The following is a 53,832-nucleotide window of genomic DNA, read 5'->3' as shown; positions in this document are numbered from 1 at the left end:
TGACGTCGCCCGCAGCCCCAATAACAGGGGGCTGGTGCAGCTCGAACCCGTCTGGCGGCTGGTCATGGGCCGGGCTTGACCGCCTCGAGCGCCGGGCTCCGCCCAAAGCGCTGCACGACGAAACGGCCCATCTTCTGGCCGGGCACTTCGATCAGCGTGTAGGTGATCCAGGACAGCAGGCAGACCACCGGCAAGACGACGGCAACAACAATCGCAAAGCGCACCGGCGCCGACAATTCGTTGCCGAACTGGGTGATGACCAGAGCCGCCACCGGCTGGAGAACCAGCAGATGGATCAGATAGATGCTGAAGGAAAGCTCACCCATCAAATGAAAGAACCTGTTGGCGAGCGTCATGGCGATCTTTCTGGCCACGATGCCCATCATTCCCGGCAGCATCCGGTAGAGAACCAGGGCAAAGAAACCCACGACGAGCGCTTCGCGCATCAAAAACTTGCCAAGCCCGTAGCCGCCGCCGAAGGGCAGCGCGGCCAGAGCCATGGCCAATGCCAGATGCACGAAAGGCCGCTTGTGCCTTTGATGGACGACGCCCGCCAGCAGCATCCCGCACAGGAAAATCTGCATCTTCAGCGGCAGGAACGACGGCATCGGAAAATGCACCCATAATTGTCCCATCAAGAACACGATCGCGCTGCCGATCGCGGCGACAAGGATGGCGCTCCATATCCAGTCAAGCCTGCGCACCAGCAGCATGACCGCCGGGAATAGTGCGTAGAACTGCATCTCCAGCCCCAGGCTCCAGTCCGGCAGCGGTGTGCGATAGGCGAAATTCGGCACCAGGCCGAACAGGAACAGCAGATGGGCGCCGATATTCTTCAGGCCGCTGTCGAGATAACGCTCGGGCGCCTGCGGCGACCGCAGCAGGAACTCGTCGATGACCATCCTGGATTGGTAGAGATAAGGGCCAAGCGCCAGGGCAGCGAACAGCATGACGTAGAACAGCGGCGCTATCCTGAAATAGCGGCGGGTCCAGAATTTCAGCCAGGTTTCCGGCCTTTGCCAGGGCTCCTTGTCCTGGCGCAGCTGGTAATGGAACACCATTAGGAAGCCGGACAGCATGATGAACAGATCGACGCCGAGATCCGGTTCGCCGAGGATGGGAATCTGCCAGCCGGTCAACAGCAGGCAGTGCCCGATCAGCACCCAGATCGCGGCGAGCGCCCGAAGCCCGTCAAGGCACTCGATGCGCGATGCTTCCGTCATGCCGAACTTTTCGATGGCCATGTTGCAATGCAGCATGGCGGCTGACGGAGGAATGTCAACCGTGCGGAGGGAACACGATTTGCGCTTGGTTGTTACGGAAAACATGCAAGCCCATGATTTGCGTGTGGGGTTGGCTGCCATCATCTAACATTGGCGATTAGGCTCGGTTACAGAACGAGTTAATCCGAGCTGCTCTTGAACGACGTGCCGCGCCTAAGCATCGATCGGACGTGAGCTGGATGCTGGATGCCAATTGCCCTGCTGGAAGGCAATCGTCCCGGTCAGCATTTGATCCGCATCAATGATCAATTCCCTGTCTGCTTTCAGCGGGTAGCTGGAGCGGCAGGAAAGCAGCAGAACCTTGTCGATGGCGAGGGCCACGGAACAGGCCGCCTCGTACTCGCCATGTGGTTGATCGCCCCTGTGCTTGTGGCCGGTGGCCTTGTCCTCGGCTTTGGCCTTCTGGCAGAAGAAGTTATTGAGGTAGACACGAGCGGTTTCGATCGGGCCGTGCTCATGGCGTTTCGCAACGCCGATGATCCAACCAACCCTATTGGTCCGCCTTGGCTGGAGGAAATGGGACGGCGCGACGTTACGTCTCTCGGCAGCTTTGCGTTCCTCGTGTCGGTCACCGCAGTGGGCTATCTAGTGATTACGGGAAAGCGGAGTTACGCCGTGCTGGTCGCGGCCGCCGTGGCTGGCGGAGAGGCCATCAGCACGCTACTGAAGATCGCCTTCGATCGCCCGAGGCCCGATGTCATACACACGACAAGGGTCTTTACAGCGAGCTTTCCGAGCGGGCACGCCATGCTTTCCGCCGTCAGTTTCCTGACCCTTGGAGCGTTGCTGGCCACAAGGCGAACCCCGATCCCCGCGTCAAAGCGTATTTCGTTTCGCTTGCGGTGTTTCTGACGGTTATGGTCGGATTGAGCCGGGTCTATCTCGGCGTCCACTACCCCACCGACGTTCTTGCAGGTTGGTGTGTCGGCTCCGCTTGGGCCATTCTGTGCTGGTCTGCGGTCCGGCGCATTGAACAGGGCCGAGGCTGATAATCCGTCGCTATGCTGGCTTGTGCCGCCGCATTATGCCCCATTCGTGCCAGATCAGCACCATGACGACCGCATCGAAGACGGTCAGTACGAGCAGGCCCGGTGAATGGGTGTAGGAATAGCGGTAGACTTGGTAGACCATGAATGCGCCGAGCGCGACGAGGGAGGCCGGATACGCCCACAGCTTGCCTCGCAAAAGGCCTATAACCAAGAGCAGCTTTATCAGGCCGTGGCTGAGCAGGTAGAAGGCGTAGAACTCCTTGCTGGCGATCGAAAAATGGCTTGCCATCTGCGACAGATAGCCAGCTATGAAATCGTTCGGATCTTCGATCAACTCCTCTTGGGTGAAAGCATTGACCCACGAGGCAATGGTGTCTGTGGTAGCGAGATAAAGCAGGACACCGCCAAGGCATTCGATCAGGGCGTGCGCACCCTTGAGCCAGACGCTGACTTCAAAAATCTGATGAATCCGGCGTTCGTCGACTGCTTTCACAATTCACCTCGCGATCGACAATAACGGAAGCAACAAAGAATGGATGCAAGTCTCACTCACTGGATCAACGCTGCAGCTGGGCTTCACCCGGTTCTGGATAAAGCAATGACTGGCGCCTCACAAATCGGCGTTCCGCTCATGGTGTTGGCTGTGGTTGTGCAATGGTGGGCGAAGGCCGACCGCTACCATGTTCGTCACGCGGCCTTGTCGGCCGGTCTGGCGTTCTTGCTCGGTCTAGCGATCAACCAGTTCATTCTTCTGTTCGTGCACCGGATACGGCCCTACGATGCCGGCGTGACGCACCTGTTAATTGCGCCGAGCACAGATTGGTCATTCCCCTCCGATCACGGGACTGCGAGCGTTGCAATCGTTGCGGCCTTTGCGATGCAAGCTCTGCCTCGGCGGGCGCTGGCATTCATGATCATGGCATTCCTGATTTGCTGGTCGAGAATTTATATCGGCACCCACTATGTCACCGACGTGATCGGGGGCGCCATCACGGGCGTCTTAGGTGCCGTTGTGGTGCGATTGGCTTACCGCGAGAACTCCCGGCTGGACAATCTGGTGACAAGAATTCTCTAGCTCCTTATGTGCCAACAATGGTGAGAATGATGACCGGCGTCGTGGTGCCGCGGCCTCGCAGCCGCCGCAGCACCTCGATGCCGTCGAGATGCGGCAACGCCAGGTCGAGGATCACCAAGGCGTAGTCCTGGCTTGCTAGGGCGGCATCGGCATCATCGCCGCGAAAGACGCAATCGATCACGTAATTGTCGCGCCGCAGCAGGCGCGCCAGCCATGTCGACAATTCGCGATTGTCTTCCGCAAGTAAGATACGCATTTAATCCGTCTCAGCGCACGATAGCCACATCGCGAAAGAGTGCTTACATCATGGTCCGGCAAAAATGCTTTGGCCAATGTTGGGAGATGGGTTTTCCGCGGACCGCCGTCCCGCTTAGTGCCCTTCCCGGTAAATGACCATTCGATGTCGTAAATTCCGCTCTGCATTGCGCGATGTGCCAAAAATTTAGTCGGTGCTCTTATGTCCAGCTGATAGCGGTTAGCGTGGGCGAATGACAGCAGACTTATGCATTGATCAATAGAGCGTGAAAAACGTGAGCAGAAAGCCGCTGGCCCTGAAATACTCGATCGTCTCGATCGCGGGGAAGATGGCGAGGAAATAAAGCCCGTCATAAAATGTCCGCCTCAGCGCACCTGTTGAAAACTGCCGCTCGGGCTGGTCGGCAAACAGCAGCGGGTTCGGCCAGAAGCGCGGCGTCCGCTCTGCATACGCCGTGTAGGCGGGGCCGAACTTTCCGAGCAGGAATTCGGCCTCCTTGCGCGCCGTCACCCGGAAAACGATGAAACTGGCTAGGCCCAATGCCAAGGCTGCGACGATGGATCCATACATCAACCCGATGCCCACCGCGCCGATCGTCGAGAAGAAATACAGCGGGTTCTGCGTCATGGAAAACGGCCCCGCGGAAATCAACTCTTCGTTCTTTTTGCCGCCGACATAGAGAATGCTCCACAGACGGCCACCGACGCAGACGAGGATGAGTACGCAGCCGAGCAGTTCGATGAACTCGTGCTCGCTCGACCCTTCGCGCAGGAACGGCTTGGCAAACAACAGCAGCGCTATGGCCAGGACTGCCACCACCTGGACAACGATCAGACGCTTGTGCTGGTCGAATGCCTTCGGTGACGGCTTGAGAGAGGCGTAGGTCATTGGTTTCCCCCAGCTCTGGCAAGTCTATGGATGGGCCGAAATGTCGTTGCGCGTAACCAACTACCCTTTCCGCCGGCTGATGGCGAGGCAATCAACAGGGTTTCCTCTTATTCTTACAAAATTGTAAGCCACCGGACAGATGCCGGCGAACTCGCCTCCCTATGGTCCCTGCTCCCGGTCGAGTTGCCGGAGCTTGACCGACATTGCCGGAAAGACCGGCGCCACACAGGAAAATGTTATATGAACAAACTGGTTCTCGCCCTCGCGCTCGGTGCAGTTGCCATCGCCAGTCCGATGTCATCAGCCTCCGCAGGACCAGCGCCTTGCGAAGGAACGCTCAAGACCCTGCGCGCCGCAGAGGCTGAAGCGAAACTTGGCGATACGGACAAGACCAAGGTTTCCGAGCTGGAGACCAAGGGCATCGAGCGCTGCAATGCCGACGACGACAAGCGCGCCGACGACTTCTTCGCTCAGGCAATGAAAATCTTGGGCAAGTAGTCCACCCTACGTCTCATCAAACGACAGGATACAGCAATGTTCTCGCCAGCCGCCCAACGTGTCGCGCCTGCTGTTAACCGGGTTCCGGATGTCACTGTCGATTTCTGGCTGATCAAGCTGTTGGCGGTGACCATGGGCGAGACGGCGGCCGACTATCTGGCCGTCAATCTCGGTCTTGGCCTGACCGTCACCTCGCTGATCATGACCGCCATCCTAGTTGTCGCGCTTGTCCTGCAATTCGCGCAGAAACGCTACGTGCCCTGGGCCTACTGGCTGGCGGTAGTGTTGATAAGCGTGGTCGGCACGCTGGTCACCGACAATCTCGTCGACAATTTCGGCGTGCGCCTAGAAACAACCACGATTTGCTTCACCATCGTGCTCGCCGCGACCTTCGCTGTCTGGTTTGCCAGCGAAAGGACACTGTCGATCCATACGATTGTCACGACGAAACGCGAGGTCTTCTATTGGTTGGCGATCCTCTTCACCTTCTCGCTAGGCACTGCGGCGGGCGACCTGGTAGCCGAGAGCTTCGATATGGGCTACCTCACCACGGGCCTGTTGTTTGCCGGCGTCATCGCGCTCATCGCATTTGCCTATTACGTGCTGAAGCTGGGCGGCATCCTCGCCTTCTGGCTCGCGTATATCCTGACGCGACCGCTTGGCGCCTCGTTCGGCGACCTGCTCTCGCAACCCTTCGAATATGGCGGCCTAGGTTTCGGCACCACCTTGACCAGCATGCTCTTCCTTTGCTGCATCGTCACCCTTGTTCTCTATATGAGCCTGAAGAAGCACGCCCACGAGGCTGACAAGATCCTGCTCGAATCCGATTAGGAATCGAGCATCTGCACGCCCGTCGCACGCGGCGAGAACGCGGCAATACGTCAACGGATTCCTGCCTGGGTCGCATCGGCAGCTACAGCGCTCACCTCATGGACAGAAAATGAACTCCAAGAGATCCGGCTACAGCAGCCTTCAGATTAGCCTGCATTGGACGATAGCGGCGCTTGTCCTGTTCCAACTCCTGTTCGGGGAAAGCATGACAACATACGTCGATGCGGCAGCGGACGGACGGCAACTGTCGTCCTACGAGCAGACCATGGGATCCGCCCATTACTGGGTCGGCCTGGCGCTTCTGTTGCTGGTGTTCGTGCGACTGGCCGTGCGCCTCTTCATCGGTGCGCCCAAGCCGCAATCGACAATGCCGAAATGGATCGCTTTCGCCTCACGCGCAACGCATGCGCTGTTCTACGGCCTTCTCGTCGCTGTTCCTGTTTCCGGGCTTCTGGCCTTTCATGTCTGGGGCTGGATAGGCGATATCCATGCCTGGGCAAAGCCGGTGTTCATGGTCCTCATCTGCATTCATGCCGGTGCGGCACTCTTCCATCATTTTATTCTGAAAGACGCCGTGCTGCGCAAGATGCTTGTCCCCGCACGCGATGCGGCCAGATGACCTTCGAACCAAATTCGAAGGCATCAAGCCGTGACGGAAAGGCAGCCAATGACAAGTTCGCAATCAAAGCCTGGGTGACAGCTTCGATTTCCGTGATTGCCTTCCCAGTTGGATTGCGCCCTGGGGGCGTCCCACCTTAATGACAATTTTCACGCAATCGTTGCCGGTGAAGCCATCGATCGGCCCGGCCGTCGGTGGACGAGATGAGGGCCTACCACGACGAGTACCACATCGCCACGATCATCAATCTGCGCGGTAAAGCGCCTGGTCGGTCATGATCTGACGCAGCGGTGCGGGCGGCGAAGGATCTCGGCATCAGGCATATCGAGTCGGCTCGCAGGGACCTGGCGCAGCACCAGTCGCTCGCCTTGATTGCACTGATGAAGTCGGCCCGAAACCTGTCCTCATCCATTGCCAGGCCGGCTCCGATAGCAGGCGGACTGGCGGCGCTCTATTTGGCCGGGATAGCAACGGCCGGCGAGGAAAATCCGCGGCGCGGCTTTCTATCCGGTGCGGCCATATCGCCATTCCGGTTCTGAGGACCTATGAAATGGATCAGACTTTCGAAGCCAGGAACTCGCTGCTGGGGTTTTTCGGCTGATGATCCTATATTCCAGGAATAGGTATTCTAGGAGCGGGCAGCTGCCGGCGCTAGCATGCACCGCGGACAAAGCCTCGGCAACAGACCGGAACAGAGATGCGACTTCTCCTTGTTGAGGATGACCCACGGACTGCCGAATACGTAGTCAAGGGACTGAGCGAAGCCGGGCATGTTTGCGATCTGCTGCCCAATGGCCATGACGCGCTGTTTGCCGCGACACGCGACGCCTATGACGTGATCATCGCGGATCGGATGATCCCCGGTCTGGACGGCCTGTCGATGATCAAGGCGGTGCGTGCCGCCGGGGTTCGAACGCCGGCGATCTTTTTGACCTCGGTCGGTGGCGTCGACGACCGGGTCGAGGGCCTCGAGGCCGGCGGCGACGACTACCTCGTCAAGCCATTCGCCTTTTCCGAGTTGCTCGCCCGCGTCAACGCCCTTGGCCGCCGGCCGGCGGCACACGAACAGAAGACCGCCTTGCGCGTCGCCGATCTTGAAATGGATCTGCTCTTGCACCGGGTCACTAGGCAGGGTCAGGCGATCGACCTGCAACCGCGGGAATTCAGGCTGCTCGAAGTGCTGATGCGTGGCGAAGGCCGCGTCATCACCCGGACCATGTTGCTGGAGCGCGTCTGGGATTTCCATTTCGATCCCAAGACCAGCGTCGTCGAGACCCATATCAGCAGGCTGAGAACCAAGATCGACAAGCCGTTCGAAACGCAGCTTATCCATACTGTCCGCAACACCGGCTACAGCCTGCATGCGCCGGTTTAATCTGCTACGCAGTACGCCTTTTCGGCTTGCCCTGACCTTCGCCTTCTTATTCGTGCTTGCCTTTATCCTGTCGGGCGCCATCGTTTATCAGCTGATGAGCGCCGACCTTGCCGAGCGGCTCGATGATTCCATCAAGGAGACCTATTCGGTGGTGGCGGCGACTTATGCCGAAAGCGATCTGGAGGATCTGGTTGCGACGGTCGACAGCCATGCCGCGCTCTCAGCCAAGAAAGAGCAGCTGTTCTCGCTGACCGGTCCGGCCGGCAATCATCTTGCCGGCAACTTTACCGCGGGGGACCTTCCCGACGGCTTCTCGATGTTTGACGCCACTATGCCCGGCGTGCCGGCCGGCACCGTCTACCGGGCCTGGTCCGGTTCGGTTGGCGGAAACAATCTGACGGTCGCCTTCAACCTGTCCGAGACCGATGAGTTGGAAACCATCGTGCTGATGAGCTTTGGCTGGGGAACCCTCATCATCACCGGTCTGGCAGTGGCCGGCGGCGCCTTGCTGGCATCCCGTGTCCAGCGCCGCCTCGACGGTATCGCTGCCACCATGGTCGACGTGTCGCATGGGCGGCTTGACGCCCGCATTCCCCTGGTTGGCAACGGCGACGATATCGACGGGGTTTCCGCCCAGGTCAACGCCGCGCTCGACCGGCTGTCGGCCCTGGTCGAAGGCATGAAGCAGGTCAGCGCCAACATCGCGCATGATTTGAAGACGCCGCTGAACCGCCTGCAGATGATTTTGGAAGCCGCCGCCGACAAGACCGCTCTGGGCGAGGAGGTTTCCGATGATTTGGCGGACGCGCGGGCGGAAGGGCTCCAGATCAATGAGACGTTCGATGCCTTGCTGCGCATCGCCCAGATCGAGGCTGGAGCGCGCAAGGCGCGCTTCATCGATCTGGACGTCAATGGCGTAGTCGAGAGCATTGCCGAAATCTATGCGGACGTTGCTGAGGATGACGGAAAGTCGCTGACGGCAAAAATCCTTCAAGGCACACAATGCCAGATCCACGGCGATCGGGAATTGTTGACGCAGATGTTCGCCAATCTGGTGGAGAACGCCTTGCGGCATTGCCCGGCAGGCACGGCGATCGAATTGTCAGTGATCCCTAGGGATGACCGCATTCTTGTAAAAGTCGGCGATGACGGCCCGGGGATTCCAACCGAGGAGCGCGAAAAAGTGTTCCAACGGCTCTACCGGCTGGACAACAGCCGCACGACGCCCGGCAGCGGCCTTGGGCTTAGCCTGGTGCGCGCCATTGCCGATCTGCACGGCGCATCCATTACCCTCGAAGACCGCCATCCCGGCCTCGCGGTGGTGGTCAGTTTCCCCCGCTGCTAAATCGTCGGCTGGCTAGGCACCGCCCTCCAAGCTTACCAATCCGTATGAACCAGGCGACATGCCTGTAAGCTTGACGCGCGATAGTGAGTGAATTCGCCGTTCAGCTCGAAAGGCCGCTCAAATGATGTCCGCTCATCGAAAAATCAGCCGGATTCTGCCGATCCTTACCGTTGCGGCATGTCTGGGCGCTGCCGGCGCGCTCGTTCCAGATTTCGGAAATCTGCCGGCGTTGGCGGCCGAGAAAGTCGTCCCCGCGGAAAAGAACCCTCCCGGCGATATTCCCGATACGCAAGTCTTCATCGACTATGCCTCACCGCAAGGGTTCACCATGAAGGTGCCGGAGGGGTGGGCGCGCACGGACAATGCCGACGGCGCAAGCTTCGTCGACAAGCTCGACGGCGTCGTTGTTTCCGCGGCAAAGGCGGACGCCGCACCGACCGTCGAAAGCGCCAAGGCGGATTATGTTCCGAAGCTCCAATCCACCGGTCGAGCCGTCCGGGTGACGGCGGTCAAGCAGGTCAAGCTGGCGGCGGGCCCGGCAATCCGCATTGTCTATACGTCCAACTCCGAACCAAATGCGGTGACCAACAAGCAGGTCCGCCTGGAGAACGAGCGGTACCTCTATTTCAAGGACGGCAAGCTGATCACGCTCGAACTCTACGCGCCAAAGGGCGCGGACAATGTCGACCAGTGGCAGTTGATGTCCAACTCGTTCCGGTGGAAATGAAATGCACGCGCTGGACGCGCATGAACTCTATCGGTTCTTCCACATCGGCGACGACGAGACAGCCGCATTGCGTGGCATCAGCATCCATGTGTCGGCTGGCGAGATCGTCGCCCTGACGGGACCGTCCGGCAGCGGCAAATCCACCTTGTTGTTCTGCGTGACCGGGCTGGACGAGCCGGATGGTGGCCATGTCGAGGTGGCCGGCCTGCGCCTGACCCGGCGACCGGAGGCCGAGCGTGCACGCGTTCGCGCCGCCAATTTCGGCATCCTGCTGCAGTCCGGCAACCTGTTTGGCCACCTGAGCGTCGAACAGAACCTGCGTTTGCAGATGCTTCTGGCGGGAAAGCTGGACCAGAAGCGAATTGGCGCCTTGCTGGAAAGCGTCGGCCTCTCGCATCGCGCGCAGGCATTTCCAACCGAGCTCTCGGGCGGCGAGACGGCGCGCGCGGGCCTTGCTGTGGCGCTGGCCGCGGACCCGCCGATCCTGGTTGCCGACGAGCCGACCGCGGAGGTCGACCGTGACACCGAATCCGGGCTGATCGGGCAGTTCGAGGCGAGACGCGAAGCCGGACTGGCGACGCTGCTCGCAACCCACAGCAAGGCGCTGGCGCAAAGAGCCGACCGGATCATCAGGTTGAAAGACGGGAGGATCGACAGTGAGTGAGACGCTCGTTGTCGGCAAAGGCCTTGGCCGGGACTTTCATGATGGAAACGCCGGCCGGATCACGGTGCTGCTCGACGTCGACTGCGAGATCGCGACAGGCGCGCGCATTGCCCTGGTCGGGCCTTCCGGCAGCGGCAAGACAACGCTGCTGCATATTCTTGGCGGGCTGGACAGACCGACGGCCGGCACCATCGAATGGCCGGGGCTTGGTCCGTTCGAGGAACTGCGGCCGCGTCTGATCGGATTTGTGTTCCAGTCGCCCAGCCTGTTCCCAGCGCTCACCGCAGCTCAGAATGTCGCCTTGCCCATGATCCTGGCCGGCAAAGGCGCCGCCGCGGACGAAACCGCGGCAGCACTGCTGGAATCGTTTGGCCTCGGCGAGCTTGGCGACAAACTGCCAGAGGAATTGTCCGGTGGGCAGTCGCAACGAATAGCCATGGCGCGCGCTTTAGCCATAGGGCCAAAACTCGTGCTTGCCGACGAGCCGACCGGGCAGCTCGACAGCATCACGGCGCAGTTCTTCTTCGACGCAGTGCTGGATCGCCTGAACGGGACAGACATAGCCTTGGTTGTGGCAACGCATGACGAAGCCGTGGCCGCCCGGATGGCGACACGGTGGACGATGGACCACGGCCGGCTGATCGCAGGTCGGCCGAGAAACAAGGCGGCATGATGCTCCTCTTGTGGGTTCGCGGCGTTCTCGCCCGCCGTTTCCTGCGCGTCGCCGGTGCCATGGCAGGCGTCGCGCTGACCGTGGCGCTTCTCGCGGCGATGGCGCTTTTTCTCGCCAACGCCAGCACCTCGATGACGGAGCGCGCCATATCGGCCGTGCCGATCGACTGGCAGGTTCAGGTGATTTCCGGTGCCGATCCTGACCTGATCGGCAAGGCGCTGGCCGACGCGCCGGTCAAGGCCGTTCATCAGCTCCGCTATGCGGATGTTGCCGGGTTCGAATCGCAGACCGGCGGCACGACGCAGACCACCGGATCGGGCCAGGTCATTGCTTTCGACAATGGCTATTCGAAAACCTTTCCGGCGGAAGTCCGGCCGCTTTCCGGCGCCATCGACGGCGTGCTCATTGCCCAGCAGGCGGCGGCCAATCTTCATGTCGGGCCGGGCGATACAGTCTCGATCAAGCGGATCGGCCTGCCGCCGGCAGAGGTCAAGGTCGCCGGCGTGATCGATCTTCCCGACGCGGATTCGCTGTTCCAGGCGGTCGGCCTGCCGCCCCAGGCTGCTCCGCAGGCGCCGCCCGACAACGTGCTCGTGCTGCCACAGCAAGATTGGCAGCAACTCTTCGACCCGCAGCAGAAAATGCGGCCCGACACCGCCCGGCTGCAATGGCACGTGCGGCTCGCCCATGAGGCGCTGCCGCCGGACCCGGTCAGCGCCTATACCTTTGTCACCGGCGCGCATAGGAATCTTGAGGAACGGGTCGTCGGTCAGGCTCTGGTCGCCGACAATCTCGGCTCCCGTCTCGGGGCGGTTCGGGAGGATGCGCTTTATGCGTCCGTCCTGTTCCTGTTTCTCGGCCTGCCCGGCATCGCGCTGGCCATTGCCCTCACCTTTGCGGTCACTTCGTCCGGTGCGGTGCGCCGGCGCACGGAGCAGGCGCTGCTTCGCGTCCGCGGCGCGACGACGAGAACAATCCTGTCCCTGTCCGCTGCCGAGGCCGCAATCGCCGCAGTCGGCGGAACCGCGCTCGGCATCGCCGCGGCGTTGCTCTTCGGCCGCATCGCTCCAGGCCTGCACGTGACGGCGAGCATGAGCGGTCCGACATTGCTTCTTGTAGCCTTGTTCGGGTTGCTTGTCGGTTTCATCGCCTTTCTGTTTCCCGCCTGGCGTGACGCGCGCTGGGCGACTGTCAGTGCCGCGCGGCGTACCGTCAGCAGGGCGTGGACGCCGCTTTGGCGGCGCCTGTGGCTCGACATCATTTTGCTCGCGGCCGCAGGGCTTTTCTTGTCGCAGTCGGCGAGCACCGGATACCAGATCGTTCTTGCGCCCGAAGGCGTCGCCGCGATCTCCGTGGACTACAAGGCGTTCATCGCGCCGGCGCTGTTCTGGCTGGGCATGGCGCTGCTGACCGTGCGGCTGTCGGGCGCCATTATCGCGCGCAACGGCAGGGGTCTTCGAGCGATCATTGCGCCGGTCGCCGGGCCTCTTGCGGCTGTCGTGTCAGCCGCGTTGTCGCGGCAATCGGGGCGCCTGACCATCGGCATCGCGATGACAGCGCTGGCCATCTCCTTCGCCACGTCGACCGCGATCTTCAACACCACCTACAATGCCCAGGCACGCATCGATGCCGAACTGACCAACGGGTCCGACGTCACCGTCTTCGGCACATCGGACAGACCGGCCGGACCGTATCTGGCGGCGCTGGCGGCGCTGCCCGAGGCGGCCGCGGCAGAACCCATGCAGCATCGTTTCGCCTATGTCGGCGCCGACCTGCAGGATCTCTACGGCATCGACCCATGGCGTATCGAACGGGCAACGAAGCTTTCCGACGCCTATTTCAGCGGCGCCGGCGCGGCCGGCATGCTCGACCAGCTCGCCGCCACGCCCGACGGTGTCCTGGTCTCGGAAGAGACCGTGCAGGACTTCCAGCTTCAGCAAGGCGATACGATCAATCTGCGGCTCATCGATGCAAGGGATCACCAGTACCATCCCGTCGCCTTCAAGTTCATCGGCGTCGCGCGCGAATTTCCGACAGCACCGAAGGACTCCTTCCTCGTTGCGAACGCCGCCTACGTGGCCCGCATGACCGGGTCGGATACATCCGAGTACGTCCTGATGCGGGCCAAGGCCGATCCTGCAGCACTGGCGCGGCAGGCTTCTTCGGCACTCACCTTCGATCCGTCGCTGAAGGTCGCCGACATTGGCCAGGCTGCCCATCTCATCGGCTCGAGCCTGACCGCGGTCGATCTTGGCGGACTGACGACGATCGAACTGGCGTTTGCCGTCGTCATGGCCGCGGCCGCCGGCGGGCTGATGCTGGCGCTGGGCTTCGTCGAGCGCCGCCGGCCCTTCGCGATACTGAGCGCCATCGGCGCCAAGCCTCGGCAATTGGCGACCTTTCTGTGGAGCGAAGGCCTCCTGATCCTCGTCGGTGGTTTCGCATTCGGGCTTCCGTCGGGCTTGCTGACGGGGTGGATGCTGGTGAAGCTGTTGACCGGCGTGTTCGACCCCCCGCCGGAGAGCCTCTCGGTTCCCTGGGCTTATCTGGGGGTCGTGCTCGGCCTTGTCGCCGCTTCGGTCGTCGCCGCGATCCGGTCGGCCAGGCCCTCGTCCGGACAGGACGCTGAGCACCTGCGGGATCTATGACAATCCGCGCCGGACTTACCCATTTGTAAAGTCCCGGCCATCTTACCGAAAACTCTGCCGCATAGGCTCGATCCCATCTTCTCTCGCTGAGGGAAATGATCCGGCAAGCCCTACCGCTCCGGATCGTCACCGTTGCCGCTCTGGCGCCAACAGCCCTTTCGGCATCGCAACGAAACCAACCGGGAAAACCAAATGAAAAAATCAGTCATCGCAACCGCAATGGTACTGGCCCTCGCATCTTCGAGCGGTGCCTTCGCCAAGGCGGTCACCGGCACCATCGCGAGTGTCGATAAGAGTGGCGATTCGATCACTCTGTCCGACGGCAAGACGTTCATCTTGCCGGAAGGGATTGAGGCCGAGACACTCAAGGTCGGTGAAAAGGTCGTCGTTACCTATTCGGCCAAGGCCGGCAAACTAGTGGTTTCTAGTATTCACCAGGCCAAGTAACAGGTGTCAGACGAAATGCCTACAATCGGGCTGGCCCGCCAGCCCGATTCCTTGCCGGCAGCCAGCAAATTCCAGTCGGCACGGTCCTGGGGTACCGCGCGGCACATCTCGGAATGCACACGGCGGACATTCGCCTTCCGGTCTGCAGCAGCCGTGAATGTCTTCCGTCAATCCAGCGCGCGCAGATAGCGGATGGGGCGCCCACCAGCAATCCGGTCGGCGGCTGTCGCTATGGAATTGGCGTCGATTCCGAAGTGCCGGTAAAGATCACCGATTGTCCCGGACTGGCCAAAGTGCTCGACGCCGAGACTTCGCGTGCGATGGCCGTATACCGAGCCCAGCCAGCCGAGCGCGGCCGGATGGCCGTCGGCGACCGTGACGATCGCACAATGGGCTGGAAGCTCCTCGAACAGCCGTTCGACATGGCTTCTGGCATGAACAAGGCCGCGTTCGCGTGCGCGGCTTGCCGCCGTCCAGCCTGCGTTCAACCGATCGGCCGAAGTCACTGCCAAAAGACCGACGTCGCGACGATCCTCCGCCATCATGCCGACCGCCTCGATGGCTTCCGGCGCGACGGCGCCTGTATAGGCGACGATCACCTCCGCATTCGGACCCGGGGGCCGCAGCCAATAGCCGCCGTCGACAATGTCCTGCTCAAGGTCCTGCGTCATGGTTCGAATGATCTGATCAATGGGGCGCGTCGAGAGCCGCAGATAGACCGAGCCGCCGGTCTCGTCGCGCAGCCAGGTGCGCTCCGACTGGACGACGTCGCCGTCGCGCTGAATGTAGTCCAGTGCAAAACGCGTGATGACGCTCAACTCATCGACGAATGCCGGCTCGTAAGCCGCAAGCCCGTCCTGCGCCATGCCGATCAACTGGGTGGCGATCGACTGATGCGCGCCACCCTCCGGCGCCAGCGTGACGCCCGACGGGGTGGCAGCAAGCAGAAAGCGCGCATCCTGGTAGCAGGCATAGTTGAGCGCATCGAGACCGCGCTGGATGAACGGATCGTAGAGCGTGCCGATCGGCAACAGCCGTTTGCCGAAGACCGAACGCGACAGCCCCAGGGCCGATAGCAGAATGAACAGATTGTTCTCGGCAATGCCGAGCTCGATGTGCTGGCCGGATGGGCCGAATTCCCATTTCTGCGCCGAGGCTATGTGTTCGCTGCGGAAGGTGTCGGCAAGCGAGCGACGCGCGAACAGGCCGCGCCGGTTGACCCAGGGTCCGAGATTGGTCGAAACGGTGACATCGGGCGATGTCGTGACGATAGCGTCGGCAAGCGGCCCGCCGGCCCGTGCAATCTCGTCCAGGATCCTGCCGAAGCCGACCTGGGTGGAAACGCTGCCCTTGGCTTCCGGGCCGAGACGATCGGGGACCAGGATGCGTTGGGCGTGCCGGCGGCGTTGGCCTTTCGCGGCAAAAGGCACCGCATCGAGGAAACGTCGCAGATCCACCTTGCCAATATCCAAGCCTTCGAAGGCATCCCACTCCCGCCCCTCACCGATCGACATCGAGGCGCGAAAGACGGCCATCTGATCCTTGGTCATCAGACCGGCATGATTGTCTTTGTGGCCGGCGAGCGGCAGGCCGAAACCTTTTATCGTATAGGCGATGAAGCAGGTCGGCCGGTCGTGGCCGCGCGCCGTCTCGAAAGCTTCGATCAGGCACCGCAGGTCGTGGCCACCGAGATTTGTCATCAGCGCGGCGACTTCAGCATCGGATCGCCGGTCGAGAAGCGATTTCAGGCCCGGCTTTTCGCCGATATCGGCAAGCAGCCGCTTGCGCCAGGCGCCGCCGCCTTGAAAGGTCAGCGCCGAATAAAGCTGGTTCGGACAGCCGTCGACCCAGGCCCTCAACGCCTCGCCGCCCGGCTGGGCAAAAGCGGCTTCGAGCAGCTTGCCGTATTTCAGGATGACCACATCCCAGCCGAAATTCCTGAAGAAGTTTTCGAAGCGTTCCCAAAGGCCTTCGCGCACAACGGCGTCGAGGCTCTGGCGATTGTAATCAACGATCCACCAGCAATTGCGCAGGCCGTGTTTCCAGCCTTCGAGCAGCGCCTCGAAGATGTTGCCTTCGTCCATCTCGGCATCGCCGAGCAGCGCCACCATGCGGCCCTCGGGCATGTTTTGGTCGCGAGCGCCGAGATAATCCTGCACAAGGGAGGCAAACAGCGTCTGCGCAACGCCGAGGCCAACGGAGCCGGTAGAGAAATCGACGTCATCGACATCCTTGGTCCGCGACGGATAGCTTTGCGCGCCACCGAAGGCGCGAAACCCTTCGAGCTTCTCCCACGACTGATTGCCCAGAAGATACTGGATGGCGTGAAACACCGGCGAGGCGTGCGGCTTCACTGCGATGCGGTCGTCCGGCCTCAGCACCAAGAAATATAGCGCGGTCATGATCGTCACCAGCGAAGCCGAGGACGCCTGGTGTCCGCCAACCTTCAGGCCGTCGGTGTTTTCGCGCAGGTGATTGGCGTTATGGATCATCCAAGTCGACAGCCAGAGCACCTTCTTCTCCAGCGCCGAAAGTGCCTCCAGTTTTTGTTTGTCCATGCTGCAAGACTCCCGGTTGCGATCGTCGCAATCATAGGGCTGAGCAAAAACCGATTGTCGCTAAACTTGCAGGAGATTGGCACTTGCGTTAGCTGGTTTCGGCAATATCGACCAATGGAGTAACTATCCATGCCAAAACGCCGACTGGACGATATCGACCGAAAGATCATTGCCGCGCTGCAGGTCGATGGCCGGATGACGGCTCAGCAGCTTGCCGATCGGGTCGGTCTTTCGGCCTCGCCCTGCGCCCGCCGGGTCCGGCTAATGGAGGACATGGGGGTCATCACCGGCTATGCCGCCCTGATCGACCAGGACATGGTCGACCTGCCGATCTCGGTGTTCGCCTCGATCAAGCTGGAGCGCCAGCGCGAGAACGAGCTGAAGCGGTTCAATGCGGCGATCGCACGCTGGCCGGAGGTGGTCGATTGCTATCTGATGACTGGCCAGCGCGATTATCTGCTGCGTGTGGTGGTGCGCGATTTGCACGCCTATGAGCGCTTCCTGAAGGAAAAGCTGACGCGGCTCGATGGCGTCTCCTCGATCGAGTCCAGCTTCGCGCTTGCGCAGATCAAGCGGTCGAACCGGCTGCCGGTCGAGACATGATTTTTTCTAAACGTTGGCAAGTCAATCGCTTAGGTTCCCCGGTTCGAACAGCACGATTTCGCCCGGTGGTGACTGCAGCGGCCGGTTTTGCGATTGGTTTTTTTGGCTGACGGGCGGATACGCCATCGCTGGCGTGCGCGAACTTGTCTGCCAGGCAGCATGTTCGTTCGAGGCGTGACGCCCAAAATCGGACGGCCCGCGGTCAGGCCAGCCGCTTGAGTGCCGTTTCGGCCCAAAGCACTGGGTCGGTTATGCGGTAGAATTGTCGCGTCGCGGCCAAGGCAGACGGGCCGACGTCGACCATGACGCCGATGATGGTCATGTCATCGCATTTGAATGAAGATCCAAGCTGCCTTGGACACCAGCCGATCGATGCCAAGCGGTCGAACCAGTAGTCCTCGCAGACAATGGTCAGATTGCTTATGCCTCTTTGAATGCAGAATTCCAGAATCCCGCAGTAGATCACGCCGGCGGCCTGACAGGGTCGGCCGGGGTCGCGAAAATCCCGGGCCACGAAAAACCTGGTCCACTCAAAGATATCGGGTCGGCGCGGCACGCCACCCTCGGCAAGTTGCGGAAAGATTTCGCTCATCAGATGCGGTCTTAGGCTGGGCACCAGCCGGGATCCGGCAACGACACCCCTTCCCGGCTGGATGCCGAGCAGATGAATCGCTTCTGGTGTATCAAAGGGGTCGATCTCGCGACTGTCGGGGCGCCTCAGCTCGTGCCAGCCACGTTCATCGACATAGATTTCGTGTCGCAGACGGAAGTAACTGTCGAGATCGCCTCGATAGGCAAAGCTGTTTGACGCGTCGACGACGTGGACCTGAATCATTGCGGTTCCTCGAGATGGAACCCCATCCGACCACGTGACGATTGCCCATGAAATACCTAGATCTGAGGATGGATTAAAGTTCGATTTCGCGCCTGCGATAAGCCTCGACGATGGCGTGCACGACGTTGGCGGTGCTGAGTTTCTGCTTGATGTTGCGCAGGTGGGTCGTCACGGTGTTTTCCGAAATACCGAGTATTCGGGAAACCTCCCATGCGGTCTTCCCGCCAGCGACCCACTGCAGGATTTCACGCTCCCGTTGGGAAAGCTTTTGTCTCGGCCGCCTGAGCGAGCTGCCAACGAGTCGTTCGGCAGCCGAGTAGGCATGGCGCGCAAGGGCATGAACTGTGCAGCGCACCGTCGGAGCCAAATCAATTTCGCGTCCGGCGACCGTTACACAGGCCGGATCGCCGAATGAGGCCTGGATTGGGATGCAGATCCCGTCCCAAAGCCCAAACGCTTTTGCCTCATCCATCACCTTCCTGGCATTGCCGTTCGTCAGGCCGTGATGGACGTCCCTCCAAAGGAACGGCCCGATCGCACTACGGCACAAAGCAACGCAAGGGTCATGGCGATAGTGTCCGGCAGCCATGTAGTGGTCGTACCATTCCCCCGGCCAACCGTTGACAAGAATGTGTCCATCCAGTGATCCGGTGTCCTGGCGTGGCAATTCGGTGACGAGACAGGCTGCATAGCCGTGACGTTCGATGCTCTTGCGCAGTTGTCGAACGATTTCGGCGGCGCTGCTTGCACGATCAATCAGCGCGGTTGCTTCAAAGATTTGCGTTAGCTGGTGCTGTAAGACGCTTCCATGAACCGCCGACATTTCACGCCCCTTCAATGTACTGAGACAAAGAAAGAATAAATAAGTTGGACCCGACCGCAACCTGCGGCATGACGTTTGACTACTATAGTAGGTGGCACTAAAGGGCGCATTCTGACTGCCTCGCCGCATGAGGCTGAGGTCGGTTTTTGCTCGCAATCTAAGGTTGCTTCGCCAAGGTACCGGCTTGTCCCAGGAGCAGCTCGCGGACCTTGCCGGCCTTGATCGCAACTATGTCGGCAAGCTGGAGCGGGAGGAGAACTCACCGACCGTCGATACCTTGGAGGTACTGGCGTTGGCGTTGCAAGTTGACGTGGAGCAGCTCATCCGTCGCAACGCGCCGTGATCCACCGGCCAGCAGGCGGCGGGAGCGTCAGGATTTTCTGCTGCGTCGCGTACGCGGCGTCAGGGCTGGGGCGTCTTTGCCTGGCCGTTTGGTCAAATCCTCGATGTCAACGCTTAATGCGGTGGCAAGCTTTGCAAGCGACAGAATTGTGGGATTGCGCCGGCCGGCTTCGAGACCACTCAGATAGGCGCGCGTGAACCCTGAACGGAACGACAGTTCCTCTTGAGAGAGGGCTTGTGCGCGCCGGATCCTCTGTACGTTCAAACCGACAACCACCCGTAGGTCCATGAGGGCATGGTCGTCGCTGCGTACACTTTAGGACGACACACTATAGTGAACATTCTTCATTGACAGGCGCCGCCATTGCTGCTTTTCTCATCATATTGCGGAACGCCATTCCGAAATAAGGAACGCCGATGACAGGAAATCTTTCGTTGAAACGCGGCCTTGCGGTTCTCAACGTGCTCAAGGACGCGGACGAAGCGGTCGGGGTGCGCGAGCTCGCCCGCCGGCTTGAGCAGAGTGCTCCCGCCGTGCAGCGAATTCTCAACACCCTGGCAGAGCAGGGCTATGTCGAGCAGTCGCCAGACTCGCGGCGCTACCGGCTCGGGCATTCCGTCCTGGCGCTGGCGCGGAAGGTCCTGGGCAGAGATCGCCTCGTCGGCTTGGCTGAAATCGAACTGCAGGCGCTGGCCGCCGAGGGTTGCTTCAACGCGTTCCTGGGCATCAGGCGAGGCAATCGCGGTATTTATCTCCTGACCGTGCAAAGCAAGAGTCCGGTCGTCATTCGCTCGTCACCCGGCGAAACGTTCCCCTTGCACTCCACCGCCTTGGGCAAGGCACTCCTGATGGAGCTGAGCGGCGAAGCGGTCATCGAGATTATCGGACGGGGTCCGCTCGAGCGGGTTGCCGTACGCACCGTCATTGATCCGCACAAGCTCGTGGCTCAGATCAGAGCGTGCGAGTCTATCGGTTACACAACCTCCCTGGACGAGAACTTTACCGGGCTGATCGCGGTCGGCGCGCCGCTTCGCGATGCATCGGGCATGATCACCGCGGCGATAAGCGTGGCCTACCCCCGGTCTGTTGGGCCGCATGTGGAGATCGCCGAGGTGGGAGAGGCAGTAATTGGGGCTGCGGCGCGCATCTCAGCGGGCCTCGGCTTTCCGGAGGCAAAACAGGCTCGGGATTCCCACCATGCTGCTTAACGAGGCCCGCCTGAAACAACGCATGTCGGCAGCCGGGCTTGATGCCCTTATAGCGACGACGCCGGAAAACGTGACCTATATGAGCGGCTTCTGGGCTCTGCCGCAATGGATCCGTCGTGGCCCGCAGGCCTATGTGGTGTGGCCGGCTCCTGACAAGGGCACGCCTGAAATCATCGCCAGCACCAGCACTCTCGACCTCGTTGCCGATCAGGACGTCTGGGTAAGCAAGGTGCGGCGCTATGGCGACTTTTACGCCGATGTGGGTTCCTCGACCGCCATGGACCGCGCCAGTGAACGGCACCTCCAGCTTCGCGAGCTGCCGAGGCATCGCGATGCCATTACGGCTCTGATCGCGGCACTGGAAGAAGCCCAGCTCGGCCGCGGGCGGATCGGCATAGACGAGGCGGGGCTCGCGCCAGGATACCTGGAAGCCCTCAGAGCCCATTTTCTCAATGCGTCGTTCCTACCAGCCACCGCGTTGCTTCGCGAGGTTCGTGCCGTAAAGACGGCAGATGAGATCGAACGGCTCGGCCAAGTTGCCCAGATTGCCGAACGCTCCATTCAAGCAGCACTCGCAGTCGCTCAGGAAGGCGCCACCGAAGCAGATCTGGCGCGCGCTTTTCACGTCAGGACGGTTGAGGAAGGCGCCCTGCCCGTACTGGGATGCATCGGCTTTGGCGAGCGCAGCGCACTCATGAACGTCCAGCCGTCGGACCGCAAGTTGCGCGCTGGAGAAATCATCCGCTTCGACGTCGGTGGCCGGTTTCGGCACTACCGCGCCGACATTGCCCGCATCGCCACGCTGGGCGAGCCGCCGCCGCAGGCGCATCGGCTTCAGCAGGCGCTGCTGCGCGGCGTTCAGCATGCCTGCGATATCATCCGGCCCGGCATGCCGGCAGCACAGCTTTTCGAGGCGGTCGTGCGTGTGGTTCAGCGCGAAGGAATTGCCCACTACGAGCGCGATCACGTCGGCCACGGCATCGGCCTTGATGGTTACGACGCGCCGACGCTTTCGGCGGGGAGTACCGACGTCCTGGAAGAAGGAATGGTGCTGTGCGTGGAGACCCCTTACTACGAAATCGGCCGCTGGGGACTCCAGGTGGAGGACATGGTGGTTGTTCGCCAGGGCGGACTGGAGCGGCTGACAGAGACGCACAATGCAATCACCCGGGTGCCCTCATGAGCCGCGCGGCAGGTTTTTCCTGTATTCGATGCGGCGCCTTGTTCCCGAGCGATACCAAAATCGACTCACGCGGCTGCCTGATATGCTGTGGTGAAGCGCCAGCCAATCTTAAGGTCGTCTACGATCCGTCCGGAGCGACATCGGCCGCTTCCGCAGGGGCTGGCGCGCTCCCCTCGCTGTGGCGCTATGCCGACATGCTTCCTTGCGGGCTCAGCGATGCAATCTCGCTGGGCGAGGGTCTGACGCCGCTGCTGAGCGCCGAGAGGCTGGGAAAGCAGCTCGGAGTGCCCAAGCTTCTTATCAAGGACGAGGGCGCGAACCCCACGTGGTCCCACAAGGACCGCTTCTCGACCGTGGCGGTGTCCATGGCACGTTTGAGTGGTGCACGCGTCGTGGCGACTGCTTCGTCGGGCAACGCCGGGGCCTCACTTGCCGCCTATGCTGCACGGGCGGGCCTGAAATGCGTCGTTGTGACATTCTCAGGCACCGCCGGCGCAATGTTGGCGCAGATCCGCAAATACGGCGCCAGCGTCGTATCCCTGGCCGACAAATCCCATCGCTGGCCATTACTTGCCGCTGGTACCGAGCGCCTCGGATGGTTTGCGACGTCGCCGTTTCACAGCCCCGTGGTGGGCAGCCATCCTGTCGGGATCGAGGGCTACAAGACCCTGGCTTACGAGATCGTCGAACAGATGCACGGAGCCGTGCCGGACTGGTGCGCCTTGCCTGTTTGCTATGGCGACGCGCTAGCCGGGCTCTGGGCGGGATTCAAGGACCTTCTTAGCCAAGGCAGGATCGATCGGTTGCCGAGACTCGTGGCGGCGGAAGTGCACGGATCTTTGGCCAAAGCGCTTGCCGGCAATGCCGATCTGGTTGCCGAGGTTCCCGCGGGCTTCGACACGCTGGCCATCTCGATCGGCACCACACGAAGCACGTTTCAGGCGCTCAACGCGCTGCGCGAATCTGGTGGCATGGCGATGCCGGTCGGCAATTTCGGCCTGATAGCCATGCAGCGGCAGCTTGCGGGCACCGAGGGGGTTTTTGCCGAGCTTGCCTCGGTGACGCCATTTGCGGCTATTGAATCCCTGAGACGGGAGGGCACGATCGCGCGGTCGGACAGCGTCGTTGCCATCGTAACCGCGAGCGGACTCAAGGATTTGGATCGTTCGACCGGCCCTGACCAAGCACAACAATCGTTTCGGTCAGTTGCAGAAGCCTGGGAACACCTTGCCGGGGACCGTGACTATTTCACGTCCTCTCATGAACAACGCGCGACCAGGATGTCCTGAAGAGGAGATAGAGGCGATCATGGACGGATGCGACTTCTGATCGACTGATGATCCCGTCCGCCACCGGACGGTATTGCGACTTCCAAAAGCTATCCACGAGAGGCAAATTCAACTCGCTTGGCGAGCGGAACCTCGATTCAATAATGAAAGGGGAATTTTCATGCTTGGCAAAACTCTCATCGGCTGGCTCGCAGCCCTCGGCGTCGCAATCGCAACTCAGGCGATGGCTGAGGAAACCCTCAGGGTCGGCGTCACGCCAACCGGGGTGCCGTTCACGTTTGTCGATACCGCAACCCGAAAGCCGACTGGCGCGATGGTCGATCTGGCAAGCGCGATTGCCGCAAACCTTGGCACGACGGCCGACTTCCAGGTAAACGCTTTTCCAGCCCTGATCCCGGCATTGACGACCGACAAGATCAATCTGATTTCCGCCAGCATGTTCATAACCGACAAGCGCAAGCAGGTGATCAATTTCAGCACGCCGGTTTACGCCTATGGCGAGGCGATGTTTGTTGCTGCCGGCGACAGCAAGAACTACACGATCGAAGAGCTGAGAGGTGAGACCGTCGGGGCGCAGATCGGCTCGACCTACGCCGATGCTCTGGAAGCGCTTGGCGTCTTCGGTCAAGTCAAGCTCTACGACTCAATCGCTGACATGATGCGTGATGTAGTCCTGGGCCGCATCAAGGCCGGCTTTGGTGACGCCCCGATCGTCGCTTATCAGCTTTCAAAAAACCCCGACCTGGGTGTTCGCCTCGTCGACGGCTATCGGCCGATGAAAAAAGGCGAAGTCGCGTTGGCGGTTGCCAAGGAAAATCCACTGCTTCTCGAAAAGGTGAATGCCTCCATCGCCAAGCTGAAGGAAAGCGGCGAATTAAGCCGAATTTTTTCCAAATATGGCCTCTGAAGCCATCCCCTCGAGCTCGAAACAAGCACCGGCTGGCAGGACCATAGGATCGCATCGCAATGACCGGCCCTGACGGCCGGGAACGTGCCAAGAGGAAGCCGGCCATGACCAATTTCATCGCGCACGCAAGGGAATATCTACCGCTTCTTCTTCAAGGCGTTTGGCTGACCGTCATGATAACCGTTCTTGCGCTGTGTCTGGCGACGGCGCTCGGCCTTGTATGGGCGCTGTTCAGGACATCGGGGATACGCTGTCTCGCCGTGCCGACGCGGCTCCTTGTCGACTTCGTGCGCGGCATACCACTGCTCGTGGTTCTCTTTTATATCTACTTTGTCGCGCCCGAGATCGGCATCAACCTGACTGCGCTCCAGGCTGGCACGATCGGACTGGGCCTGGCTCACTCCTGCTATCTCGGGGAAACCTTCCGGGCGGGCATCGAGGCGGTCGATAAGGGTCAGGTCGAAGCGGCAAAGTCGATCGGGATGAAGCGTCCGTTGATGATGCGCCGCGTCGTGCTGCCGCAGGCAGTCAAGATTATCCTGCCGCCTTACGCCAACAACATGATCATGCTGCTTAAGGACTCCTCGCTTGTGTCGGTGATTTCGGTTCAGGAGTTGACCATGCAAGGTAAGATGCTTGCGTCGTCCACTTTCGACAACATGACAGTTTTTACCCTGGTGGCACTGCTTTACCTGTGCCTGACGGTTCCGCTGAACCTGTTTATGCGCAGGGTCGAGAGCTATCTTGGAGCGGCGGGATGATCACCTTCGACGACGTGCACAAGTCCTTCGGCGCCCATGAAGTCCTCAAGGGAATCAACGCCGAGATCGCCAAGGGACAGGTCGTATGTCTGATCGGGCCCTCGGGTTCCGGCAAATCGACGCTTCTACGATGTGTGAACGGGCTTGAGAGCTATCAGCGCGGTCGCATCAGCATCGAAGGCACCGTGGTGGATGCCGCCTCGCCCCAGATTCACGCCATCTGCACCCGTGTTTCCATGGTCTTCCAACGCTTCAATCTGTTTCCGCACCGCACAGCTCTGGAAAACGTCATGGAAGGGCCGCTCTACGTGCTGAAGGAAAACAGGAACCAGGCTCGCGAGCGCGCCATGGCATTGCTCAATCGCGTCGGCCTGACCGACAAGACGAATGCCTATCCCGCGTCATTGTCGGGCGGCCAACAGCAGCGCGTAGCCATCGCCCGCGCCCTGGCGATGCGCCCACAGGCCATTCTTTTCGACGAGCCCACCTCAGCACTCGACCCGGAAACAGTCGGCGAGGTCCTGCAGGTCATGCGCGCGCTCGCAGACGAGAACATGACCATGCTCGTGGTTACGCACGAAATTCAGTTCGCCCGCGAGGTCTCCGATAGCGTCCTCTTTCTCGACGGCGGCCGGATCGTTGAGCAAGGCCCGGCCAAGGAGCTACTTCGACATCCGAAACACGAACGCACTAGGGATTTTCTTCACCGGGTCATGCACCCTGTGTAACTGCTGGCCGATGTTGGCTTTGTCGCCTAGCCTGAATTCGGACCTGTCACAGCGTAGGGGGCAGGCCGTCCGCCGCCGCGAGGACGGCGTTTAAAGTTCTGCGGTTCCAAGGGAATCTCGTCCATGCCGTCTCTTCAGCCGGACGAATTTGCGTGAGAACAGTTGGTTCAAGAGGAATGGGGATTGGCCAATCCTTCAAACCGGCGAGCCAGTCGGGGTTGTAGACTGTATCGGAATGACGATGCCCTTCATCTGGCATTATCACGACGGTGGAGGCTTCCGGATTTTGCCTGGCGAACCAGGCGGCGACCAAGGCTGCGGCGCCGCTGGTCGGACCCATGAACAGCCCGTGATCGCGAAACAGTCCGTGCGCCATAGCGTAAGCCGGCAATGCGCCCACCCAATGAATGTCGTCGATCATCTCATGACGAACATTGTCCGGCAAAACGCTGTTGCCGAGCCCGCGCAGCATGCGACGTCCGACAGGCTGGCCAAAGAGCATGCTTCTGTGGGTATCGACAGCAATCATCCTGAGATCAGGAAAGAGCTCACGAAGAAAGCCTCCGGTTCCACAAAGCGATCCCCCAGTGCCCACGCAGCCGACGAGGCAATCGATACGGCCGAATGATCGCACAACGAGGTCGGCGAGACGCGCGTAGGCAAGGCGGTTTTCCGGACTGTCGTATTGCCGAGGCCAATACGTGCCCGGACTATCTTGCAGGGTCTGGTGAAGATACTCGAGCCGACCGCGCTGATTGCCGTCTCCCTGAGGATCGTCGATGGCCATGACTTTGGCACCAAGTTGTTCCAGACGCCGCCTGAGTTTCAGGTCGATGAGGCTGGAGGCCGTGACAAGTGTCAGCGCATAGCCACGAACCGCGGCCAGCATAGCGATGGCGAGGCCGAATGTGCCCGACGTCGTTTCGATGATGTGACCTTCCCGCCTGAGGCGCCCTGACGCTTCCGCCTGATCGACCATGAACCGGGCGGGGATCAGCTTCATGAGGGAAAAGCAGGCGGCGTTGAGGTTGGGTGCGAGTTGGGCAAAACGCGGCGTCTCGTAGGCGCGTAAATAGTCTGGCGCCGCGCTCACTGGATTAGCCCCGTTTCGGCATTAAGGGCAAACGTGTGGACGTCCTGGAGGCCTGCGCCGCTCACCTCCCTAGCGAGCTCAGCAGCACGCATGGCCGCCCTGGGTGCGTTGGCATCCAGAAGAATGCCGATCAACGTGCCACTGTGGGCCACCTGCACACCGCACGCGCCATGCGCCCGTGCTATATCCAAAACGGTGTTGAAGGATGCCTTCGGCAGGTGCCTCTGGCTGATACTGGCGCTGATGGTTGCGACACGTCCAAGCAGGCGGGGATCTTGTTGCCGGATGGAGCGGAGCGCCAGTCCCCGCAGAACACGGAACAGCCCGATTTCCTCACCATCATAGCGTGCCCGCGGCATGCTTAGCGTATCGATCGGCCGGGCACTGCCGTCCCTGAAACCCACCAAGAGAAGGGGCGGGAACTCGCCACCGAAGTGTTCGATCGTACGGCCCTCCCGGTGGGCGAAGAGGATAGGTTGGTCGCCGTAGGCAATGGCGTCGCTTGCGCCTTCCGCGGCCACCGCCAGTCGCGCAATTGTTGACTGGCGCAGCGTGAGGCCTGCTGCAGCTGCCACCGCACGAATTGCAGCAATGACGTCTGCGGTCGAGGAGCCATAGCCGTGCCCGATCATAATAGGGCTTTCGATCGTAAGTTCTCCACCTCCTCCAGCTACTCCGATATGCTGCAGCGTGAGGGCCGCGGCGCGTGCCGCTTTGGTCCGGTTTGCAGGCCGCGGTCGAATCCCAATTTGTTCATGCGGCCAGAAAGTCGCTAGCGACTCTTGCGAAGGGAGCGGCAGGGTTACGAGTCCGCGACAAAGCCTTCCGTTTTCCCCCTCAAAGACGCCTTGGAGGAATTCCCCATGATGGGCGTGCGCTCGTCCGACTCCTACCGCCAGAGGCAGCCTGATAGTCTCGTTGTTGATGTTGCTCGAATTTGTCCGATGGCCGGATCTCGGCATCCCCATCTTTGTCACCGCGTCATCTCCTCACCTGGACTTTGGCAGATGATGCGTATGACTGATCCATGCTGTCACTCGCCAAATCTTGGTAGCGCCACTGGCGGCGCATCATGCAAAGATACCGACAAGATCGCCCCATCAATTGGACCGCTTACCCCGTTCGCTCAGGTGCTAACCAAATCTAGCGATTGTTGCTGACGGATCGCCTCGCCTGCCCTATTGGCGTCAGCATGGCGAGGCGCTGTTTCCGACCGGTGGAAGAACGACAAGCCACCGTCGATCGAGAAGTTCGTGGAGACTTTCCGCGACGATTACGAATGCGCCAATTACCTCTTCAAAAAGCGCTGGCCGGGCGGCTTCGCATGCCCACGCTGCGTTCCAGGAAAACATGCCTCGAGGGGCGGCCGTGGCTTTTCGAATGCGCGGGCAAAGGGGAGAGGCCTGGATGCCGCAAGCAGACCTCGGTGATCGCCGGGACGGTTATGCAGGGCACGCACCTGCCGCTGCGCAAGTGGTTCCTGGCTGCGTACCTGATGGCGACGCATTCCAACTCCATTTCGGCGCTGCAGCTCCAGCCTAAGCTGGGCTTCTCCTACAAAACCGCCTGGCTGGTGCTCCACAAGCTCAGGCGGCAATGGTGAACCCCAACCGACACCGCTTTCCGGAGCTGTCGACGTGGACGAGTCCGCCATCCCGTATCGGCGCAAGGAGGACGCGCTGGAGAGGGGTGGCGGGAGCAGCACAGCCAACCAGATATGGATCGCTGGAGCGGTCGAGACAGTCGGCAACCATGGCGTCGGACGCATCAGGCTCGCGCGCATCGCGGGCCGGGCGGCTCAAAGCATCGTTCCGTTCGTGGTAGCGAACACCCTTCCCGGAGCGGCGTTGCAGACGGACTCCCTTGCCTCGTACGACAAGGTGCCCGGCCGTCGTCTCAGGAGGGGCAATCTAAGCAATAGGACCATGCCTGCCCGCATCGTTTTCAAGTGGATTCACGTCGTTTTTGCGAACCTGAAGCGCTGGGCGCTGGCACATTCCATGGCTTCCGGGAAAAAGCAACTCGACGCCTACCTCGGCGAGTTCGCTTTCCGCTGGAACCGGCGGCGCCATTTTCACAGCGCAATGGACACGATGCTCGGGATAGGCCAGCGACTCGAGCCCGTCACCTACCGCGGCATCGTCGGCGATACGACGCAGTGGAAGAAAGAGCACATCGGCGAAATCCTCAAGATGTGCCACCCGAACAAACGGATAATCGTGGAGGATCTCGCGAGCTACTACCGCGTCCACAGGATGAAGGTACTGGAGGAACTCACCTGGTGGGTGGGTCGCCTCAAGGAGGAGGATCCTGACGCGAATGGCGGCTTCCAATGGGATTTCGACGGCGTGCGAGAGTTCGATGAGCGGCGCCATTGCACGCGCCGGAAGGCGGAGGGGCCAGTGCTGGCGCTGCGGCGGCCAGGCGAGGAACGGCTGACGGGAAGGCGCTAGAGCGGGCCGGAGCGGATACTGGCGTTGCCTCCCGTCCGGCGGCCCGCTATCGCGTTGGCGGCCGAGTAGCCGCGCGCTGGAGTGGCTGTTCCGACGGCCCCTGGCTAGGGCGACGGGGCAGCCACTTCGTCCTCCATGTCGAGGGATTCTTCGACTGCCCTTGGGTTCCGGGCAATGGTCCATAGGAGCGTATTCGCCGCCGCATCCGGTTCCGAGCGACCTTGCTCCCAGTTTCGAAGCGTTGCCAGATCGAGGCCATACCTCACGGAGAACGCCTCCTGGGACAGCTTCGTGCGATCCCGGACTTCGCGAACGCTTATCGGCCGCGGCGCATGAACCTTCGCGATCACTCCTGCGGACGAGAGTTCATCCTTCAGTGCCCGAAGGTCGTCGACGCAAGGAACCGTCACGAATGCCTTGCCTTGATCAACCATCGCCGTGAGGACCGCGTGGGCCGTCCTCAGCGGCAGCTGTCTTCTGACGAGAGCCCGAGCAGCCTCAGGAGTATTCGCGCCGTGTAGAAAGCTGAGGCTCAGCCGGACGGGAGAGCCTGACGACACCCGGACGACGTCCCGGGTTCGCACCCGTTGTCCGAACCGCTCCATGAACTTCGATGTAGTCGACATTAAGCTTCTCCGCGATCATTCGACCGAGCTTGCGCAATTTGGACCAACCCCACTGGACCTGGGCATCGCCCCCAATATGGAGGTCACGGACCACCAGATGGTTGCTGCCCATGTCCACGTCCCCCAAGAGCTGAAGCACGCCATCGGGCGTGACGACATCAAAGAGGAGGCATGGGTCCTCCGAAATGTCAGTGTCCAGAATGAGTTCGATGTCATCGGGCTGCACACGCGATCTCTACGCAAGTTGCTTATAGCAAGTATGTCGGGTGCTGGCGAGCGTCAAGGCCTAACCGATCCCCGCTTGGCGGGGTGCTGGCAACGTCCGAATCGTGCCACCTTGGCCCAGTCTACGCTAATCGACCGGGAGAAGGGGACAGATGCCGCACCATATATTGTGGCCACCTGAGCGAACGGGATAAGCGGTCCAATTGGTACGTCAAATACTGGACTAGATACAGCAACACTCCCAGAGCGCGGTTGGCCATGCGGACAACCGTTCCGAAACCAGTGCGCCATGGACCGTGTCTTCATCATTGTTCTTGTAAGGAGGGTTGGACTGCTCACCCTGTGTCAATACTGAGATTTGGCGATAGCCCGCAGCGGCCAAAAGCGCTCAAACGCGTCTTGTCGCCAACTTGACTTTGAGCAGTGATGCGGAGTTCCATCCAACTTGCGACCCTCAATTATGCACTTGTGGTCGCGGAGGAGGGCAGCTTTCTTCGCGCCTCCCGACGCACAGGGATCGATCACACCGCGCTCAGCCGGCGCATCCGCGACCTGGAATTCGCGGTAGGTACGAGGATATTCCATCGCCATGCTCGCGGCGTCGGCCCAACCCCGGCCGGCGAACGCTTCCTGGAGCGTCTGCGCTCCGTGCTGCTCGAGCTCGACAACACGCTCACTCTGGCCAGGTCCGGCACCAAAGATGACCAACAAAAACTTTCCATCGGCTCCAACGGGATCATCCTCGCCGGGCGAGCCTTGGATGCAATCATCGAGTTCGGGCAATCTCATCCCAATGTGACCGTCAGCTTGACGGAGAGTCCTTACCCTTCGCCTGAGGCTGCTCTGGGTGCCACCCAGGTCGACGTGGTCGTGACCTCCTCCTCCCGGTTTACCGGCGGCGCGTTCGAATTGACGCTGTGGAAAGACACTCTGGCTGTCGTTCTTGCCTCAAATCATTCCCTCGCCAGCCGTTCCCTGATCGAGTGGCACGAGTTGCACCAGGAGACGTTGCTGGTGCGCAGGGGCGAAGCATTTCAGCTCGCCGACGCTGTTGGACGCGGCGTGGAGCTTCCTCCAATCGTCGAACATCACGTCAGTGCGGGCATCCTTTTGCGCCTTGTCGGAAACGGGCTTGGAGTCGCACTGATCCACGATCGAGATGCCGACAGTGTTCCTCAGGATGCGGTCTGTCGCAAGCTGCGGATCGGCGGCAAACCAATCCAGATATCCAGTTTGGCCCGCTGGCGCCCCGACAACGCCAACCCTGCCCTGCCGACCTTCATCTCATTCCTGCGCGATCGGTATTCGTGCTGACGGTCATCCGACCGGCATGACCCGAACAGTCGACCGGTTTCGGCGTGCGTTGGGGCCTGGCGAACGAACGCTCTCGTTTCAGCATCGGTGCAGTCGATCCGGCTTTGCGAAAGTCCGCGATTTCCCAAGCGGTGCGATCGACGAGGCAACTAAAGCCGTTCGTCCCTTGCCGGGAAAGGTGATGGCCCGACTTGGGGTCAAGGAGATAAACGGATCCTTCGTCCCGCACAATTGGCAGCAATGCGCTCAAGGCAAATTCCGTTTCGAGCTTCGCCGGCAACGCATCGAGCATTGTCTCGGTGGCTTTTGGCTCGGCCGATGCCTTTCGAATTTGCGTTTGTCGCTCTCCGATGGAGAGTTTTTCGCGATAGATCGTGCGAAACCCGCCAAACTTCCGGATGATGGGGGAGTTGCTAACTTCTCGAAACGGTTCGGGCCTTCAACTCTGCTCTGTCTGCCGGCTGATCCGACCAATATCCTCGAACGCCGAGCGGATTTGGGGCCAGGGAAACTCCGCATCGCCCTCAGACGACTGACCTTCCTTGAGCACTGCATCAAGCTTGGCTGCCACACCGGCAACGGTAGTGGCAGGCGTTTCGGACAATACCTTGAGCAACTCCTCCGCTTGGTCGGCCGCCTCGCGTTCAGCAAGCATCGCGGCGGAATACCCAATTTCCTTGTCGGCGGCATCCCAGCGCGCCTGATGGGCCGCAAAGTCGGCTTCAGCCTTCGTGCGGGCCGCCGCGTGGATAGGCTCGGCGCCTACCACTTCGCTAAGTTCCTTAAGTGAATGTAGCGTCACCCTATCGCCGTTCGACTGCAGGATCACCGCACACGGAAAGCCAACAGTCTCGGCAAGCGTCCGCTCCAGCCGCTGTTGCTCTCGGCAAAGTCGTTCGGTCAAGTTGTGGGCATCCCGCCACTTGCGCCACGCCGTTAAAGCAGGATCGGCGCGCTCGTCCTTTTCCAAGTCTTCGCGCGCGGGCTCCGTTGGCTGTGGTCCCACCATTGCAATTGCCGTTCGCGCAACGACCCTCTTGCGCGTGACGAAAGACAAAGTCGTGTTATTGTCGGAATCACCCATGATCCGAGCTCCTGACAGCTTTGGTTGTGGTTAGGCCGAACGACGTGTTGACGCACGTCGTTCGGCTGCGAAGCGCAACCACGATTTACGTACATACCGTACATTACGGACAGACCGATTGTCAAACACGCCTGACCCTGTTGACACCAAAACTGAGCGCTTCGAGTTGCGACTCTCGAGCGACTTGCTTGCTCGCGTTGACGAATGGCGTCGAAAGCAGCCCGATCTTCCCAGTAGATCGGAGGCGTTCCGCCGGCTGGTGGAGGTTGGGCTAGCCGCTAGATAGTTGGGCGATCCAGTACTGCCTATCTCGCTTGCCAGCCGCCGGGGCAAGGGGCGTCGATCTGTGTTCGGTCACTTTAGCCGCATTTGAGGACAACCGTCATTCTGCAAACCGAGTCACGTCCATTCCAAGAGAATTCCATGGTCTGCCTCCGGCGCTGTTTCACCGGCGCAGAATGTGCAGCCGAGTCGCCACCCCCTGCCTGACCCATGCAGCGCTACAAGGGCCTTGGTGAAATGGACGCCGAGCAGCTCTGGGAAGCGATACTCTACTCGAATGTCCGCTCGCTCTTACAGATCAAGGTCAACGACGCGACCGATGCGGACTCATTGTTTTCGCGACTGATGGGCGACGAGGCCGAGCCAAGGAGCGAATTCATCCAGGAAAACGCACTGTCGGTTGCCAACCTGGATATCTGAGCCGCGATCCAGAATACCTAACCGGAAGGCACGAAGTGCATCCTGGCGCATCATGGCGGCTGCTGCATCGCAACAAAGATGACCGAGGAACACCCGGAACGGAAAGTCTTTCAAGGCATTGTAGTTAATCACAATCGCCGCAGGAGGCATCCATGGGACGTGGCATTTTGCTCTGGCTTCTCGGAGTCCCGATTCCGATCATTATTCTGATTATGCTGTTTGCAAGGTAGGGGGCTTCCATGCCGTCCACCCTAACGACTGTCGACGTTTCCGCACCGACGGAATCCTCTTCCCCCGCCGTCAGCTGGGGACCAATCGTCGCCGGCGCCTTTGCTGCGTCGACGCTTACCTTCATTCTGATGCTGCTCGGCTCCGGGCTTGGGCTGAGCATGGTGTCGCCATGGTCAGGTTCGGGTGCGTCAGTCACCACTTTCGCCGTTTCCACCGCCGTTTGGCTCATCATCGTGCAATGGCTATCTTCCGCTCTCGGCGGCTACCTTGCCGGGCGCCTGCGTACAAAATGGGTCGGCATCCACACCGATGAAGTCTTCTTCCGCGATACCGCTCACGGCTTCCTGGCCTGGGCGCTGGCGACGCTGCTCGTCGCCGGCGTGCTCGGCACAGCGCTTTCGGCCGCGATCGGCACCGGAGTCCAGGCTGCTTCGACTGTCGCATCCGGTGCGGCAATGGGGGCGTCTGCGGGGGCTGCTGCAAACGCCGGTGGCGCCTCGACTGACAACGCCACGTCGTATTTCGTCGATACGCTGTTCCGCCCGGCCGATCCGGCAAGGCTCGCTGCCGCCAGTCCGGAGAGCGACGCTGCGGCAACGGCGCAGGCATCGCGCATTCTGATCGCGAGTGCCGCAGCAGGCGAAATATCGGCCGACGACAAGACCTATCTGTCGCGGCTGGTGGCCGCCCGCACAGGTCTGTCCGAAGCCGATGCCACCGCTCGTGTCGATGCAGTAATCGCCAAAGCGCAGGACGCCAAGGTTAAGGCCCAGCAGGCGGCCGACACCGCCAGAAAGGCAGGCGCCACCTTCTCACTGATTGGCGCGCTGTCGCTGGTCGTCGGGGCCTTCATTGCGAGCGCGGCTGCAGCACTTGGCGGCAGGCAGCGCGACGATGAGGAAGCGATTTTCCTGACCAATCGTTGATCGGTGGCTTATGCAAGTTCGATCGTAAGGCCTGCCCGTCGATTTGATGGCGGATGACTAGTGGGCCGAGCATTCCGAGGCATGGTTGTACGGGCTTCGACGGCCTGCCGATTGGCGGTGAGCCAAAGCCGGTCAGCGATACGCTGGAAGGCGACCCCGACGAGGTTGAGGTGGTCCAGCGCCAACCTTGAAAGGCGCATTGCGCCACGCCTTTCACGCGCCGCACAGGTTAGTCCTCCTACAAGAAACTCGGTACGGGGCGACGAAGCGGGCCGGTGGCCACCCCGGCAACCAGGCGAAGGCGCCCTATCTGAATTCCGATGCGCGAATGCGTCGATCAAGCTTGCCCAACATCATATTCGTGCATCCCGACCTTCTTCACCTGAGCCCGCAGTTCGGCTGGTGGGGCGATGCACTTCGAAAAGCTTCCAGGAACCGCAGTCGATCGCGAATTGCAGAACCGTTCAACGACCTATGGGGCCGGAACCGGACTGTCAGCTTTCAAGATGACTGGACAAGATAGCCGGCCCTTGCGTGCAGGCTCGTCTGACCGCTGTGCGGCGCTTTGCTGCCATTCGAAGGATGGGAGATGAAGGTCTCCAATCAGGCGCAAAACTGCCGTTCCCTTCGTAATAGATATAAGCCGGCTTCAATTCAGAACCGACCTCGGCCAAGGCCTATCTTCGAGCCAAGACGACCTTCGTTGCATGTGATTGGGCAAACGGGCCGACTTCCTCGGTCGGCTATTGTCAAGCCGCCTGGGTTTTCATGTCTTCGCCGCTAACCATTTTTGTCACAGCGGAGAAATCGAGCTTGCCTGAGCCCAGGACAGGCACTTTCGCAACGACGCGCACCTCGGCCGGCACCATCAGGTCCATGGCGCCGTTCGCCTTGGCGAAGGCCAGGAATTCGGCACGCGTAGCGTTGGCCGCCTCGGTAATGAGGACCAGCTTTTCGCCCTTGCGCGCATCTGGCAGGGCGGCGACCGCCGAGAGCGAGCCTTTCCACAATTCACCCGCCAGCGCCTCGACGGCGGCCAGCGAGATCATCTCGCCACCGATCTTGGCAAAGCGCTTGGCGCGGCCGCGAATAGTGATGAAGCCGACGTCGTCGACGGCGACGACGTCGCCGGTGTCATGCCAGCCGTCTTCGAGCGGCTCGAGCACGCCCGGCTTCTCGGTGCGCAGATAGCCTGCCATGACGTTGGGCCCCCGCACGAACAGCCGTCCGCCATCCTCGACGCCAGGCACCGGGTCCAGGCGATACTCCATACCCGGCATGATTTTGCCGACACTGCCGGATCGGTTGTACATCGGCGTGTTGATGGAGATCACGGGCGCGGTTTCGGTCACGCCATAGCCTTCGAGGATGCGCAGGCCAAACTTTTCCATGTAGGTGGCGCGGGTCGAAGGCTTGACCGGTTCCGCTCCGGCAAAGCAATAGCGCACTGAGCGGAAGTCGTAAGGGTGTGCGGTGCGGGCATAGCCGGCAAGAAACGTATCGGTGCCGAAGATGATCGTTGCGTTCGAGGCGTAAACCAACTCCGGCACGATCCGGTAGTGCAACGGCGAGGGGTAGAAATAGACCGGCACGCCCGAGATCAGCGGCAGCACTGTGCCCGCCGTCATGCCGAAGGAATGGAAGATCGGCAGCACATTGAAGACCTTGTCGCCCGAATGGAAGTCGATACGCGAGGCCGCCTGCGCGGCATTGGCCAGGATGTTGCGGTGGGTGAGCACCACGCCCTTCGGCGTGCCTTCGGAACCTGAGGTGAACAGGATCACCGCTGGATCTTCGGACTTGCGGGCGACCCGGGGTGCGCTTTTGCGCAAAAGGGCGAGCAGCTTGTCCTTGAGACCAATGGTGGCCCGCAGATCATCGAGCCAAACGATGTCGACCGATCGGCCGAGTTCCTCGATCACGGCGCCGAGTTTCGCTTGTTCGACAAAGGCGCGCGAGGTCAGCACCGTGCGCACCTCGGCGGCTTTGCAAGCGGAGACGATGTTGGCTGCACCGGCAGTGAAGTTCATCATCGCCGGAACCTTGCCGGCCGACATGACGCCGAGCAGAGTCGCGCAGGCGCCGTTAGCGTTGGGTAGCATGATACCGAGCGTCTGCTGGCCGGCAAACAGATTCTTGAATTTCTCGCCAAGTATGGCGGCGGCTGTCAGCAGCTTGCCGTAGCTCAGCGAACCGGTGACCGGGTCCTGCACGGCAAGCTGCTTCATGCCGCGTTCGTTCGCCGTCTGGATGATCCTCTCCAGCACGGTCTTGTCGATGTCCTGGGTGCGGAAGACGAGATCCGACATGACCTGGTAGAGGGCAGCGCCCGCCGCGGCACGGCGGTTCCGACCCTTCAGATCCTGCGCTACTCGAAGTTTGACGGGCTCCAGAATGGTCACCTTGACCTTCGGGAACAGCCGGCGGCGAACATGCTGCGAGGTCAGCCGCGAAAAATAGCTCTTCTCCAGCCCGTCGATGCGCACGGGCACGACCATCGAGCCGGTCTTGTCGGCCACCATAGCGGCACCGTCATAGACCTTCATCAGGCCGCCGGTCACGGTGATCCGGCCCTCGGGGAAGATGACCAGCGGATCGCCGCCTTGCACGACCTTGATAAGCGTGCGGGTCGACATCGGCTTGGCCGGATTGAGCGGCAGGGCGCGCGCAAGTTTCATGAACGGCTTCATCCACCAGGCCTGGGCGATAGTGTAGTCTATGGCAAACACCGGCTCCTCATCGGTCAGCGTCAAAGCCAGCGGACCGTCGAGAAAACTGACATGGTTGAGCGCCAGGATGGGTGCCGGGCCGGCCGCCTTGAGGTTCTCCAGCCCCTCCACCTCCAGCCGATGGAAGGCTCGGAACAGAATGGAAACGAAATCGCGGAAGGCGTTTGTCGGCAGGTATTTCAGCATCAGCCAGGCCGCGACCACGTTGAGAGCGGCGAGACCGAAAAGGATACCTCCAGTGGAGACGCCCGCTGCTTGAATCGCGGCGACGAATATGCCGCCCACCGTCATGAAGCCTGCATTCACGATGCTCACCGCGGCGACCACGCGAGCGCGGCTGGCTTCGGGCGCCCAGGCTTGCACGGCGGCGAAGGTCGGCACGACAAGAAAGGCGCTGGCAATAGCCATGCCGGCAAGGTCGATCGCAACATGGACCGTGTTTGGTCCCGCGAAGAATGTTGCGAGCGTTTCGGCCCTGGGCGAGGGCTGCATGCTCCAGATGGTCCAGGCCAGGTCCAAGCCGAATAGTGCCATCAACGTCGTGCCAACCGGGGCTGGCAAGAGCACGATGCGGCCCTGCGACATCCATGCAGCTATGGCAGAGCCAATGGCGATTGAGACGGCGAACACCGCTAGATAGGCGGTGACAGCGATTTCTCCGCCACCGAGCGAATCCTTGACCAACGTAGGCAGGATCGAAAGGACGATGGCCCCGATCAGCCAGAACCACGACGTCATCAGTCCGGCGCGCCAGATCCGCTTGTCGGCACGCAGGCCGTTAACCTGTCGCCACGTCGAGCGAAAGATGTTCCTGTCTATAACCAGTTCGGGTGCAGCAGAACCGGTTGACGGAATGTATCGGCTGACAAACCAGCAACCGATGGCGAGAATCATCATCATCGGCCCGAAGACCGAGACACCTATGCCATCGACCGAAACGACGCCTCCGGCGATAGTGCCGCCGAGGATGGCGGCGAAGGTTGCCGATTCGATCCAGGCATTGGCGCGAGGCAATTCCTTGCGCTCGAGATGGTCCGGCAGGATGCCGTACTTGATTGGTCCGAACAGTGCCGAGATGATGCCGAACATCAGCAACGCCGCCATCAGCACCGGAATAGACGACAGCGCGATCCCGACGACTGCGACAGCAGCTGCGGCAATCTCGGTGAATTTCAGCCGACGGGCGATAAGCGCCTTGTCGAACCGGTCGGCGATCTCGCCACCAAGGGCAGACAGGAGCAGGAAGGGAGCCATGAAGACGGCACCTGCCAGAGTGACCAGTGATGCTGCCGTGTCCGCGGCCAGGGTGAACAGAATAAGGAACACCAGCGTGTTCTTGAGGAAATTGTCGTTGAAGGCGGACAGGAACTGCGTCCAGAAGAGAGGCGCAAACCGCCGTGACGTCATCAGATGACTGTTTGTATGGCCGTTCGTGGCGATTTCCATAGCGGCGACTTCCATTGGGTAGACTGTTGATCCTCGATCAGCGGCCTTGCGCGGATTGAGCTCTTGTAGCGAGAACCCGGTTACACTTCGTTACTGCGGCTCGCATCGATCAGCGGCTTTGGGTCTTGGCGACTTCCGGCCGGTTCATGAACCGGCTTGCCTCTTCCGCCTCTCGCAGGGTTTGGTGATGCTGATCGAGGGATCTTGGAGGCCTGGTCGCGGCCGAACCCATTGGCGGGAGCCCTTGCCCCATGAATTTGATGCGGTCGTCATCCAAGCGGCCATTGCGAAAGTGGCGTGGTCAATGTGTGCAGGCGCTTGAACCCGTGGGAGCGTAGCTGTTGGAGGTTTGGTGCCTTTTGGTTTTAGGTCTAGGTTGGGCCGGCCTTGGTCTGTTTCAGGTTAGATACAATCAAGCCTGTCTCGCGCATAGTTCGGGTCGACCGCTCCACGCGCACCTGCGACCTCCGGCGCGGGCTCGGCATTAGGGCAGTGCAATGCTGCTTTAATGACCGAGATGGGCGCATTGCTGCCGCTAGCTAGCATCCGCTACGAGGATGGGGAAGGACGAGCAGTGCGCTGGAACAGCGCCAAGCTCTGTTCACTTGCTATGCCTAGAAATGTGCATATATTGTGCGTATGAGAGAGGTCGGAGATTTGTTATGACCCAGGCACAGCTCGCACGATCGAAAGTGGTCTCAGGTTTTGTCGACAGTCTGCAGGAGCCGCGAACGCCTTATATCTCGCCGAAGCGCCTGTCGCAGGCGCTGGGCGTCAAGGTGGCCAACCTGGCGCAATTAACCGGCGTCCACCGCAACACGCTCCGTAACCCGTCATCGGAGCGACTGCAGGGTCGGATGCGCGAGATGGTGAAGGTGATTTCGGCCGCAACGGAACTCACCGGCGACATCAAGAAGGCGATCTTTTGGTACCGCAATGAACCGATTGCCGACTATGGCCATCGCACGGCTGCCGAACTCGTCGCGGACGGCCAGGTCGAGGCGGTTCTGGCCTTTATCCGAGATCTCGAGAACGGGGCGCGCGGGTGAAGGTCACCCGCGTCGGGCCGGACGAGATCTTCCATCGCTATCTGACACCCAAATGGGCCTTCCTGCCCACCAGCGGTGCAGGCGCAGCGATCGACGGCGGTCGTTTCAACCGGCCAGGCGTCGAAGCGCTTTACTTATCCCTCGCCCCTCAGACAGCGTTGGAGGAATACAAGCAGGGCGCCAGCATCACCCCGCCGGCCACTCTTGCCGCCTACAAAATCACGCTTTCCGAGGTCGCCGATCTTTCGCAGGGGTTCGATCCAAATGCCTGGGATAGTGACTGGAAGGAATGGGATTGTGGCTGGCGCCAGATCGCTCGCATTGACAGAAAGATACCTTCATCCTGGAAGCTTGGGGACCTGGTCATTACAACCGGGCTTCGCGGTATCCTGTTTCCGTCGCTGCGCCATGCCGGCGGCACCAACTTGGTGATCTTTTCAGCCAACCTGGTCGAAGGCGACAAGGTCGCGGTCCATGATCCCGATCACCGGCTGCCGCACGATCAGTCATCGTGGCCCTGAGTTGCTAGCTGTCGTAAGCAACCCGTTTTTCGATCAGTACAGAGCGCCTCATCCTCAACGACGCCTGTCGTTGGCTCGCCCTCTTCGCCGTCGCTTCCCCCGGCTAAGACCGATCGGTATATCCTCGGCCAGCAGCTTCTCCTTCGACAGCAGCCCTGCGTACTCGAGAGCCGGTAGCTGGCGCAGCGTGTCGAGCCCGAACTGCGACAGGAAAGTCTTCGTCGTCACCTAGGTCTGTGGCGCGCCTGGCTGCGGGTCGCGCGATCCCGAGGCGATAAGGTCCTGCGCGCGCACACGCCGATCAGGTCGCGCGACACCTCCTTGCCGAAAAAAGCTCGACAACTCACCCCGGGTGGTCGGCTGGAAATAGGCAATGCACATCAGCACAAGAGCCTCCGCCTGCGACAGTTCTTTTGACCCCTCTCTCGCAGTGCCGCCAAAGGCAGCGTGGGTGATATCTCCAAAGACCTTCTTGGCGCGGTGCTGCCGGCCGGCGACTGCGACCAGTTCGTAGCGGCGCTTGGCGAGCTCGGCGCGGATCTCGTCGGTGACCAGGTCGAGATCGCAGCTTTTGCCGACGACGCGTGCCAGCACCTTTCGTGTCACGTGTTCGCTGGCGGCGAAAACGACCGCTTCGACGCAGAGCGTCCATTCGCGCCAGCGCACATCGGCCGGCAGGTGCTCCAGTTCAATGTCCACCAATGCCGGCTGATCGCTTGCCTTGAGGCGGGCGGAGGCTTCGGCCATCGCTAGAGCCCAAACAGTCGGAACGAGGCGCGGCCGGTGAGCTCGCGCACGGTGGGACAGCTCGGCGGCCAGGCGGCACGCCTCCGCCGCCGCTTGAACCAGGGCCCGGCAAAACCGCCCGCTCAAGGGGGGCTCTCTTCAACGTCCGCTTAAAAGTGTCGGCCTTGTGTTTGTCGCTGCGATCACGATTCGCGCCAGATCGCGAAGGTGTGCCCCCCGCAGACGGCGACCGGCATAGACGTCTCGCTCATCTGCGTCCACTAGACTAGCCGCGGCACACAACCCCGCGATAGACCCGCTCCATGCGGACGGGGAGCAGACGATGATCGCGTGTGATTGGAGAAGGTGCGGGGTGGCTCTCTGTGCAGACTACCATCAGACCGATCGCTGGCTTTCATTATGCTGACTTCGTGTCAGAACGCATTCGGCCAAATGCCCTGTCCGTTGCCATGAAGCGTGCCAGCATCGGCGCGATCAGCTTTGTCGGATCTGCGATTGTCTGGCCGCTTTCACGGCCAAGCACATCGGCATAAGCGACAAGGTCGCGATGAACGGCGGCAGGCAGTTCGACCGTGATCTTGACCGGACGGTCATCGGGAATGGAGGAAAGTCTCAGCTTGGTCATGATGGATCCTTCGCGCCGTACGGCGCCAGCACCAGGTCGTGATTGACGATGACGCGAACCGGGAAACCGGGCCGCACGGTGAGCGTCGGCTGGACGTTGAGCTGATTGCGCACGAGCTGCTGGCCAATATCGGAGGCCGAACCCTGCGCGCTTTCGCGGATGGCCTTGGCGATTTCGCTTTCATCGTCGCTGGACCCAAGCGATGTCCCAATGCCCAGCAATGTCGAGAGTGCGGCGGCACGGAACATCTGGCCCCAATGATGGTCAACCTCGTCTTCAAGCCCGGAAAATCCTTCAGCATCTGCGCCCTGCTGGCGCTCCAGAACGATTGAAGTGCCGTCAGGCATGATCAGCCGGTTCCAGACCAGCAGCACGCGCGACTGGCCGAAGGCGACGTGGCTGTCGTACTGGCCGATCAGCCTCGCACCCTGCGGGATCAGGAGATGGGATCCTGTCGGGCTGTCGTAGACATTTTCCGTAACCTGAGCGGTGATATCGCCAGGCAGGTCGGAGCGGATGCCGGTGATAAGGGCAGCCGGAATGACGGTGCCGGCTTGCACCACATAGGGCGAGGCCTTCTCGGCGAGCCGATCGGGGCTGACAGTGCGACGGTCTGGCTCGGCATTGACGAAGGCGAGCTTGCCATCCTGCATGTTTTGCGCGGCACCAGGATCGATCGGTGGCGTCCGGGGAGGCAGAGTCAGACCAGATTGGGTGTCCGGTTCCGTGACTCTGCTGCCAGCACCCTGTCGTACCGGATCAGCTCTCGTGCTCGTATCGGTGAAAAGCTTCGCCACGCGTGCGGCCTCAATCTCGGCAAGTCGGCGCTGCTCCTCCGGATCGGTGCGCGGTCCACTGACATTGGATGCCCCATCCGGCTGGTCGCGTTCCTGAGCACGCAAGATCGGCCGGCCCAAATCGCCAGGCAGAGCGGGGCCGAGTTGCGGAACACCGGCATAGTCCTTCGGCAGCTTCTGTAGCCCGTCGGCCGTTGAGCGGTTTTCGGTGGTGAAGAGCTCGGGCGGCTGTTCGGTCCCACGCTGTCTGGTGTCGAGCGCCCAAATCAACGTGCCGAGGATCGCAGCGCTGGCAACTCCACCAAGGCCTATCAGCACCTTGCGCGACAGTCGCGTGACGCTCGCCGGTTCTGGCCGCAGGCGCAGTTCCGCTCGAATGTCCTGGTTGGGTGCGTTTGCAGGGTCGCTCATCGCAAAAGCCTCGTGCTGGGCGAGGTTTGTTTGCCGTCCGTGCGTACGATGCGGACGCGCTTTTCACTTGTTTTGTCGCCGAGCCTCAGTTCAGCGGCGGCAAACAGCCGATCCACGACATAGTAATTCTGGCGAGCACGGTAGTTGACCAGTTCGGAGCCCCCCGATGGGCCGATGACGAAGAGCGGCGGCATTTCGCCCTGCCCTATGCCTGACGGGAACTCGATATAGACTTTTGCACCGTCGTCGAAGGCGCGAAGCGGTCGCCAGGGTGCTGCGTCGCCTTCGATGCGGTAGCGGAAATTCAACTTCTGGATGTCGACGCCGGACGCAACCGGCTGTGCGGCGGAAGCCTGCGCGTTCTGCCGCCGCAGCGCAATCAGCTGGTCCTGCGGATACTGCCAGGAGACCGAGGCCATGTAGGTCTTTTCGGTCGAGCGCAGCTCGAGATGATAGGTGCGGCGATCGCTGTTGATGACGAGATTGGTCTGGAGATCCGGCCGTGTCGGCTTCACAAGAATATGGACCTGTTGGCGCTCCCCTGCCCCGCTTTGTGTGTCGCCAATGATCCAGCGCACCGTGTCGCCGGCGGCCACAGGCCCGGAGCCGACAAGCTGCTCGCCGGGCTGCAAGGCGATGTCGGTGACCTGGCCGGGCGCGGCATAGATCTGGTAGAGCGCGCCCTCACTCCAGGGATAGAGCTGGATGGCATTGACGAACCCGTCGCGAACCGGCTGCATTCTAGCTGCCTCGTTCGCCTGGCTGATCCGCTGCTTCGGATCGGTCGGCTCCGGCTCTACCTTCGCGGCGTCGACCGGTTTCAACTGACCCGGCAGCGGAAGCGGTTTCGGCACTTCCACCACCTTCACCGGACCAGGCAGGTCGACCTTGCGCACGGCCGGCACCGCATCGTCATAGGCGATCTGCGGCGGAATGTATTTCTTCGATGCACAGCCGGCGAGCGCCGTTGCCGACAGGAGTGCCAGGGCAAATATACGTGCCTTGGGCGCATTGCGCGTGTCCGGTCTCGCCGATCTTCTTGTACGTGCCGCACGCATCATGAAAGCTCCTTCGACCAGCTGATGGCGTTGACATAGACGCCGAGCGGATTGGCTTTCAGCCGGTCGGCGTTGCGGGGTTGTTGGATCACGATCGTGAGGATTGCGGTCCAGCGCTCGGTGCCGGCCAGGTTGCCGTTCTCGTAGCGGCGCTCGATCCAGGCGACGCGGAAGGAATCGGGCGAAGCACGGATGACGCTGGAAACCTCGATCGCGATCTGGAGTTTGCCCACTTTGGCAAAAGGGTCGTTCAAGCGAGCGTAATCATTGAGAGAAGTGGCGCCACGATCCGTGGTGTAATCGTAGGCGCGCAGCCAATTTTGACGGACGATAACGGGGTCGGCCGGAATGCTTCTGACCTGTTCGATGAAGCGGGCCAGATGCCAGGCGATCTGGGGGTCGGTCGGCCGATAGTCGGCAACAGCCGGGGCGACAAGCTGCGCCTCGCCAAACTTGTCGACCTGAACCACCCAGGGAACCACCGAACCGCGCGTCGATTGCCAGACCAATGCAGATGCAAAACCGCCGGCCAGGACGAGCGAGCCGAAAGCCATCAGCCGCCAATTCTTCGCCTGGACGCGAGCCGAGCCAATGCGCTCGTCCCAAATCTGGGCTGCACGCTGATATGGCGTCTCTGGCTGAGGCGTTTTTGCGTAACGAACGAAAGGGCGTCTAAAGGGGGTCATCGGCGGTCGTCCTGATCGAGGGAAACATTCATCGAGCCGCCGCCATCATCACTCGAGTGGACCGAATGGGCGGCGATGCTGGCGCCATGGCTCATGGCCTGGCTACGTTTCATGCGTTTTGCCCATGCGGGCGGAGAGTCGGTACTGGCCTCGGTGGTCGGCCAGTCACCGGAGGAAGCGGTGCCCGACGAGTGCTCTCCACTCGTCGCAGTCCAAGCCGCAAAGCGGCCGGTCTCATAGCTGTCGGACAGCGCCGACGCAGCGCGCGACATGGCCTGCCTCACCGGTCGAACGGCAGCTCTGGCGCCAGCCCTGGCGACACCTGCCATGCCGCCGGCGACCGAGCCTGCACCGTCTGGTCCAGATGTCGCTACGCCAAGCTCCCAGGCGCCCGAAGTGCTGCCGGCCAGATGCGCGCCGCCGCGTGCGGCTGCTGCCGACATACGCGCACCTGCATTGAGTGCGCCTGCTGCGTCGCTCAATCCGGCGCGAGCACCCATAGCGCCAGCCACGCCAAGGCCGCCAGCGACGAGGCTCGTGCCAACAGCGGCACCTGCGCCCAGTTGCGGGGCACCAGAAACCAGCCCCGTCGCAATGCCAGGACCGAAGATCGACAGCCCCATCAGCGACAGAGCGCCGAGCACAAGCGACAGCGCATCCGTGATTGTGGGCTGTTCGGCGCCGAAGCCTTGGGTGAACTCGCCGAAAAGGCCCGAGCCGATGCCGACGATGACGGCAAGGACCAGTATCTTCACGCCGGAGGCAACGATGTTGCCAAGCACTTTTTCGGCAAGGAAGGCGGTCCGGTTGAACAGCGCAAAGGGGATCAGCACAAACCCGGCCAGCGTCGTCAGCTTGAATTCGACCAGCGTGACGAAGATCTGGACGGCCAGAAGAAAGAACGCGATCAGTACAATCGCCCAGGCGATCATCAGTACTACGATCTGGACGAAATTCTCGAAGAACGAGACGTAGCCCATCAGCTGGCTGGCGGCCTCGAGGATCGGATTGCCGGCATCGATGCCGACTTGCGCGACGCGGCCCGGCTGCAGCAATGCCGAGCCTGAAAGTGCCGAACCTCCAGCCTTCAGGCCGAGCCCGGAAAAGCTCTCGAAGACGATGCCGGCCAGACGATTGAAGTTGCCGATGATGAAGGCGAAGAAGCCGATATAGAGCGTCTTCTTCACCAGGCGATGCAGCACGTCCTCGTCAGCACCCCAGGCCCAGAAGAGGCCGGCGAACGTGATGTCGATGACGATCAGCGTGGAGGTCAGGAATGCCACCTCGCCGCCGAGCAGGCCAAACCCGGAATCGATGTAGCGAGTGAAAGTCTCGAGGAAGCGATCGATCACGCCGGTGTCGTTCATGGCACCACCATTTCCGGATCGAGCCGGTCTTGAGCGCGAGGTGGTGTTGGCGGTTGGAGCGGCGGCAGGCGACCTGGGTCCTTTTCGATCGTCGGAGCCGCGTTTGGCGCTACGGGACGAGATGGCCGCAGAAAGCGTCGGCGGCCTTCAGCCCAGGCTTTCCTGCAGGCGTCGTCACTAATCGCCGCCATGCCGATGTCCCGGCATCGGGCAAGTTCGACGCTTGCCGGCTCGCCGCCCGGATGTGCCGAACGCGGGGAGGACGCGTCCTGCGAGCCGTCGCCGCGCAGCGCGATGAAGGCGGCGGTCATGGCGGCGCCAAGGGCGAGAACGGCTGTCATCCGGGCGGCGATCTTGAGATCCATGCCTCTTCGCCTCAGTCGTGGAACATTTTTACGGATGAGGCGCTGTAGCTGCTGCCCGTCATGAAACGGCTGAACTGTTCCCGCGCCTGCTCCTGCGCGGCAGCCCTCCTCGCCTGCTCAAGGGCCTCGGCCCTTCCTTGTGCCGCCAGCATCGCGGTGAGATCGGCAACTTGCTTGGCCTGGACGGCGAGGAGCTGGTTGCCGGCCTGCGTCGCCTGCAGCACGCCGACAGCCGACTGGCTGGCGCTGACCAGAGCACCCGTCTGCTCCTGTGTCCCTGCGATGTTGTCGACTGCGACGGCGCCCGTTTTCAGTGAATGCTCAAAGGCAGACACCGAGGTCTGCCAGCGTTGATGCGCACCCTCGACGAGCTGCTTGCTGGAGAGATCCGAACCGAAATTCGCGTAAGTGGAGGCAAACTGGCTCTCGATATCCTGGACGCTATAGGCCAGCTTCTCGGCCTCGCCGAGCAAGCTCTTCATCTGGGAAAAATTGCCCTCGATCTGGCCAAGCAGCGAGGTCGGCAGGGAAGTGAGATTCTTCGCCTGGTTGATCAGCATCTGCGCTTCGTTTTGCAGGGAGGTGATCTGGTTATGGATCTGCTCCAGGGCACGCGATGCCGAAAGCAGGTTCTCGGCGTAGTTCCTGGGATCGAACACGATCAGCGCCGATGCTGGTACCGATGACAGAGCCGTGGCGACCGCGATGGCGCCGGCTGCCGCCATGCGACCAATACGGCTGCGTGCAAGAATGGAATTCATGACGAAATCTCCTCGGTGGACTGCTCGATCATGTTGGTGAGACTTGGGATGAGGTCGGCCGCCCAGGAGAGGCCGCGATCCGCTAGCCAGGCCTCGAGGAAATGGTCTCGGCCGGCCTCGGCGATTATCCGATCGATCGCGGCCTGGTCCGATTTGGACGATGTGGCGCAGAGCGCCAGCGCGACCGGACCGAGACCCAGTTCGAACAGGCGATTGCCGCGGCGGCTTTGACAGAAATAGTCGCGCTTCGGTATCGCTCGGGCGATGATCTCGATCTGGCGATCGTTGAGCCCAAAGCGTCGATAGATCTCGGTGATCTGCGGCTCGATGGCGCGTTCGTTTGGCAAGAACAGCCGCGTCGGGCAGCTTTCGACTATTGCCGGCGCGATTGGCGATCCGTCGATGTCGGAAAGCGACTGCGTGGCGAAGACCACGCTGGCGTTCTTCTTTCTCAGCGTCTTCAGCCATTCGCGCAGCTGGTCGGCGAAACCGCCATCGTCGAGCGCCAGCCAGCCCTCGTCGATGAGCAGCAGTGTTGGCCGGCCGTCCATCCTCTGCTCGATGCGGTGGAACAGATAGGCAAGCGCCGCGGCAGCAGCACCGGTGCCGATCAGGCCCTCGGTTTCGAACGCCTGGACGGAGGCCTCGCCGAGACGCTCATGCTCGGCATCAAGCAGCCGGCCATAGGCACCACCGATACAGTAGGGACCAAGCGCCTGTTTCAGCGGCGAGGACTGCAGCAGCACGGACAGGCCAGTCAGCGTCCTCTCCTGGACTGGCGCAGAAGCCAGCGATGTGAGTGCCGACCACAGATGTTCCTTGACCTGCGGCGTGATGGTCACGCCCTCGCGCAGCAGAATGTCGACAAGCCAGTCGGCCGCCCAGGCCCGCTCTGGCGTATGATGGATGCGGGCAAGCGGCTGTAGCGACACGGTGTCAACGTCGTTCGACAGATCGGTCAAAGTGAGCAAGGGCAATGGATCGTCAGACCCCTGCCCGCTTGCGGTATTGCTTCCGAGATTGTGCCAGTCACCATTCATGGCGAGCATGGCCGCGCGGATTGAGCCACCGAAATCGAAGGCAAAGACCTGGTTGTTTTTGTAACGCCGGAACTGAAGCGCGATCATCGCCAACAGGACCGACTTGCCGGCGCCCGTTGGGCCGACCACGAGGGTGTGGCCGACGTCTCCAACATGCAGGCTGAACCGGAACGGCGTGGCACCTTCCGTTCTGGCGAAGAACAGCGGCGGAGCGCCAAAATGGTCGTCCTCGATCGGACCTGCCCAGACCGCGGACAGTGGAATCATGTGCGCGAGGTTGAGCGTCGAAAGCGGGGGCTGGCGAATATTGGCATAGACGTGGCCAGGGATGCCGCCCAGCCAAGCTTCGACAGCGTTGACGCCTTCGGCGATGCAGGTGAAGTCCCTGCCCTGAACGATCTTTTCAACCTGACGCAGCTTTTCGTCGGCAATCGAGGGGTCGGCATCCCAGACAGTCACGGTGGCGGTGACATAGGCTTCGCCGATCTGATCTGAGCCCAGATCCTGGAGCGCCGCGTCGGCGTCGGCCGCCTTGTTGGCGGCATCCGTATCGACGAGGACGGACGCCTCGTTGGTCATCACCTCCTTGAGGATCGCGGCGACGGATTTCCGTTTCGCGAACCACTGACGGCGTATCTTCGTCACCAACTTGGTCGCGTCGGTCTTGTCGAGCATGATCGCCCGCGTCGACCAGCGGTAGGGGAAGGCAAGGCGATTAAGGTCGTCGAGAATCCCCGGGAAGGTCATCGTCGGGAACCCGGTGATGGTGAGTGTGCGCAAATGCGCATCGGCAAGCCTCGGCTCTAACCCGCCGGCCAACGGCTGATTGACAAGCAGGCTATCGAGATGCATCGGCGTTTCTGGCACACGAACGCGATGCCGCTTGGTCGAAATGGTTGAGTGCAGGTAACTCAGCGTCTCTTCATCGTCGAGCCAGTCAGCTTCGGGAACGAAGCCCTCGAGGAGGTTGAGCACGCGGTCGGTGCGATCGACAAAACTTTTCAGGAGCTCCCACGGATCGACACCGGTCTTTTCCCGGCCTTCGTAGAGCCAGCTCTCCATTCGCGACGCTTCCTCGGCCGGAGGCAGCCACACGAAGGTGAGGAAGTAGCTGCTTTCAAACAGCACACCGGAGTCTTCGAACTGTTCGCGACGCTCGATGTCGAAAAGTGCGGATGCGCAATCCGGGAACCGGCTCTCCGGGTAGCCGCTGGCGGGATTGCGCTGCGCTTCGACAAAAATTGCCCAGCCGGAGCCGAGCCGGCGCAGCGCGCCGTTGAGCCGCGCGGTTGTGCCGACGAGCTCCGCCGGCGTCGCGGAGTCCAGATCCGGCCCGCGAAAACGCGCCGTTCTTTGAAAACTGCCGTCCTTGTTAAGCACCACGCCCGGCGCCACCAGGGCGGCCCAAGGCAGATGGTCGGGGAGGCTGGCACTCTTCTTTCGGTATTCCGCGAGGTTCATCATGGCGAAAACCTCAACATCCGAAATGCGCGGGGTAGCGCAGGTGCCGGCGAACCACATCGACGAATTGCGCATCGCGCTTCGCCGCCCAGACGGCCATGAGATGCCCGACCCCCCAGATGACAAGCCCGGCGACCCACAAACGAAGTCCCAATCCGACCGCGCCGGCGAGCGTGCCGTTGGCAATCGCGACTGCACGCGGCGCGCCGCCGAGCAGGATCGGTTCGGTGAGTGCGCGATGAACCGGCGCGAAAAAACCACGAACCTCCTCCTCCATCAGATCAGCGCTCCGCCGCCGAAGGAGAAAAACGACAGGAAGAACGAACTTGCCGCGAAAGCGATCGACAGCCCGAAGACGATCTGGATCAGCCGGCGAAATCCGCCTGACGTGTCACCGAAGGCGAGCGACAAGCCGGTGATGATGATGATGATTACCGCCACAATCTTGGCAACTGGCCCCTCAATCGATTCGAGAATTTGCTGAAGGGGCTCCTCCCAGGGCATGGAGGAACCGGCAGCATGGGCGGGCGCAATCGTCATGATCGCGGCGGTCGCCGCATACGAAAGCTCGACGGCAAGTTTGCGGATAGCCAATGAATTGAAGCGGATCGGGGTCATTCTGAAGCTCCAAAGGGCGGGTAGTGATTCACGGTCAGTGTGGTCTCGAGATTTGCTTCCAGGGTGCGGTAGTCGCCGGTGGTCGGATCGAGCCCGTCGACCAGGGCGATCTCGACGAGCCGGCGCGCTGAGCCGCGGCCAGCGAGAACTGCGATGAGATCTATGGTTTCGCCAATAAGTGCGCGCGGAACCGTAACGACGGCCTCCTGCACCAGCTGCTCCAGTCGCCGCAGTGCGCCAAGGGCAGAATTGGCGTGGATGGTGCCGATGCCACCGGGATGGCCGGTGCCCCAGGCCTTCAGCAAATCGAGCGCTTCGGCGCCCCGTACCTCGCCGATCGGGATGCGGTCGGGCCGAAGCCGCAATGATGACTTCACTAGATCGGACAGCGAGGCGACACCGTCCTTGGTGCGCAGCGCTACAAGATTGGGCGCAGCACACTGCAGCTCACGCGTATCCTCGATCAGCACGACGCGCTCGGCGGTTTTAGCCACCTCCGCCAAAAGCGCGTTGACCAGCGTGGTCTTGCCCGTCGATGTGCCGCCGGCCACCAGCACGTTCTTCCGTGTCTCCACGGCAAGCTGCAGGAAGTCAGCCTGGCCTTCGGTCATGATGCCGGCAGCGACATAGTCCTGAAGCGTAAACACCGCGACTGCCGGCTTGCGGATGGCGAAGGTTGGCGCCGTGACAACAGGCGGCAACAGGCCCTCGAACCGTTCGCCGGTCCCGGGCAGTTCAGCCGAAACACGCGGCGAGCCCGAATGCACCTCGGCACCGACATGGTGCGCGACCAGCCTGACGATCCGTTCGCCGTCGGCCGCGATCAGTATTTCATTGCTTGCAACGAGCCCTTCCCTGAGACGATCAACCCACAGGCGACCGTCGGGATTGAGCATCACCTCGACAATGGCTGGATCATCAAGGAAGCGTGCGATGGCCGGGCCGAGGGCGGTGCGCAGCATGCGGGCGCCGCGCGATGCCGCTCCCTTGTTGGTATGATGGTTGGTCGCCATGCCGGTCCCCGTTTCTCACCACGAACTGGTTCGTGGCGCGGTCGGGGATCATTAGAAAAGGCAGGAACGCCGGCCTTGCAACAAGCAAAAACGGCGATCGTGGCGTGACGTGCAGAGACTTGCGAAATGCGGTGCCGCGACCGCGATAGCTCAGCAACCCGGTGCCCGACTGGCCATCGCCGCTCCAGCAGAACAGCCGGCTATATCTAGTCCGCAAGCGGAACCCGCTTAGGAAATCATTTTGGCATCGAGGTTTCCAAGGATCGGCTCGGCGTGCATGTTTTGCCGTCCGGTGAGACGTTCTCGGTGGAGAATGACCACGCCGGGGTGGAGGTTTGGCGGGTGGCAGCCCTTTCATCGGCCGTTGTCCGATTGGAGTCGACAGGCAGCTTCGAGAGACTGGCGGTCGCCACCTTGGCAGGCGCCTGCCTGGCGATTGTCGTGGTCAATCCGGCGCATGGGTAGGCGAGGCTTGCAGGTATGTTGAAGAGCCTAGAGAACTATGGTGGAAATTGCCAGAAAGGAAGATTTTTGGAGTTTCTCATGTCCCTGAACATCGAAAATCCGGCTACGGTGGCTCTCGCTGATGAACTCGCGCGCCGCCAGGGTATCAGCAAGACAGCAGCCATCCATCAGGCCCTTAGCGAGCGCCTGCATCGCTTGGGCTTTGGAGGGACCGCTCAGGAGCGTCTGCTGGCAGAATTGCGCGCCATCCGAGAAAGAGTGGCACGATTGCCTGAACTGGATAGTCGCAGCGACGAGGAGATCATCGGGTATGACGAGCATGGAATCCCCAACTGATGGTGATCGATACCTCAGCTGTTGTAGCGATCCTTCGGAGCTCCAGCTTGGGCCCTGTAACAGCGTTCAATTAGTTTCGATTCTGGCAGCTAGGCCTGCATCAACGGGTGTCACGCCAATTGGTCCCAAAGAAGAACAAGCTGGCGTCTCTCGTCCCTCCGGTCTGGCGCTGCTGGGCCGCCTCTTCGATCGGTTGGAGGTTGAGGGCCAATCCAGCCGGGCCAACATGTAGCTCGGACATTCACCGCCGCGACGCTGGTTGCGCGAACAAATGATGGGCCTCGTCGAAAACGGCCCTTGGTAGGACCCGAAGCTCGCTTGCTTCGTAGGCGAGATGCTCGAGATACTGCGTCGTCAGTCGGGCAACCACTTGCGCTTGGGCTAGGTCGCGACGGCGCTAGATTGGCTCGCGATCAGCTCGTTTTGAGACCCAGAATTGGTGAACGGCAAAAATACGCGGATCGGGAACCACGAGCCGTAACGGTCCGCCTTTTTCATCGATGGCGATTGCTTCGAAAGCAGGGGCATTTTCCAACCATGCCAAGTCGGCGATCTCGGCGGCAACCAATTCGTCGTTTGCCTTCCCGATACTTTCCCGGCTCGGCTTCCACGCCGGGTTTGCGTGCGGTCTGATCGGATCGACGAGGTATCCGTCGCGGTTCACCGCGGGGAACGTGGCGGACGAACGCTCGAAAGATCGATCGACCTTGCGCAAAAGGTTGATGAGCGCTCCATCTTCGTTCCATTGTGACTGTTGAAGTAGCTGCATTAATTAAACAATATGACGACGAAGCAGCTTGTCTACCTCAGCGCAATTGAAGCAAAAGCGCCGCTCGAACGCGGCCTTCTCTGGTATTCGATCCGCAGACCAATCGGTGCAAACGGTCTGAGAAGGCCCACCAATGTGGCGGAACAAATCATGATCATTTCTCATTGTGGTAATCATCAAGGGAGATTGAGCATGGGCGACCGGCACAACCCAAAAATCGAGACTCCGGCAAATGTCGAAAAGGACCCGGAAGATTGGATCAGCGGAGATGACCCAATGACTCCCGCACAAGCCTCGTATTTGAAAACTCTGGCCGAACAGGCCGACGACCCTGACGCCTATGCTGACGGCCTCAGCAAGGCGGAAGCTTCTAAACGCATTGATGCACTCCGGGAGAAGTTAGGCCTGTAGCGTCCGCTCGTGGCGTTTCGTATCCAGCGAGGGTCGAATTGGGAGAGTTTTGCTGCAGTTGTGACCCGCGCAATTAATTTTCTGAATTCAGCGATCGAGACCACGAACGCCGGATGGGAGCGGCTTTTAGGGTGCAGCAGCCCGGCATCCGCCTAAGCTCACCAAGACCTCGCCCGCCAGTCTAATCCTGCTGTCGAAACAGATCAGGACGTCCCGATCAGCGCGACGGTCAGCAGAGACACAAAAAGGACAAGGGCGATTGCAGCGCCCCAGAAGAGAACTTTTTCGGTGCCGCGTTGCTCTTCCTCGCGAGATATGTCTTTCGCCATGCATGCATCCTTTGCGAAGGTGGCGACTGAGCAACGTGCCGTGCCAAGCCTGGGTTCCCGGTAAACGCACTGTGAGAAAGCTCTCGGAATGAACCTCCAACCGGCGGTTGGTGGACGCATTGCAGCTGATGCATCTAAAATTCGCGTGATCCGCGCGCACTGGGCATGCCCGACCCCGAGCCCCCGCCCGGTGCAACAGCGCTTGATCGACCCCGCCGCATCAAACTGTGCGGCGGGCTTTTTCCTCAGGCGATGGAACACCGGCGCGCAAAGAAAGTTCTGCCCACGCAGCAAACTCTTTCCCTCATATTTTTGCTGCCAGATCGGATATCTCCGATCGGCCCGCGTCGCTCCTATCCTCCGGCGGCGCGGGCTTCGTCCTCGCTATCGGTCGAGTAGCCACAGAACAAACCGGAGAACGATGCTGATCAGAATCCCGGTGCCGATCGGAGCATAAAACGTGAAGTTCTCACGTTGGAGCTTGTCGCCGATCCTGGTCAACGGTCGCGGCATATGTGAGGCGGGAGCGCCATTCTTTTTATCGAGCCGGTGAAACATTTCTCATGGATCGCAGTTCTTGGATCCAGAGGAGTTGAATAAGGGCAACCTATTGCACGC

At 61.1% G+C, this 53,832-nt stretch carries 59 protein-coding genes and 2 pseudogenes; 32 read left to right on the top strand and 29 right to left on the bottom strand.

The window, feature by feature from the left end; genetic code table 11:
* Nucleotides 1-62 precede the first annotated feature (62 nt).
* The gene (locus tag NKG60_RS23635) at nucleotides 63-1,244 is read right to left on the bottom strand and encodes an acyltransferase family protein (protein WP_352975711.1); all 1,182 of its coding nucleotides are present in this window, start codon (nucleotides 1,242-1,244) and stop codon (nucleotides 63-65) included.
* A 225-nt stretch (nucleotides 1,245-1,469) separates the two neighbouring features.
* On the opposite strand from NKG60_RS23635, the gene NKG60_RS23630 reads away from it, so the two are divergent.
* Together NKG60_RS23630 and NKG60_RS23625 are read left to right on the top strand one after the other, a co-directional pair.
* Nucleotides 1,470-2,135 carry a phosphatase PAP2 family protein gene (locus tag NKG60_RS23630; protein WP_352566584.1) on the top strand — a complete coding sequence of 222 codons (666 nt, stop codon included), beginning with the start codon at nucleotides 1,470-1,472 and terminating at the stop codon, nucleotides 2,133-2,135.
* A 5-nt stretch (nucleotides 2,136-2,140) separates the two neighbouring features.
* Nucleotides 2,141-2,272: a phosphatase PAP2 family protein gene (locus NKG60_RS23625; RefSeq protein ID WP_352566582.1), complete on the top strand. Its 132-nt coding sequence runs from the start codon at nucleotides 2,141-2,143 to the stop codon at nucleotides 2,270-2,272.
* 10 nt (nucleotides 2,273-2,282) lie between these two features.
* Here NKG60_RS23625 and NKG60_RS23620 read toward each other — a convergent pair whose 3' ends face one another.
* Complete coding sequence (locus NKG60_RS23620) at nucleotides 2,283-2,765, bottom strand: DUF2127 domain-containing protein (protein ID WP_352566580.1); 483 nt, start codon at nucleotides 2,763-2,765, stop codon at nucleotides 2,283-2,285.
* A 39-nt stretch (nucleotides 2,766-2,804) separates the two neighbouring features.
* Between NKG60_RS23620 and NKG60_RS23615 the strand changes: the two genes are divergently transcribed.
* Entirely contained in the window at nucleotides 2,805-3,347 is a 543-nt protein-coding gene (locus NKG60_RS23615; protein ID WP_352566578.1) for a phosphatase PAP2 family protein, read from the top strand.
* A gap of 4 nt (nucleotides 3,348-3,351) precedes the next feature.
* On the opposite strand, the gene NKG60_RS23610 is transcribed toward NKG60_RS23615, so the two are convergent.
* Together NKG60_RS23610 and NKG60_RS23605 are read right to left on the bottom strand one after the other, a co-directional pair.
* Nucleotides 3,352-3,603, bottom strand: a complete 252-nt coding sequence (locus NKG60_RS23610; protein ID WP_352566576.1) for a response regulator — start codon at nucleotides 3,601-3,603, stop codon at nucleotides 3,352-3,354.
* A 255-nt stretch (nucleotides 3,604-3,858) separates the two neighbouring features.
* Nucleotides 3,859-4,491 (bottom strand): methyltransferase family protein, encoded by a 633-nt coding sequence (locus tag NKG60_RS23605; protein ID WP_352492883.1) that lies wholly within the window; start codon nucleotides 4,489-4,491, stop codon nucleotides 3,859-3,861.
* A 240-nt stretch (nucleotides 4,492-4,731) separates the two neighbouring features.
* On the opposite strand from NKG60_RS23605, the gene NKG60_RS23600 reads away from it, so the two are divergent.
* From NKG60_RS23600 to NKG60_RS23555, 10 genes are all read left to right on the top strand, one after another.
* Nucleotides 4,732-4,989 carry a hypothetical protein gene (locus NKG60_RS23600; RefSeq protein ID WP_352566575.1) on the top strand — a complete coding sequence of 86 codons (258 nt, stop codon included), beginning with the start codon at nucleotides 4,732-4,734 and terminating at the stop codon, nucleotides 4,987-4,989.
* Between the two features lie 36 nt (nucleotides 4,990-5,025).
* Nucleotides 5,026-5,820 carry a COG4705 family protein gene (locus NKG60_RS23595; RefSeq protein WP_352492885.1) on the top strand — a complete coding sequence of 265 codons (795 nt, stop codon included), beginning with the start codon at nucleotides 5,026-5,028 and terminating at the stop codon, nucleotides 5,818-5,820.
* Nucleotides 5,821-5,929: 109 nt separating this feature from the next.
* Nucleotides 5,930-6,439, top strand: coding sequence for a cytochrome b (locus NKG60_RS23590; protein ID WP_352492886.1), 510 nt, complete (start codon nucleotides 5,930-5,932; stop codon nucleotides 6,437-6,439).
* A gap of 697 nt (nucleotides 6,440-7,136) precedes the next feature.
* The gene (locus NKG60_RS23585) at nucleotides 7,137-7,814 is read left to right on the top strand and encodes a winged helix-turn-helix domain-containing protein (RefSeq protein ID WP_352492887.1); all 678 of its coding nucleotides are present in this window, start codon (nucleotides 7,137-7,139) and stop codon (nucleotides 7,812-7,814) included.
* The gene (locus tag NKG60_RS23580; protein ID WP_352566573.1) at nucleotides 7,801-9,159 is read left to right on the top strand and encodes a sensor histidine kinase; all 1,359 of its coding nucleotides are present in this window, start codon (nucleotides 7,801-7,803) and stop codon (nucleotides 9,157-9,159) included. Before NKG60_RS23585 ends, NKG60_RS23580 begins: the two co-directional genes overlap by 14 nt.
* A 121-nt stretch (nucleotides 9,160-9,280) precedes the next feature.
* The gene (locus NKG60_RS23575) at nucleotides 9,281-9,886 is read left to right on the top strand and encodes a hypothetical protein (RefSeq protein WP_352566571.1); all 606 of its coding nucleotides are present in this window, start codon (nucleotides 9,281-9,283) and stop codon (nucleotides 9,884-9,886) included.
* Nucleotide 9,887: 1 nt separating this feature from the next.
* Nucleotides 9,888-10,550, top strand: coding sequence for an ABC transporter ATP-binding protein (locus NKG60_RS23570; RefSeq protein ID WP_352566570.1), 663 nt, complete (start codon nucleotides 9,888-9,890; stop codon nucleotides 10,548-10,550).
* Complete coding sequence (locus NKG60_RS23565; RefSeq protein WP_352566568.1) at nucleotides 10,543-11,223, top strand: ABC transporter ATP-binding protein; 681 nt, start codon at nucleotides 10,543-10,545, stop codon at nucleotides 11,221-11,223. The genes NKG60_RS23570 and NKG60_RS23565 overlap by 8 nt, the downstream gene beginning before the upstream one ends.
* A complete protein-coding gene (locus tag NKG60_RS23560; protein WP_352975707.1) occupies nucleotides 11,220-13,871 on the top strand; it encodes an ABC transporter permease in 2,652 nt (883 codons plus the stop codon). The genes NKG60_RS23565 and NKG60_RS23560 overlap by 4 nt, the downstream gene beginning before the upstream one ends.
* A 192-nt stretch (nucleotides 13,872-14,063) precedes the next feature.
* Complete coding sequence (locus NKG60_RS23555) at nucleotides 14,064-14,318, top strand: DUF1344 domain-containing protein (RefSeq protein WP_352566564.1); 255 nt, start codon at nucleotides 14,064-14,066, stop codon at nucleotides 14,316-14,318.
* A 167-nt stretch (nucleotides 14,319-14,485) separates the two neighbouring features.
* Here the strand turns inward: NKG60_RS23555 and NKG60_RS23550 are convergent, their stop codons facing one another.
* The gene (locus tag NKG60_RS23550; RefSeq protein WP_352975705.1) at nucleotides 14,486-16,876 is read right to left on the bottom strand and encodes a thiamine pyrophosphate-binding protein; all 2,391 of its coding nucleotides are present in this window, start codon (nucleotides 16,874-16,876) and stop codon (nucleotides 14,486-14,488) included.
* Nucleotides 16,877-17,005: 129 nt separating this feature from the next.
* On the opposite strand from NKG60_RS23550, the gene NKG60_RS23545 reads away from it, so the two are divergent.
* On the top strand, nucleotides 17,006-17,479 hold the full coding sequence (locus NKG60_RS23545; RefSeq protein WP_352492895.1) for an Lrp/AsnC family transcriptional regulator: 474 nt from the start codon (nucleotides 17,006-17,008) through the stop codon (nucleotides 17,477-17,479).
* 202 nt (nucleotides 17,480-17,681) lie between these two features.
* Here NKG60_RS23545 and NKG60_RS23540 read toward each other — a convergent pair whose 3' ends face one another.
* Together NKG60_RS23540 and NKG60_RS23535 are read right to left on the bottom strand one after the other, a co-directional pair.
* Nucleotides 17,682-18,314 (bottom strand): acyl-homoserine-lactone synthase, encoded by a 633-nt coding sequence (locus NKG60_RS23540; protein ID WP_352566560.1) that lies wholly within the window; start codon nucleotides 18,312-18,314, stop codon nucleotides 17,682-17,684.
* Nucleotides 18,315-18,387: 73 nt separating this feature from the next.
* The gene (locus tag NKG60_RS23535; RefSeq protein WP_352975703.1) at nucleotides 18,388-19,137 is read right to left on the bottom strand and encodes an autoinducer binding domain-containing protein; all 750 of its coding nucleotides are present in this window, start codon (nucleotides 19,135-19,137) and stop codon (nucleotides 18,388-18,390) included.
* Between the two features lie 127 nt (nucleotides 19,138-19,264).
* Here NKG60_RS23535 and NKG60_RS23530 point away from each other — a divergent pair, with 127 nt between their 5' ends.
* Nucleotides 19,265-19,480 carry a helix-turn-helix domain-containing protein gene (locus tag NKG60_RS23530; RefSeq protein WP_292654544.1) on the top strand — a complete coding sequence of 72 codons (216 nt, stop codon included), beginning with the start codon at nucleotides 19,265-19,267 and terminating at the stop codon, nucleotides 19,478-19,480.
* A 27-nt stretch (nucleotides 19,481-19,507) separates the two neighbouring features.
* On the opposite strand, the gene NKG60_RS23525 is transcribed toward NKG60_RS23530, so the two are convergent.
* The gene (locus NKG60_RS23525) at nucleotides 19,508-19,768 is read right to left on the bottom strand and encodes a helix-turn-helix domain-containing protein (RefSeq protein ID WP_352492898.1); all 261 of its coding nucleotides are present in this window, start codon (nucleotides 19,766-19,768) and stop codon (nucleotides 19,508-19,510) included.
* 128 nt (nucleotides 19,769-19,896) lie between these two features.
* Here NKG60_RS23525 and NKG60_RS23520 point away from each other — a divergent pair, with 128 nt between their 5' ends.
* The 6 genes from NKG60_RS23520 to NKG60_RS23495 all read left to right on the top strand — a co-directional run bounded on the left by NKG60_RS23520 (nucleotide 19,897) and on the right by NKG60_RS23495 (nucleotide 25,556).
* Nucleotides 19,897-20,688 (top strand): IclR family transcriptional regulator, encoded by a 792-nt coding sequence (locus NKG60_RS23520; protein ID WP_352975701.1) that lies wholly within the window; start codon nucleotides 19,897-19,899, stop codon nucleotides 20,686-20,688.
* Nucleotides 20,609-21,871: a M24 family metallopeptidase gene (locus tag NKG60_RS23515; protein ID WP_502912324.1), complete on the top strand. Its 1,263-nt coding sequence runs from the start codon at nucleotides 20,609-20,611 to the stop codon at nucleotides 21,869-21,871. The genes NKG60_RS23520 and NKG60_RS23515 overlap by 80 nt, the downstream gene beginning before the upstream one ends.
* Entirely contained in the window at nucleotides 21,868-23,160 is a 1,293-nt protein-coding gene (locus NKG60_RS23510; RefSeq protein ID WP_352492900.1) for a threonine synthase, read from the top strand. The genes NKG60_RS23515 and NKG60_RS23510 overlap by 4 nt, the downstream gene beginning before the upstream one ends.
* 160 nt (nucleotides 23,161-23,320) lie before the next feature.
* A complete protein-coding gene (locus tag NKG60_RS23505) occupies nucleotides 23,321-24,067 on the top strand; it encodes a substrate-binding periplasmic protein (RefSeq protein ID WP_352492901.1) in 747 nt (248 codons plus the stop codon).
* Nucleotides 24,068-24,171: 104 nt separating this feature from the next.
* Nucleotides 24,172-24,828: an amino acid ABC transporter permease gene (locus NKG60_RS23500; protein WP_352975700.1), complete on the top strand. Its 657-nt coding sequence runs from the start codon at nucleotides 24,172-24,174 to the stop codon at nucleotides 24,826-24,828.
* On the top strand, nucleotides 24,825-25,556 hold the full coding sequence (locus NKG60_RS23495) for an amino acid ABC transporter ATP-binding protein (protein WP_352975698.1): 732 nt from the start codon (nucleotides 24,825-24,827) through the stop codon (nucleotides 25,554-25,556). The genes NKG60_RS23500 and NKG60_RS23495 overlap by 4 nt, the downstream gene beginning before the upstream one ends.
* A gap of 46 nt (nucleotides 25,557-25,602) precedes the next feature.
* On the opposite strand, the gene NKG60_RS23490 is transcribed toward NKG60_RS23495, so the two are convergent.
* Both NKG60_RS23490 and NKG60_RS23485 read right to left on the bottom strand, forming a co-directional pair.
* Entirely contained in the window at nucleotides 25,603-26,649 is a 1,047-nt protein-coding gene (locus NKG60_RS23490; RefSeq protein ID WP_352668773.1) for a pyridoxal-phosphate dependent enzyme, read from the bottom strand.
* Nucleotides 26,646-27,611 (bottom strand): GHMP family kinase ATP-binding protein, encoded by a 966-nt coding sequence (locus NKG60_RS23485; RefSeq protein ID WP_352975740.1) that lies wholly within the window; start codon nucleotides 27,609-27,611, stop codon nucleotides 26,646-26,648. Before NKG60_RS23485 ends, NKG60_RS23490 begins: the two co-directional genes overlap by 4 nt.
* 291 nt (nucleotides 27,612-27,902) lie before the next feature.
* Here NKG60_RS23485 and NKG60_RS23480 point away from each other — a divergent pair.
* The 3 genes and pseudogenes from NKG60_RS23480 to NKG60_RS23470 form a co-directional block, all read left to right on the top strand.
* Nucleotides 27,903-27,956: pseudogene (locus tag NKG60_RS23480) on the top strand (hypothetical protein); the annotation flags it as partial.
* A gap of 17 nt (nucleotides 27,957-27,973) precedes the next feature.
* Nucleotides 27,974-28,252, top strand: coding sequence for a hypothetical protein (locus tag NKG60_RS23475; protein ID WP_352668833.1), 279 nt, complete (start codon nucleotides 27,974-27,976; stop codon nucleotides 28,250-28,252).
* Entirely contained in the window at nucleotides 28,155-29,102 is a 948-nt protein-coding gene (locus tag NKG60_RS23470; RefSeq protein ID WP_352668826.1) for an IS1595 family transposase, read from the top strand. The genes NKG60_RS23475 and NKG60_RS23470 overlap by 98 nt, the downstream gene beginning before the upstream one ends.
* A 104-nt stretch (nucleotides 29,103-29,206) precedes the next feature.
* Here NKG60_RS23470 and NKG60_RS23465 read toward each other — a convergent pair whose 3' ends face one another.
* Nucleotides 29,207-29,728 (bottom strand): helix-turn-helix domain-containing protein, encoded by a 522-nt coding sequence (locus NKG60_RS23465; RefSeq protein WP_352668776.1) that lies wholly within the window; start codon nucleotides 29,726-29,728, stop codon nucleotides 29,207-29,209.
* Here NKG60_RS23465 and NKG60_RS23460 point away from each other — a divergent pair.
* Both NKG60_RS23460 and NKG60_RS23455 read left to right on the top strand, forming a co-directional pair.
* A complete protein-coding gene (locus NKG60_RS23460; RefSeq protein WP_352668778.1) occupies nucleotides 29,706-30,134 on the top strand; it encodes a hypothetical protein in 429 nt (142 codons plus the stop codon). The two genes, NKG60_RS23465 and NKG60_RS23460, sit on opposite strands and share 23 nt — an antisense overlap.
* Nucleotides 30,135-30,379: 245 nt before the next feature.
* Entirely contained in the window at nucleotides 30,380-31,267 is an 888-nt protein-coding gene (locus tag NKG60_RS23455; protein WP_352668780.1) for a LysR family transcriptional regulator, read from the top strand.
* A gap of 439 nt (nucleotides 31,268-31,706) precedes the next feature.
* On the opposite strand, the gene NKG60_RS23450 is transcribed toward NKG60_RS23455, so the two are convergent.
* Nucleotides 31,707-32,351, bottom strand: coding sequence for a hypothetical protein (locus tag NKG60_RS23450; protein WP_352668783.1), 645 nt, complete (start codon nucleotides 32,349-32,351; stop codon nucleotides 31,707-31,709).
* 492 nt (nucleotides 32,352-32,843) lie between these two features.
* Between NKG60_RS23450 and NKG60_RS23440 the strand changes: the two are divergent.
* Both NKG60_RS23440 and NKG60_RS23435 read left to right on the top strand, forming a co-directional pair.
* Nucleotides 32,844-33,053, top strand: a pseudogene (locus NKG60_RS23440) (hypothetical protein); the annotation flags it as partial.
* Between the two features lie 239 nt (nucleotides 33,054-33,292).
* Complete coding sequence (locus tag NKG60_RS23435; protein WP_352668785.1) at nucleotides 33,293-34,210, top strand: hypothetical protein; 918 nt, start codon at nucleotides 33,293-33,295, stop codon at nucleotides 34,208-34,210.
* A 749-nt stretch (nucleotides 34,211-34,959) separates the two neighbouring features.
* Here NKG60_RS23435 and NKG60_RS23430 read toward each other — a convergent pair.
* Nucleotides 34,960-38,385, bottom strand: a complete 3,426-nt coding sequence (locus NKG60_RS23430) for an acyl-[ACP]--phospholipid O-acyltransferase (protein WP_352975694.1) — start codon at nucleotides 38,383-38,385, stop codon at nucleotides 34,960-34,962.
* Between the two features lie 662 nt (nucleotides 38,386-39,047).
* On the opposite strand from NKG60_RS23430, the gene NKG60_RS23425 reads away from it, so the two are divergent.
* Together NKG60_RS23425 and NKG60_RS23420 are read left to right on the top strand one after the other, a co-directional pair.
* Nucleotides 39,048-39,434, top strand: coding sequence for a hypothetical protein (locus NKG60_RS23425; protein WP_352668787.1), 387 nt, complete (start codon nucleotides 39,048-39,050; stop codon nucleotides 39,432-39,434).
* On the top strand, nucleotides 39,431-39,955 hold the full coding sequence (locus NKG60_RS23420; protein ID WP_352668789.1) for an RES family NAD+ phosphorylase: 525 nt from the start codon (nucleotides 39,431-39,433) through the stop codon (nucleotides 39,953-39,955). The genes NKG60_RS23425 and NKG60_RS23420 overlap by 4 nt, the downstream gene beginning before the upstream one ends.
* A gap of 54 nt (nucleotides 39,956-40,009) precedes the next feature.
* Here NKG60_RS23420 and NKG60_RS23415 read toward each other — a convergent pair whose 3' ends face one another.
* The 13 genes from NKG60_RS23415 to trbB form a co-directional block, all read right to left on the bottom strand.
* Nucleotides 40,010-40,183 carry a hypothetical protein gene (locus NKG60_RS23415; protein ID WP_352867777.1) on the bottom strand — a complete coding sequence of 58 codons (174 nt, stop codon included), beginning with the start codon at nucleotides 40,181-40,183 and terminating at the stop codon, nucleotides 40,010-40,012.
* The gene (locus NKG60_RS23410; protein WP_352668791.1) at nucleotides 40,184-40,702 is read right to left on the bottom strand and encodes an SMC-Scp complex subunit ScpB; all 519 of its coding nucleotides are present in this window, start codon (nucleotides 40,700-40,702) and stop codon (nucleotides 40,184-40,186) included.
* A gap of 397 nt (nucleotides 40,703-41,099) precedes the next feature.
* A complete protein-coding gene (locus tag NKG60_RS23405) occupies nucleotides 41,100-41,327 on the bottom strand; it encodes a DUF2274 domain-containing protein (protein WP_352668793.1) in 228 nt (75 codons plus the stop codon).
* Nucleotides 41,324-42,535, bottom strand: coding sequence for a TraB/TrbI/VirB10 family type IV secretion system protein (locus NKG60_RS23400; protein ID WP_352668795.1), 1,212 nt, complete (start codon nucleotides 42,533-42,535; stop codon nucleotides 41,324-41,326). The genes NKG60_RS23405 and NKG60_RS23400 overlap by 4 nt, the downstream gene beginning before the upstream one ends.
* A complete protein-coding gene (gene trbG, locus NKG60_RS23395) occupies nucleotides 42,532-43,596 on the bottom strand; it encodes a P-type conjugative transfer protein TrbG (RefSeq protein ID WP_352668797.1) in 1,065 nt (354 codons plus the stop codon). The genes NKG60_RS23400 and trbG overlap by 4 nt, the downstream gene beginning before the upstream one ends.
* Entirely contained in the window at nucleotides 43,593-44,279 is a 687-nt protein-coding gene (gene trbF / locus NKG60_RS23390; RefSeq protein WP_352668800.1) for a conjugal transfer protein TrbF, read from the bottom strand. Before trbF ends, trbG begins: the two co-directional genes overlap by 4 nt.
* The gene (gene trbL / locus NKG60_RS23385) at nucleotides 44,276-45,646 is read right to left on the bottom strand and encodes a P-type conjugative transfer protein TrbL (protein WP_352668802.1); all 1,371 of its coding nucleotides are present in this window, start codon (nucleotides 45,644-45,646) and stop codon (nucleotides 44,276-44,278) included. The genes trbF and trbL overlap by 4 nt, the downstream gene beginning before the upstream one ends.
* On the bottom strand, nucleotides 45,643-46,011 hold the full coding sequence (gene trbK-alt / locus NKG60_RS23380; protein ID WP_352668804.1) for a putative entry exclusion protein TrbK-alt: 369 nt from the start codon (nucleotides 46,009-46,011) through the stop codon (nucleotides 45,643-45,645). The genes trbL and trbK-alt overlap by 4 nt, the downstream gene beginning before the upstream one ends.
* Before the next feature lie 11 nt (nucleotides 46,012-46,022).
* Nucleotides 46,023-46,772 (bottom strand): P-type conjugative transfer protein TrbJ, encoded by a 750-nt coding sequence (trbJ, locus tag NKG60_RS23375; protein ID WP_352668806.1) that lies wholly within the window; start codon nucleotides 46,770-46,772, stop codon nucleotides 46,023-46,025.
* Nucleotides 46,769-49,276: a conjugal transfer protein TrbE gene (gene trbE, locus NKG60_RS23370; protein ID WP_352668809.1), complete on the bottom strand. Its 2,508-nt coding sequence runs from the start codon at nucleotides 49,274-49,276 to the stop codon at nucleotides 46,769-46,771. The genes trbJ and trbE overlap by 4 nt, the downstream gene beginning before the upstream one ends.
* 10 nt (nucleotides 49,277-49,286) lie before the next feature.
* Nucleotides 49,287-49,550, bottom strand: coding sequence for a VirB3 family type IV secretion system protein (locus NKG60_RS23365; protein ID WP_352668811.1), 264 nt, complete (start codon nucleotides 49,548-49,550; stop codon nucleotides 49,287-49,289).
* Nucleotides 49,550-49,813, bottom strand: coding sequence for a TrbC/VirB2 family type IV secretion system protein (locus NKG60_RS23360; RefSeq protein WP_352492921.1), 264 nt, complete (start codon nucleotides 49,811-49,813; stop codon nucleotides 49,550-49,552). The genes NKG60_RS23365 and NKG60_RS23360 overlap by 1 nt, the downstream gene beginning before the upstream one ends.
* Nucleotides 49,814-49,887: 74 nt before the next feature.
* Complete coding sequence (gene trbB, locus NKG60_RS23355; protein ID WP_352668813.1) at nucleotides 49,888-50,904, bottom strand: P-type conjugative transfer ATPase TrbB; 1,017 nt, start codon at nucleotides 50,902-50,904, stop codon at nucleotides 49,888-49,890.
* A 543-nt stretch (nucleotides 50,905-51,447) separates the two neighbouring features.
* Between trbB and NKG60_RS23350 the strand changes: the two genes are divergently transcribed.
* Nucleotides 51,448-51,705 carry a type II toxin-antitoxin system VapB family antitoxin gene (locus NKG60_RS23350; protein WP_352668815.1) on the top strand — a complete coding sequence of 86 codons (258 nt, stop codon included), beginning with the start codon at nucleotides 51,448-51,450 and terminating at the stop codon, nucleotides 51,703-51,705.
* Between the two features lie 397 nt (nucleotides 51,706-52,102).
* Here the strand turns inward: NKG60_RS23350 and NKG60_RS23345 are convergent, their stop codons facing one another.
* Nucleotides 52,103-52,474 (bottom strand): GSU2403 family nucleotidyltransferase fold protein, encoded by a 372-nt coding sequence (locus NKG60_RS23345; protein WP_352668816.1) that lies wholly within the window; start codon nucleotides 52,472-52,474, stop codon nucleotides 52,103-52,105.
* 12 nt (nucleotides 52,475-52,486) lie between these two features.
* On the opposite strand from NKG60_RS23345, the gene NKG60_RS32315 reads away from it, so the two are divergent.
* Nucleotides 52,487-52,885, top strand: coding sequence for a DUF3072 domain-containing protein (locus NKG60_RS32315; RefSeq protein WP_502903459.1), 399 nt, complete (start codon nucleotides 52,487-52,489; stop codon nucleotides 52,883-52,885).
* Nucleotides 52,886-53,088: 203 nt separating this feature from the next.
* On the opposite strand, the gene NKG60_RS23335 is transcribed toward NKG60_RS32315, so the two are convergent.
* Both NKG60_RS23335 and NKG60_RS23330 read right to left on the bottom strand, forming a co-directional pair.
* Nucleotides 53,089-53,214 carry a hypothetical protein gene (locus NKG60_RS23335; RefSeq protein ID WP_352668819.1) on the bottom strand — a complete coding sequence of 42 codons (126 nt, stop codon included), beginning with the start codon at nucleotides 53,212-53,214 and terminating at the stop codon, nucleotides 53,089-53,091.
* Between the two features lie 384 nt (nucleotides 53,215-53,598).
* Nucleotides 53,599-53,727 carry a DUF2905 family protein gene (locus NKG60_RS23330; protein WP_352975737.1) on the bottom strand — a complete coding sequence of 43 codons (129 nt, stop codon included), beginning with the start codon at nucleotides 53,725-53,727 and terminating at the stop codon, nucleotides 53,599-53,601.
* Nucleotides 53,728-53,832: the final 105 nt, after the last annotated feature.

The sequence above is a fragment of the Mesorhizobium sp. M1428 genome (assembly GCF_040317515.1).
Classification (GTDB): Bacteria; Pseudomonadota; Alphaproteobacteria; order Rhizobiales; family Rhizobiaceae; genus Mesorhizobium.
Note: the sequence above shows the minus strand (reverse complement) of the source record. Positions and strands in the feature narration are given on the sequence as shown.

Bases quoted from the DNA above. Each gene is read 5' to 3' on its own strand.
- NKG60_RS23635 (WP_352975711.1), bottom strand. From the start codon at position 1,244: ATGGCCATCGAAAAGTTCGGCATGACGGAAGCATCGCGCATCGAGTGC.
- NKG60_RS23630 (WP_352566584.1), top strand. From the start codon at position 1,470: ATGCCAATTGCCCTGCTGGAAGGCAATCGTCCCGGTCAGCATTTGATC.
- NKG60_RS23625 (WP_352566582.1), top strand. From the start codon at position 2,141: ATGGTCGGATTGAGCCGGGTCTATCTCGGCGTCCACTACCCCACCGAC.
- NKG60_RS23615 (WP_352566578.1), top strand. From the start codon at position 2,805: ATGGATGCAAGTCTCACTCACTGGATCAACGCTGCAGCTGGGCTTCAC.
- NKG60_RS23610 (WP_352566576.1), bottom strand. From the start codon at position 3,603: ATGCGTATCTTACTTGCGGAAGACAATCGCGAATTGTCGACATGGCTG.
- NKG60_RS23605 (WP_352492883.1), bottom strand. From the start codon at position 4,491: ATGACCTACGCCTCTCTCAAGCCGTCACCGAAGGCATTCGACCAGCAC.
- NKG60_RS23600 (WP_352566575.1), top strand. From the start codon at position 4,732: ATGAACAAACTGGTTCTCGCCCTCGCGCTCGGTGCAGTTGCCATCGCC.
- NKG60_RS23595 (WP_352492885.1), top strand. From the start codon at position 5,026: ATGTTCTCGCCAGCCGCCCAACGTGTCGCGCCTGCTGTTAACCGGGTT.
- NKG60_RS23590 (WP_352492886.1), top strand. From the start codon at position 5,930: ATGAACTCCAAGAGATCCGGCTACAGCAGCCTTCAGATTAGCCTGCAT.
- NKG60_RS23585 (WP_352492887.1), top strand. From the start codon at position 7,137: ATGCGACTTCTCCTTGTTGAGGATGACCCACGGACTGCCGAATACGTA.
- NKG60_RS23580 (WP_352566573.1), top strand. From the start codon at position 7,801: ATGCGCCGGTTTAATCTGCTACGCAGTACGCCTTTTCGGCTTGCCCTG.
- NKG60_RS23575 (WP_352566571.1), top strand. From the start codon at position 9,281: ATGATGTCCGCTCATCGAAAAATCAGCCGGATTCTGCCGATCCTTACC.
- NKG60_RS23570 (WP_352566570.1), top strand. From the start codon at position 9,888: ATGCACGCGCTGGACGCGCATGAACTCTATCGGTTCTTCCACATCGGC.
- NKG60_RS23560 (WP_352975707.1), top strand. From the start codon at position 11,220: ATGATGCTCCTCTTGTGGGTTCGCGGCGTTCTCGCCCGCCGTTTCCTG.
- NKG60_RS23555 (WP_352566564.1), top strand. From the start codon at position 14,064: ATGAAAAAATCAGTCATCGCAACCGCAATGGTACTGGCCCTCGCATCT.
- NKG60_RS23550 (WP_352975705.1), bottom strand. From the start codon at position 16,876: ATGGACAAACAAAAACTGGAGGCACTTTCGGCGCTGGAGAAGAAGGTG.
- NKG60_RS23545 (WP_352492895.1), top strand. From the start codon at position 17,006: ATGCCAAAACGCCGACTGGACGATATCGACCGAAAGATCATTGCCGCG.
- NKG60_RS23540 (WP_352566560.1), bottom strand. From the start codon at position 18,314: ATGATTCAGGTCCACGTCGTCGACGCGTCAAACAGCTTTGCCTATCGA.
- NKG60_RS23535 (WP_352975703.1), bottom strand. From the start codon at position 19,137: ATGTCGGCGGTTCATGGAAGCGTCTTACAGCACCAGCTAACGCAAATC.
- NKG60_RS23530 (WP_292654544.1), top strand. From the start codon at position 19,265: ATGAGGCTGAGGTCGGTTTTTGCTCGCAATCTAAGGTTGCTTCGCCAA.
- NKG60_RS23525 (WP_352492898.1), bottom strand. From the start codon at position 19,768: ATGGACCTACGGGTGGTTGTCGGTTTGAACGTACAGAGGATCCGGCGC.
- NKG60_RS23520 (WP_352975701.1), top strand. From the start codon at position 19,897: ATGACAGGAAATCTTTCGTTGAAACGCGGCCTTGCGGTTCTCAACGTG.
- NKG60_RS23510 (WP_352492900.1), top strand. From the start codon at position 21,868: ATGAGCCGCGCGGCAGGTTTTTCCTGTATTCGATGCGGCGCCTTGTTC.
- NKG60_RS23505 (WP_352492901.1), top strand. From the start codon at position 23,321: ATGCTTGGCAAAACTCTCATCGGCTGGCTCGCAGCCCTCGGCGTCGCA.
- NKG60_RS23500 (WP_352975700.1), top strand. From the start codon at position 24,172: ATGACCAATTTCATCGCGCACGCAAGGGAATATCTACCGCTTCTTCTT.
- NKG60_RS23495 (WP_352975698.1), top strand. From the start codon at position 24,825: ATGATCACCTTCGACGACGTGCACAAGTCCTTCGGCGCCCATGAAGTC.
- NKG60_RS23485 (WP_352975740.1), bottom strand. From the start codon at position 27,611: ATGCCGAGATCCGGCCATCGGACAAATTCGAGCAACATCAACAACGAG.
- NKG60_RS23475 (WP_352668833.1), top strand. From the start codon at position 27,974: ATGCCCACGCTGCGTTCCAGGAAAACATGCCTCGAGGGGCGGCCGTGG.
- NKG60_RS23460 (WP_352668778.1), top strand. From the start codon at position 29,706: ATGAACTTCGATGTAGTCGACATTAAGCTTCTCCGCGATCATTCGACC.
- NKG60_RS23465 (WP_352668776.1), bottom strand. From the start codon at position 29,728: ATGTCGACTACATCGAAGTTCATGGAGCGGTTCGGACAACGGGTGCGA.
- NKG60_RS23455 (WP_352668780.1), top strand. From the start codon at position 30,380: ATGCGGAGTTCCATCCAACTTGCGACCCTCAATTATGCACTTGTGGTC.
- NKG60_RS23450 (WP_352668783.1), bottom strand. From the start codon at position 32,351: ATGGGTGATTCCGACAATAACACGACTTTGTCTTTCGTCACGCGCAAG.
- NKG60_RS23435 (WP_352668785.1), top strand. From the start codon at position 33,293: ATGCCGTCCACCCTAACGACTGTCGACGTTTCCGCACCGACGGAATCC.
- NKG60_RS23430 (WP_352975694.1), bottom strand. From the start codon at position 38,385: ATGGAAATCGCCACGAACGGCCATACAAACAGTCATCTGATGACGTCA.
- NKG60_RS23425 (WP_352668787.1), top strand. From the start codon at position 39,048: ATGACCCAGGCACAGCTCGCACGATCGAAAGTGGTCTCAGGTTTTGTC.
- NKG60_RS23410 (WP_352668791.1), bottom strand. From the start codon at position 40,702: ATGGCCGAAGCCTCCGCCCGCCTCAAGGCAAGCGATCAGCCGGCATTG.
- NKG60_RS23405 (WP_352668793.1), bottom strand. From the start codon at position 41,327: ATGACCAAGCTGAGACTTTCCTCCATTCCCGATGACCGTCCGGTCAAG.
- NKG60_RS23400 (WP_352668795.1), bottom strand. From the start codon at position 42,535: ATGAGCGACCCTGCAAACGCACCCAACCAGGACATTCGAGCGGAACTG.
- trbG (WP_352668797.1), bottom strand. From the start codon at position 43,596: ATGATGCGTGCGGCACGTACAAGAAGATCGGCGAGACCGGACACGCGC.
- trbF (WP_352668800.1), bottom strand. From the start codon at position 44,279: ATGACCCCCTTTAGACGCCCTTTCGTTCGTTACGCAAAAACGCCTCAG.
- trbL (WP_352668802.1), bottom strand. From the start codon at position 45,646: ATGAACGACACCGGCGTGATCGATCGCTTCCTCGAGACTTTCACTCGC.
- trbK-alt (WP_352668804.1), bottom strand. From the start codon at position 46,011: ATGGATCTCAAGATCGCCGCCCGGATGACAGCCGTTCTCGCCCTTGGC.
- trbJ (WP_352668806.1), bottom strand. From the start codon at position 46,772: ATGAATTCCATTCTTGCACGCAGCCGTATTGGTCGCATGGCGGCAGCC.
- trbE (WP_352668809.1), bottom strand. From the start codon at position 49,276: ATGATGAACCTCGCGGAATACCGAAAGAAGAGTGCCAGCCTCCCCGAC.
- NKG60_RS23365 (WP_352668811.1), bottom strand. From the start codon at position 49,550: ATGGAGGAGGAGGTTCGTGGTTTTTTCGCGCCGGTTCATCGCGCACTC.
- NKG60_RS23360 (WP_352492921.1), bottom strand. From the start codon at position 49,813: ATGACGATTGCGCCCGCCCATGCTGCCGGTTCCTCCATGCCCTGGGAG.
- trbB (WP_352668813.1), bottom strand. From the start codon at position 50,904: ATGGCGACCAACCATCATACCAACAAGGGAGCGGCATCGCGCGGCGCC.
- NKG60_RS23350 (WP_352668815.1), top strand. From the start codon at position 51,448: ATGTCCCTGAACATCGAAAATCCGGCTACGGTGGCTCTCGCTGATGAA.
- NKG60_RS23345 (WP_352668816.1), bottom strand. From the start codon at position 52,474: ATGCAGCTACTTCAACAGTCACAATGGAACGAAGATGGAGCGCTCATC.
- NKG60_RS32315 (WP_502903459.1), top strand. From the start codon at position 52,487: ATGACGACGAAGCAGCTTGTCTACCTCAGCGCAATTGAAGCAAAAGCG.
- NKG60_RS23335 (WP_352668819.1), bottom strand. From the start codon at position 53,214: ATGGCGAAAGACATATCTCGCGAGGAAGAGCAACGCGGCACCGAAAAA.
- NKG60_RS23330 (WP_352975737.1), bottom strand. From the start codon at position 53,727: ATGCCGCGACCGTTGACCAGGATCGGCGACAAGCTCCAACGTGAGAAC.